Genomic DNA, 57,671 nt, shown 5'->3' on the forward strand with positions numbered 1-57,671 from the left:
GGCGGGCGATGTAGGGGCGACCCATGTGGGTGCCCTACTGGGCGGGCACGAGGCCTGCCCCTACGGTGAATGCCCTTGTGGGCGGGCGATGTAGGGGCGACCCATGTGGGTGCCCTACTGGGCGGGCACGAGGCCCGCCCCTACAGTGAATGCCCTTCTGGGCGGGCGATGTAGGGGCGACCCATGTGGGCGCCCTACTGGGCGGGCACGAGGCCCGCCCCTACAATGAATGCCCTCGTGGGCGGGCGATGTAGGGGCGACCCGCCGGGTCGCCCCTACTGGGCTTTCGGCCGGCGGATGCGAAAGACGCTTGGCGTAATCACGGCAAATGTCCCTGGTAGTTCCGCTACGTGCTGGTTGATAGCCAAAGCGACTACTTCTGCCTTCTGCGTCGGTGATAGGCCGGCAAGCCGGATAAGTACAATACCAGATGTGAGACGGTGTTGGCGAAATATCAGTTCGCCAAAGTCCTTATCTGCTGTCAGGAGTGGAGCACTCTTCTGATTTGCCAGATCAAGTACCGCATCATCGGAGACCCCGGGCTCCATTTCGGCCACGTAATGTACAAGATGGCCATCCCGTCGAAGGCGATCTACGATCTGACAGTCCACACTCTCGTCGGCTACGAAGTTCATTTAGCAGTTTCACCAATTGGATAGACCACGTCCGCTCTCAATGCCTCAGAGGCGAACGCTAATGCAGCCTGAATGGCCTCGCGAGTTAACCGGGGATGAGCCTCAAGAATCTGCTCGATGGTTTCCCCAGCGGCCAGTTTTTCTAAGATGAGTTCGACGGTGATGCGCGTTCCTGCAATGACAGGTTTCCCCATCATCACGTTCGGGTTCGATACGATCCATTGCTTTTGCATTTCTGCCTCCAAGTCCGTTACCTTTTTGCTGACAACCATCTCTTCAGTCCCCGCTTGCTCCCCGCCCACAGCGCGCCGACCACTACGAACGGCCGTACCAGGAGCCGACAGATTCGCTGCACCGCGGCGGTGGCTTCATAGACCCGGATGTGCAGGATCAGGAGCAGTGGCTTGAGACGCGGCTTGAAATGGCGGTACTCCCGCAACGTGACATAAAGTATCGCCCCTATGCCCAGCCCCAGTCCTGCCACCTCCAGGGCCAGCACAACCAGGGCTACGTCGCGCCAATTGGCGATGGTCATGGGCCACCCCCATCAAATCCTACCGGAGCCTTGCGAAGGTTCCGAACCTTCGCAAGGCTATTCGGGCCCCACCCACCAAGGCCCGTTGGGGTCCTTCAGGTAGGCGTCTATATCGGCTGCGGCCCGTTTGCCCGCGCCCATAGCGCTGATCACTGTGGCCGCGCCGGTTACGATGTCGCCGCCGGCCCACACCCGCTCCATCTTCGTGCGCCCGTTTTCTTCGTTGGCCACCACTGTGCCGTGCTTCGTTCGCTCCAGCCAGGGCGTGTTGCTGAACACCAGCGGGTTGGGTTGCGTACCCAGGGCCATGATCACCGTATCCACTTCCATATCGAACTCCGAGCCCGGCACCGGCACCGGACGCCGCCGACCACTGGCATCGGGTTCGCCCAGTTCCATGCGGATGCAGCGCATCCCGCAGACCCAACCCTTATCGGTGCCGTGGATCTCCACCGGGTTGGTGAGGAAGTCGAAGATAATGCCCTCCTCCTCGGCGTTCGCCACCTCCTCGGCCCGGGCCGGCATCTCCGCCCGCGAGCGACGGTACACGATGTGCACCTCGTCGGCTCCCAAGCGCAGGGCACAGCGCGCTGAGTCCATGGCCACGTTGCCCGCCCCCACCACGGCCACTTTGCGGCCCACATTGATCGGCGTGTCATACTCGGGGAACAGGTATGCTTTCATCAAATTGGTGCGGGTGAGAAACTCGTTGGCGGAATAGACCCCGTTGTAGTTCTCGCCGGGGATGTTCATGAACATGGGCAGCCCGGCGCCCGTGCCCAGGAAGACGGCATCGAAGCCGTCCTTGAGCATCTCGTCAATGGTGTACAGTTTGCCGACCACGGTGTTCAGGCGGATCTCCACGCCCAGGCTCTGGACGTACTCCACTTCGGCGCGGACCACGTCCTTGGGCAGACGGAATTCGGGGATGCCGTAGATGAGCACTCCGCCCGGGGCGTGGAGGGCCTCGAAGATGGTAACTTTGTGGCCCATCTTGGCCAGGTCGCCGGCGGCAGTCAATCCGGCCGGCCCCGCGCCGATGACGGCCACGTGTTTGCCTGTGGGCGGTGCCAGCGGCGGTGTTCTCATCCCTTGCTCGCGCTCCCAGTCGGCCACGAAACGCTCCAATCGCCCGATGGCTACCGGCTCGTGTTTCTTGCCCAAGACACATTGGATCTCGCATTGTGTCTCCTGGGGACAGACGCGCCCGCAGATGGCGGGGAGACTGTTCTTGTCCTTCAGTACCTCCACCGCGCGCCACATATCCTTTTCGCGCAGGGCCAGGATGAACTCGGGGATGCGCACCTGGACTGGGCAACCGGCGATGCATTGGGGTTTCTTACATTGCAGGCAGCGTTCTGCCTCTGCCAGTGCCGTTTCCAAGTCGTAGCCCAGGGCCACCTCGTTGAAGTTGCGGCGGCGCACCCGCGGATCTTGGCGGGGCATCTCATTGCGCGGTGCGATTTCTTTCGGCATGGCGACCCTCCTAATGTACCGTCTCGCGGTGGGCTTCACATAACTGTTGATAGCGTTCCAGGGCCAGTTTCTCCTTGTCCAGGTAGATGCGCTGGCGGGCCATCAGCAGGTCCCAATCCACCTCGTGGCCATCGAACTCCGGGCCGTGCACGCAACAGAAGCGCGTCCGCCCGCCGACCACCACCCGGCAGGCCCCACACATACCGGTGCCGTCCACCATAATGGAGTTCAGACTGACGATGGTCTGGATGCCGAAAGGCTTGGTGGTCAACGAGACGAACTTCATCATAATGGCTGGGCCGATGCCCCACACGCGATGAATGGTCCTCCCACTCTGGCACAGTTCCTTGAGCGGCTCGGTCACCAGGGCCTTACGGGCGTAGGAACCATCGTCGGTGCAGACGATGAGTTCATCGGTAACGGTGCGCATCCGGTCCTCCCAGAAGAGCAGTTCCCTGGTCCGCGCCCCGATGATGCCGATGACGTAATTGCCGGCCTCTTTCAAATCGCGGGCGATGGGGAAAATGGGGGCGATGCCCACCCCGCCGCCGACCATCACCACAGTGCCGTATTTCTCGATCTCGGTGGGCAAGCCCAAGGGGCCGGTGAGACTGGCCAGGCTGTCGCCAACGCCCAGGGTGCTCAACTCGGCGGTGGTCTTGCCGACTACCTGGAAGACGATGGTGAGTTCGCCGCGCTGGCGGTCGTAGTCGGCGATGGTGAGGGGCACGCGCTCGCCGTGCTCACTGACCCGAACGATCACGAACTGGCCGGACTTGCATTTGCGTGCTACCTCAGGTGCTTCCACTACGAATAATTTGGTGACGGGGGCCAGGTCCTCCCTGGCAGTGATTCGATACACGCTGGTGCCTCCTTGCCTGTAGTATATAGGCCCACTGCAATGCGGGCTATCTGTTTGGGAACACAGTCCAGTGGGGAATTATAGGCTGAGAGGGGGAGAGTGTCAAAAAAAGAACCCGCTGGCGCTGGCTCCAGCGGGCAAGAAGTCCACCAGCCGCGATATCGGTGGTGGGGTTGGGGTATTCAGTTCCTGTATGGCCTGCACGATCATGCTGCAGCCGTTGACCAGGAACGATATGCCGATGGCCAGCACGAGAAGGAGTATGAGTATGGTGCGCAATCTTTGGGTATCTTCTCTCATCGTCTAATTCTACCTTGTAGGACAAATTGGCAATTTGTCCTACGGGCGGCTATGGAAAGCCGCCCGACGATCTATCGGGACTTTTCTGGGCCGGGCGGGTTTCCATACCTGCCCGGGATTGCTACTTCGCGTCCCCACCGTATGCGGCGGCTACGGTTGCCGGGCCCCGCCGTCGAATAAATCGCCCGCGGGCGACGGTTACGGTTGTAGGCCCCGCTGTCGAATGGAATTCGACGGCTACGCGTAGAAAGTCCCTGCGGGACTCTTTTGTCGGCGGGGCGGGTTTCCGTACCCGCCCTGCGGCTCGCCGTCCAATGAAATGAAATGGCTCGTGTGTAACGGTTGCCGGGCCCCGCCGAATATGATCGCCCGTATGCGGCGGCTACGGTTGCCGGGCCCCGCCGTCGAATAGAATTCGACGGCTACTATTGGCAAGTCCCTGCGGGACTCTTCTGTCGGCGGGGCGGGTTTCCATACCCGCCCCGGGGGCAACCACGAGGGTTGCCCCTACCGCCTATTTCAACGTGGGGCGGGTTTCCATACCCGCCCTGGGGGGCAACCACAAGGGTTGCCCCCTACGGGCGATTGAAATCGTCCGCCTGTGCGGGCGTTGGCGTCCCCCTGCGGGGACGCCCGGCTGAGGGCCCCCGAGGCCGCGACCTCGGTCGCTGGCTGGGGTTTGTAGGGGTGGGTTTCCATACCCGCCCGGTAGGGGCGACCCGCCGGGTCGCCCCTACTTCGCCGCATTTCTATTTTTGGTGACGTCAGAAACGGGTTCCAGGTTCCCGTTGGTAGGAGTTTCCTCTTTCGCGGCGGGAAGCCGCACTGTAACCCAGGTCCCTTCCCCCAGGCGGCTCTCCACGCGGATGAATCCCCCATGGCGTTTCACCACGCCATAGCAAGTGGCCAGGCCCAGCCCAGCGTGCCCTTCGCCCTTGGTGGTGAAGAAGGGCTCGAAAAGCCGCGCCTTCACCTCCGGCGGCATCCCCACCCCAGTGTCCGCCAGTTCCATCACCACCCAATCGCCATCGGTGCGGGTGCGGATAGACATAGTCCCGCCCTTGGGCATGGCCTCCACGGCATTGGCGATGAGGTTCATGAGCATCTGCTGCAGGTCGGCAGAATGGCCGCGGATGGAGCGAACTAACCCCAGTTGCAGGGATAGATGGATGGTGATGCCCTGCTCTTTTGGGGCGTCGTGCCACTGGGGGCGGGTGGACTGCACCACGTCGCGGATCAATTGGTTGATGCCGATCAACAGCGCGGGTTCCTCCTCGTCTCTGGGGCGATAGAACTCTCGCAGCCGGTTGACAATCCGCGTGGCGTCGAGGACGCCCTGGCGTACCTGCTCCAGGTCGCTGCGCACTTGACTCGGCAAGGCTGGGTCGCGCAGAGCCATCAACAGGAAACCCAACATCGGGGTGAGGGTGTTGTTGAAGTCGTGGACGATGCCCGAGGCCATTTCGCCCAGGGCGCGCAGTCGCTCTACTTTGAGCACCTCTTCTTGGGCCACCTGAAGGCGCTCGTAGGCTGCCTTTAAATCCTCATACATCCGGGCGTTCTGCAAAGCGACGGCGGCCTGGGCTGCCAAAAGGCGGATCAGCGAGACCTCCTCCTCGGTGAAAACGCGCTTTTTCCCGATCTCGTGCACGCCCAATGCGCCGATGATCTGCCCCTGCCACTCCATCGGCACCGCCAGTGCCGAGCCAAAAGACACGCCGTCGTACTGGGGCGATCTCCCCTCCCAGTTGGCGTAATCCTCTACTGTCATTGGCTGGCCGGTCTGCACTACTTTGCCGGCCAGACCCTCGCCTACTTTCAGCCGTGTGCCGATGAACCGGCAGGCCTGGTTGGAAGCGCTGACCAACTCGAGTTCTTGCGCGTCCGGGTAATACAGATCTATGGTGCCGCCATCGGCGCCCAGGAGATCGGCAGCGTGGCGAACGATTTTCTGCAACAACTTCTGGGTATCCAATTGCGAAGTGATGTCCAGGCTGATCTCGTAAAGGGCGGCCAATTCTTGGGTGCGCCGATGTGTCTGCTCCAGAAGGCGGGCGTTCTGCAGGGCCACGGCGGCCTGGGCTGCTAAGAGGCGGGCCAGCGAGACCTCCTCCTCGCTGAAGGCGCGTTTCTTCCGCAGGGCTTGCGCCTCCAATACGCCTATGACCTGCCCCTGCCACTCCATCGGCACCGCCAGAATGGAGCCAAAGACGGCCTCAGCGAACTGTGGTGATCTTCCATTCCAGGTAGCGTAGTCCTCAACCGCGATGGGTTGGCCGGTCTGCACCACTTTCCCGTCCAGACCCTCACCGACTTTGAGCCTCGTGCCGATGAACTGGACATCGGGGCCATAGGCGCTGACCAACTCCACTTCCTCTGTCCCCGCATCATAGAGGGCGATGGTGCTGCCCTCGGTCCCCAGGAGTTTGGCGGCGTGGCGGGTGATCTTCTCGAATAGTTTCTGGGTGACCAGTAGCGAGGCGATGTCCAGGTTGATGTCGTGGAGAGTAGCCAGGTCCGCGCTCCTATCCCGGGCTTCTTTCAGCATCCGCGCGTTCTCCAGGGCTACTGCAGCGTGGTCGGCCAGGCCGGTGAGGAAATCCAGATCCCCTAGCTCGAACTCGCGCTCCCCCAGCCGGCGCAGGGTGATGACGCCGATGAGCCGATCTTGGAACAAAAGGGGCGCGGAGAGGAGCGATTCCGGTTCGCCACCAGGTGTGCCGGGGATGTGTTTCGCCCGCGGGTCACGTTCGGCGTGGTTCACGATCTCCCCGATCCTGGTCTGGGCTACGTAGCCGGTGATGCCTTCCCCCACCTTCACCGGGGCGGCCAGCGTCTCGGCGGCGAATTCGCCTATGGCGACGATGGGTTGTAGTTCCTGGCCGGATGAATCTAAGAGGTAGATGGTGCCCTCGTCGGCGTTTAACAGTTGCAGAGCCCGGCGGACGATGGAGTCGAGGATGGTCTGCGTATCCAGAGAAGACGAGAGTTCGTGGATTACTCCGAGCAGGGCAACGAGTTGGTCGTGGCGCTGCTGGAGTCGGGCTTCGGTTTCGCTGGGCGGGGGAGCACTGCGCGCCGCATCGAGGTCCGATGTCACGTGGAGCGTCTTCCGATGCTTGCCCTGTTTGGCCATGATGTATTCTCCGTTTGGGCGGCAGATTTTGCGGCGAAACGCAATCATCCGCCATGGGGCGGATGATGCGGGAGAATTTATGTTGTAAATAATTTGTAACACAAAATCCGAATTTTGTCAAGTACCTTTAGCGGAGTGCACAGGGGGCGCCTGGCTGAAAGTTCCCCAGACCCGCCCCGCCGTCGAATGGAATCGCCCGTATGCGACGGCCACGGTTGCCGGGTCCTCGCCGTCGAATAGAATTCGACGGCTACGAGTAGAAAGTCCCTGCGGGACTCTGTTGTCGTAGGGGCGGGTTTCCATACCCGCCACGGGGGCAACCACGAGGGTTGCCTCTACGGGCGATTGAAATCGTCCGCCTGTGCGGGCGTTGGTGTCCCCGCAGAGGGACGCCCTTGGGGTAGGACAAATTGCCAATTTGTCCTACAGGCGGCTATGGAAAGCCGCCCGACGATCTATCGGGACTCTTCTGGGCCGAGCGGGTTTCCATACCTGCCCGGTAGGGGCGACCCGGCGGGTCGCCCCTACTTCGCGTCCCCACCGTATGCGACGGCCACGGTTGCCGAGCCCCGCCGTCGAATGAAATCGCCCGTGTGCGACGGCTACGGGTCCCCGCCGTCGAATAGAATTCGACGGCTACGATTGGGAAGTCCCTGCGGGACTCTTTTGTCGTAGGGGCGGGTTTCTATACCCGCCCTGGGGGGCAACCACAAGGGTTGCCCCTACCGTCTCACGGAATATTCGTGGCCCCTGGGGCGACCACGAGGGTTGCCCGTACCTACGCCAGTTTCACCAGGGTGAAAGTGTGCACGTCGCCCCGCGGCAATGTCTCTACGAGTGCCTCCCCCCGCGCCAGCGCCACCAGCAGACCCACCTGGTCTCCCAGCGCCAGCCCCAGTTCCCCCAAGGCCACTTGTACCTCCAGCACCTCGCTCCCCACCACTGCAGCAGGCCGGTAGTGTATTGGTCGCCACACCTCTTGGCCATCGGCGCGGGAGAGGATGACCTCGTGCTGGCCGGGCCAGTGTGCCAGTTCCCAAGCCAGCCCCAAATCAGCAGGAGCACCGTCTTGGCTTGCCTCAGCGGGGATAGCGAAGCGCACCCGTCCGTTGACTTTCTCGGCTCGGGGCACGGTCAGATAAAAGGCCGCGAAATAATCGCCTAACGGCTCGTTCGCCTCCAGCCGCAGGTACAGGTGGGCCGGGTCGTAGCCAAAATACAGTCGCCGCACTACCGTGCGGGCTTGCTGCATCGCCCCGCTGGAGGGCATCGCGTCCAGATACCCCGCCCCAGCCCAATCGGCGGAGGCGACCGCCTCGCTGCCCAGTCGGGGCGAAATGTAGCCGCTTACCGGACGGCGGTGCACGATCACCTCTGCAGCGATGGGTCTGCGCAGGTCTTCCGGCACGGGCAGGCCGAGGATGGTGTACACATTGCTCAGGTGAGCGCGGAAATCGTGGTCGAAGCGCGCTTCTTGGGCTGAACTATTATAACTGTAGTACCACCAGAACCAATCGCTGCCCTCAGCGATGTAGATCTCCTCCCAGGCCTCGGCCAACACCCCCAGGTCGGCGAGGGTATTTTCCCTTTGCCAGGTGATGAGGCGCTGGCGGGTGCGGGCCAGGTAGTCCCAGGCCAGGTTCTGCGACCCCTCGCCGATCCAGGTCTCGAAATTGGCGTTGATCCAGGAGCCGGCGAACAGGCGCGGGATGGTCTGGCGCGGCGGGTGCATGTCCAGGTATTCGCTGACCGTTACTGCCCGCAAGTTGGGGTGCTCGTTCAGTCGCCCGTAGAGGGCGCGTAGGAAAACGTCGCCGTTGTGTTCGTATTCCTCCCAGGCATTCTCGCCATCCAGTATGATGGTGACCAGATACGGTCCATCGTCGCCCAGGTTGCGGTGGATCGTCTCCAATCGCCCGACGAGATCGTTGGCGGCGTCCTGTCCGGTGGTGTGCTTGTAGACGAAGCCGATGCGATCGGAGAGGATGTGGTCGCGGAAGACGATGGCCAGGGGAGGCTGGTCTGGACGCCGCTCGGCCTGGGTCAACAAGTAGGGTTGGTAGAGCACTTGCGGGTTGGTGACGTGGCCCATGTTGTCGCGCCCGATGTCCACACCCAGCGAGCGGGCCAACACCCCCTCGTCGGAGGCGATCCAGCGCAAGCCATTGGTGCTGCCGAGCAGATCTACCAGGGCCTGGCTCACCGCCCCTTCGGACGGCCACATCCCCTTGGGCCGCTCGCCGAAAACATCCTCGTGGTACTCGATGGCGCGACGGATTTGCTCGGCGGCATCTTCAGGGTGGGCGAAGGCGGTCTCTGGCAGCGGTAGTTTTGGGCTGGCCTCGCGCGCCGACTGCACATCCATCACCAGGGGCAAGATGGGGTGATAATAAGGCGCAGTGGCCAGTTCCAACTGCCCCCGCTCTCGCAGTTCGCGATATAGGGGTACGATGCGGGCCATGATACGCCTCTGGGCCTCCAGAATAGCCTCGATGTCGGCGCGGGTAACACGGGGCTTAAGCCCCGTGTCATCCATCATCTTCTCCACCAGTGGACGTAGAATGGCGTCTCGCTCCAGCCAGTTGGGGTCAATCCAGGCCAGGTTGAACCAGGCGATGAGGTCGAGGAAGTACTGGTCCGAGAGGAGCGAGACGTCGCCGCTCGCGGCCTGGCTCATTTGCAACAGTTTCCAGTAGTGTGGATAGTGGCGGATGATGTTGTCGTGGTGGATGTTGAAGAAGAAGGAGAGGATGGCCTCTTTGTCCTCACGGGTGAGGTGTTCCTTGCGGCTGAGGGCCAGCGCCTCATCCTCGGCCTGGCCGGCCAGGTAGTCCTGGATCTGCGCTATCAGACAGGGCGCCACGTCGAAGGTTACGTGCACGTTGGGGAATTCGGACAGCACCTCGGCCATGTGCAGGTAGTCTTTGACTGCGTGCAGGCGCACCCAGGGGAGGGAATAGCGACCCGTCAGTCGGTCCTTATAATACGGCTGATGCATATGCCAGACGAAAGCGACGTACAATGGCGGTTTGGTCAACGTCCTCACCTCATTGTGGAGGATATCACAGCGTCAGCGCTCGCAGCAGTTCCCAAGCCCCCTGCGCCACAACCTCGAACGAGATCTGCGCGAGGAGACTGCTGATCACCGGCCAGTATTTCTTCTTGAAGCGGGGCAGGATGCCCTTCACCTGCTCTAGGTTCTCCCGCCTGCCTCCCTCAAGCCACTCTTCCACACTGGCCTGGCTCTCCTCTTCGCCCGGAGCGGCAGCGATCTCCCGGCTGATCCAGCGCTCGAAACTGGTGGAGAATATCATGTAGCACCCATCGCTTTCATCCAAAAGCCCTCGCTTGCCCAGCGAAACCACATCCAGATGAGCGCGCGGGTGCAGCCCAGACAGATTTTCCAGGTTGGGGAGGGTCTTCTTGGATGGTTCCTGCCTACACAAAGCCAGGATGCTCAGCAGCGTGATCTTCTCACTCTCAGAGCAATGACTCCACAGATAACTGTAGTGCGGGGCGGCCTGCTGATCGAACCTGGTGGTTACGTATCCTTCCAGGGCGTCGGAGGTCAGGCCCTGGGACTTGCTCTCCACCAGGTAGTAGCCCGCTATCTGTATGAAGCAGGGATGGCGTCCGGCCAGGGCGAAGACCAACTCCTTCTCCTGGGGTGTGAAAGCCAGGTCGGTCCCGCCGACGTAGCCCTCGATCAGTTCGTTCGCCTCCTGACGGGTGAAGGGGCGCAGAACCACATTGGCGAAGATGTTGAAGAACGGTGAACCCTTGATTTCGTCTGAATGGCACAGGTCCACCAGTTCCCGTCGCGTTGCCGAGACCAAGGCCAGCGGCTGGTGGATGGCCAGGGCCCTCAGGCCGCCGAAGAAGTCCGCCCCGAAATTCGGGTTCAGGGTAACGTATTCGAACTCGTCGAGGAAGAGGACGACGTTCAACCCCCGGTCGCCGATGGCTGCGAACAGGTCCTCCATATCGAACAGGTCGAACTGGGGCCGCTCCTGCAAAGTCTGGATGGTGGCGGCGAGGTCTCGGTCGGTGACGGTGCGGGCCATTTTGCCCAGCACCCGTTGCCAGAAGCGCTGCGGGGTGATGTCGGTCAATCCTTGGAAGTCAATGTACACCAATGCGTAGCGGTCGGGTGTCAGGCCGAGACTGACGGCTACGTTGGGGTGGGAGAGATAATAGAGCAGCGAGGTTTTGCCGATACGCCGCTCGCCCACCACCGAGGTGCTCTCGTGGGCACTGGACAGGAGACGGCTGACGATCTGGTGGATCTCCTGTCTGCGGCCGTAGAATCGCGCCGGGTCGCGGATTGGGTTGCCAAAGGTAAACGGGTTCGTAGTCCTCCTCCCTCCGAAACGATATCGTACGGGTGGGGCTTGTGTCTGGCAGGGCACCCACAAGGGGTGCCCCTACACCGCCTATCGTGGGGGCAGGCCTCGTGCCTGCCCACCCGGGGGCGAACCGCCAGAGTGCCCCCATACCGCCTATCGTGGGGGCGGGCCTCGTGTCTGCCCACCCGGGGGCGAACCGCCAGAGTGCCCCCATACCGCCTATCGTGGGGGCGGGGCTTGTGTCTGCCCACCCGGGGGCGAACCGCCATGGTGCCCCTACACCGCCTATCGTGGGGGCGGGGCTTGTGTCTGCCCACCCGGGGGCGAACCGCCATGGTGCCCCTACACCGCCTATCGTGGGGGCAGGCCTCGTGCCTGCCCACCCGGGGGCGAACCGCCAGAGTGCCCCTACACCGCCTATCGTGGGGGCAGGCCTCGTGCCTGCCCACCTGGGGGCGAACCGCCGGTTCGCCCCTACACCACCCGTTAATTCTACAGGGAATCCAGCCACCGATCAAAATCATCCTCGCCCTGGCGATCAGGGTTTTCACGGTCCAACACCCAGCGTAGTGGGTTGGTGAGGATGTATTCCCGGATGCGATCCAGCGCCGCCTCGTTGCGGATGATGTGTTCCCAGTAGTTGCGTTGCCAGACAGGAGTGCCAGGGGCACCACGAGTTTTGGCGATGCGTTTGGTGACAATGGATTTGAATTGGGCGACGATGGCGCCCAACGATTTAGAAACCAGCCCTGTGGGGTATCCGTTGGCAGTAGGGGCGACCCGCCGGGTCGCCCCTACTGCATCATCCACAATCCAAACGATGCCGTGGATATGATTCGGCATAACCACGAATTCATCCAATTGCACGTATGGACGCACCAGGGCGGTCCTTTCCCATTCCTCCGCTACGATTCTGCCGTATTCCGAAAGGATCATCTCCCCGTCCACCACCTCGCCGAATAACATTTCGTGCTGGTGGGCGACCAAGGTGATGAAATATGCGCCAGGCTGGGTGTAGTCGTAGCCTTTGAGGCGGATGGAGCGGCGGTGGTGTTTTTGCGGGTCGTAATATATGGGCATAACGCGTATTTCTTTCGATTGTCAATTGACCGGTGGGGGCGAACCGGCGATTCGCCCCTACGGCAACGGCCAGATGGTGAAATCCTCGTACCGTGTTGTCCTGCCCACGATGCCGTGATTTTGCACCATCGCCGTGGCAACCCACACATCGCCGGCCACATCCCTGCCAGAGACATCCAGCGCCGTGATGTATCTATCGTTCACGAAGAAGAAAGCCGTGTTCCCCTCGACGATCAAGCGCAGTTGATTGGAGCCGGTGGCGGTCAGGTCCAGGTTGTTGGCCTTCCCGTTGGCGATATTTTGGTACTCGGGTTTGTCATCGCTCTTGGTCACCAGGACCAGTTGCCAGTTGGCATCGGAGTCCACGTAGAGGCAATATTCGTTATCCACTCCCGTATACCGGAAAACAAAGCCGTAATCCCAGGTGCTCTCCGCACGATCATAGGGATTGTAGAACCGAGCCTCGGCTATGAAATCCCGCAGGTGTACATCTGCCTCGTGGCTGGATATCACGCCCGCCTGGTGCTCCATGCTCCCGTCGGCAGGGCCATACATCTCGGAGAGCGGCCAGATGATGAAGTCTTCGTAGCGGGTGGATTTGCCCACCCTTTCGTGACCCTTCACCATGCTGGTGCCGACCCAGATGCTGCCGGGCACCAGTTTGCCGGAGAGGTCGAGGGTGGCGATGAATTCACCGTTGGCGAAGAAAAGACCCGTGCTGCCCTGGACTATTAGGCGGAGGTGGTTGGAGCCAGTGGCGGTCAGATCCAGGTTGTTGACTTTCCCGCTGGCGATCTTATTGAACACCGGCTTATCGCCGCTCTTGGTCGCCAGGTTCAGAGTCCATCCGCCGCTGGAGTCCACATACAGGCGATATTGATTGTCGGATCCCGTCTCGCGGAAGCCGAATCCGTAGTCCCAACCGCCTTCCGAACGGTCGTACGGGTTGTAGAACCGGGCCTCGGCCACGAAATCCCGCAGTTGTAGCCCCGCGTTGCGACTGGCTATCACGCCCTCCCGGTGTGGCAGGCTTCCCACCATGGGGCCGTAAACCCCCGCCTGGGTCCAGATGGAGAAGTCTTGATATAGTGGCCAGATAGTGAACCCCTCATAGCGAGTGGATTTACCCGCCATCCCGTGTTCTTTCTTCAGGCCGGTGCCGACCCAGATGTCGCCAGCAACGTTCTTGCCGGAGACATCCAATGTCGCCACGTATTCGCCGTTGACGAAGAAAATGGCTGTGCCGCCCTGGGCAGCCAGATGGAGGAAGTTGGAGCCGGTTGGGGAGGTGTCCAGATCCCGTATTTTCCCTCCGGCTATCTTCTTGAATTCCGACTCATCCCCGCTTTTGGTTACCGATTCCAGCGCCCAGACTCCTTCGGAATCTACGTAGAGGCGGTACTCGTTATCCCCTCCCATATCCCGGAAGCCAAAGCCGTAGGACCAGGTGCGTTCTGCGCGGTCGTACGGGTTGTAGAAGCGAGCGTAGGCCAGGAAATCGCGCAGGCGCAGGCCAGTGTACTGAGCAGATAGCGAACCGTCTTCGTTGTGGGCGAGGGCTCCATCTGCAGGCCCGTAGATTTCGCCCAGCGGCCACACCGTGAAGTCCTCATAGCGGGTGGATTTGCCGGCGATAAGGTATCCTCGACGCATGCCGGTGCCCAGCCACACGTTCCCGGGAACGTTTTTCTCCGAGACATCCAGGGCGGTGATGTATTCATCGTTCACGAAGAAGAAGGCGGTATCGCCCTGGACCACCAGGCGCAGGCGATTGGCGCCGGTGGCAGAGGTATCCAAATTGGTCAGTTGTCCACTGGCGATGTTTTTGTATTCCCAGACCCCGGCGGTGTGTCCGGTCAGTAATTCCAGGATCCACTCGGCATCGGAGTTCACGTGGAGGCGATAGTGGAGTTCGTCGGCCGTTTGGCGGAAGCCGAAGCCGTAATCCCAGCGCCCTTCTGAGGGGGCATAGGGGTTGTAAAAGCGGGCTTCGGCCGCGAAATCGCGCAGGTAGGCGCTGGCATATTGGCCCTGGGCTCGATCGCCCTCCTCGTGGCGCAGGTTTCCGTCCGCGGGGCCGTAGGTCTGGGTCAGTGGCCAGACCACGAAATCCTCGTAGCGTGTTCTTTTGCCGCTGATCCCATAGCCCCTTTGCATCACAGTGCCGAGCCACACGTCGCCGGGGACATCCTTCCCGGAGACATCCAGCGTGGCGATGTATTCACCGTTGGCGAAGAAGAGGGCTGTGTTCCCTTGCACCACCAGGCGGAGGTGGTTGGAGCCGGTGGCGCTTAGGTCCAGGTTCTCGACCTTGCCACTGGCCACGGTGTCGAACTGCGACCCTTCGCCCTGTTTGTTGGCGGACACGAAGGTCCAATCGCCCCCGGAGTCCACGTAGAGACGATATTCGTTGTCTGGTCCGATGCGCCGGAAGCCGAACCCGTAATCCCAGGAGCCTTCCGAGCGGTCGTAGGGATTGTAGAACCGAACCTCGGCCATGAAATCGCGGGCGTCCACGCCGGCGAACTGGAGAGATACGGAATCATCCCGCTCGTGGACCAGTTCGCCATCCACGGGGCCGTACATTCGCAGCGTTTTCGGAGTGGGGATGGAGACGACAGGCGTTGGCGTGGGTCTGGGCTTTCCGAATCCGGTTACATAGACGAGGAACGCACCCGCGCCGGTTACGAGCAGCACGAAGAGGGCACCCACGATCAGGAACGGGATCAGCGGCGACCCTTTCGGTCGTGCTGGGGTGAATTTGCCCGCGGTGCGGCGGAGTTCGATGGCCTGGGCTAAGACGCGCGGGGCGTCTCGGTAGGTCTCATCCTTGCTGATAATGCCTTTGAGCAGGGTGATGGCCCGGTCGTAGTCCTTCCTGGACATTGCCACTTGCGCTTCGATATAGGCGCGTGCCAATTCCCGCGAACGTTCCACCTGTTGGATCTCAGACTGGGCGGCCTCAGCATCCTCCGGCTCGAGGGCCAGATACTCGTGCCAGATGGTCAGGGCCTCGTCCCATTTCTCCGCCTTGGCCAGGCTGCGGGCCCACACCTTGAGCGAGTTCAGTTGGCTCTTCCGCTGCCGCTCTCTGGCGTTGGCTAACCGCTCTTGGGCGGCAACGTCCTCAGGTTGCAGGGCGACGTATTCCTCCAACGCGGCTACAGCCTCGTCCCAGCGCCCTGACTCTGTGGCCTGGTTGGCTCGCCCCAGGAGACTTTCCAGACGCGCCGCCCGCTGTGCTTCTTGGGCTGCGGCAAGTCTTTCTTGAATGCGCTGGTCTTCCGGTGCCAGAGCCAGAGCCTCTTCCAGGATGGCGATGGCCCGTTCCCAGTTCTTGGCTGCCCCTTCTTTCTCTGCCCTGGCGAGCAGCCCGGCCAGGATCTTCGCCCCTTTCTGCTCGCGGAGGTCGGCGTATCGTGCCTCCAGGCCCTGATCTTCCGGTGTGAAACGTAGCGCTTCTTTCAATGCGCTCAGCGCTTCGTCGTCGCGACCCTCGGCCAGCGCTTTCTCTGCCCTGCGGTGGTGGATGTCGGCCATACGTTGGCGGGCTTCACTGTGCTCAGCGTTGATGGCCAGCACCTCTTGATACGATTGCGTTGCTTCTATCAGCCTGCCTCTGGACAATGCCTGATCGCCGAGGGCCAGATGCGCTTCGCACAGGCCTGTTCGCGCCGCGACATCCCCCTCGTCTATGGCCAGCGCCTTCTGGTACTCCGCCGCCGCCTTCTGGTAAGCCTTTTGGGCCAGATAGACCGAGGCGATGCTCACCTGGGCCTGGATATTATCTGGGTCCACCTCCAGCGCCTGGCGGAAGCACTCTATTGCCTTGTCGTAGAGGCGCCTGGCTTTGTAATCGAGTCCCATCTCGATGTGCCGGCTGACGAGCGGGCCGACCTCGGTCAGTTCTTCCCGCACCCGTTCCAATGGGCGGTTTTTCTGTAGCCAGAGGCGCATCAGGTGGATCACAAACCGGTTATCCTCGGTCAAGACGTCGCTCTCACGCAGGTGCAAAAGTGCCGACTCCAAGTCCTGATTGCTGAGGGGAACCCGCTGGCGGCGGAGGAAATCGGCCAGGATGCGGACGTTAGGTTTGCCTTCCAGGTGGGTCAGGCCAGCCAAGACCCATTTCTCCACGTAGGAGGCTTCGTCCCACACCGATTTCAGGTTCACGGTGCCGCGCTCCACTACATCGTCGAGCACCGCCAGCACGTCCTCCTCGCCTATGCGCCGCTGGTTCGTCTTCTGGCAGTGCCAGAATAGTTCGTGGCACACCAACTGGGTGAAATAGGGGTGGCCGGAGGTGATCTCGCAGATGAGGTTCACCGCGCCGGGGTCGTATTCGAGTACGCCCTCCACCGGGCGGGTGATCAAATTGCAGGCATCTTCCCGAGTTAGGAAACTGATCCTCTTATAGAGGGCGGCTTTGAAGAACTCGGTGTAGGAGGCTTGCATGTTCTCCAATTTGCGGCCGGAAGAGCCGATGGAGAAGATGAAGTTCAGGCCCTCGCGTCCCATCAGCCGGCGCAGGTAATCCACTAATGGGCGGGCCAGTGTATCCCTGACCTCTGTCTCCTGCAACACATCGAACTCGTCGAAGGTCAAGAGGAGGTTGCGGTCACCGAGGAGAGGCTGGAGAGCGGGCAGGAATTGGCCGTCGAAATAATCTGGGTCGGCGGAAAAAACCTCTTGGTCGGCCAGGGGGATGCTGATGTCGCGGTCTTGTTTCAGTGTGCGCACGATCTCGCGGGCCAGCCACCACAAGAAGCGGTCCAAGGTGGTGTGGGTTCGGCCCTGCAGGTCGAAGAAAACCGGGATGTAGCGTTCGGGCAGACGGTTGGGGAGTTGCTTGAGGACGGAGGTCTTGCCGACACGACGCTGGCCATGGATGACCAGGATATGGTCGGCGTAGCGACCGGCGAGGTTATGCGCGATCCAGTCGAAGACATCGTCCCGACCGAAGAACATCCTGGCGTCGGTAACGGGTGCTCCGGCGATGTAGGGGTTGATCCGCTCGCTCACAAAGTGCCTCCTGTGCGAAGGCGCAAGGACAAAAGGCAGGCCCAGGGAGGTGTGTTGTATCGAGTGTTAGTGGACGCTGGATTATTATACAGGAAGCCATGTGTGGCGCAAAACTCCAAGCAGAAGCATTGTTCAGCGCAGAAGCATTGCTCAGCGGCAGTTGCACTGCCGCGCCCATCCGCTGGTTGCCACGGCGACCCCGCAGTGCAACTGCGGTGGAACGCAGGGCGCGCTTGTGGGGCTGGCAGTATCGCGGTATAATCCCCCTGGAGTCGTCGTGGAAAAACGAGAGTTCACCGTCGCAAACGAATACCGCTACGACCGCTCAGGGCCAGTGCGCTGGATCATCTCCCATCTGATTCGCTATCCCCTCCTGCCAGTGGCCGCAGCCGCATCCGCCGTCCTGAACAACACTTTCTACAGTTACATCCAGATCTTCATCGGCCGCGGGTTCGACCTGATCACCACACCCGGCTGGCGCACGCCGGAATTGTTGACTTTGGCGTTGAGCGTCATGGCCTGCGCTGTGGGGCAGGGGCTCACGGGGCTGGGGCGCAACTACTCGCTGGAGTTCCTGGCCCAACTCATTGAGCGCGACGCCCGCGATGAACTTTACATAAGTTTATTGGGCAAGAGTCAGACCTTTCATGGCCGGCAGCGAATCGGCGACATCATGGCTCGGGTCACCAACGACGTGCACATGCTCAACCTGATGTTCAGCCCTGGGGTGATGTTGATCTTGGATTCCCTGCTGGCAGCGGTCATCCCCATCTTCCTGATCGCCCGGCTCAATGTAGACCTACTGCTGATCCCGTGCATCTTCCTCCTCTTGCTGGTCATCACCGTGGCCGACTACAACCACAGGCTCAGCCCGGTGAGCATTGCGTTGCGCGACCAATTTGGGGTGATGAACGCTGGGCTGGCAGAAGCCATCGCTGGCATCGAGGTCGTCAAGGGCAACGTCCAGGAGCGGCAGGAGTGGGAGAAATTCGTGCGCGATGCCCGCCGGTACCGCGATTATTTCGTGCAGCAGGGGGAAATCCAGGCCCGCTACTTGCCGATGTTGGTGTTCAGCCTGGCCTGGGCGGCTGCGCTCCTGCACGCCCTTTTGTTGTGGCGAGGAGGACACATCAGCCTGGGGGAGGTCATCGCTTTCATGGGCTTGGTGGGCACCCTGCGCTTCCCCACCTTTATCTCCATCTTCTCTTTCAACCTGGTACAACTGGGGATCGCAAGCGCGAAACGCATCCTGCAACTGATCAACACGCAGACGGAACTGGACGAGAACGAGGCGGGCGTGGCAAAACCGATGCGGGGAGAGGTGATCTTCGAAAACGTCAGTTTCGGCTACGATAGCAGGCCCGTGCTCAAGAACATCAGTTTCATCGCCCGGCCGGGGGAGACCATCGCCATCGTCGGGCAGACCGGCTCCGGCAAAACGACCCTCACCCGGCTCATCAACCGCATCTTTGACGTGGACAGTGGCCGGGTGTTGGTGGACGGGGTGGACGTGCGCGACTGGAACTTGGAGTCGCTGCGCTCGCAGATCTCGACCATCGAACAGGACGTGTTCCTTTTCTCCCGCTCCCTGGCGGAGAACATCGCCTTCGGGCGGGCCGATGCCACCCAAGAGGAGATCGAACAGGCGGCACGCGAGGCGCAGGCCCACGAGTTCATCACCGGTTTTGCCGAAGGATACGACACCGTGATCGGTGAGCGCGGCGTGACTTTATCCGGTGGGGAGCGGCAGCGCATCGCTATCGCTCGCGCTTTCCTCACCAACCCCCGCATCCTGATCTTAGACGATAGCACCAGCGCCATCGATAGCGCCACCGAGGATCAGATTCAGCGCGCCATGCGCCGCATCAGCCGTCAGCGGACGACGTTCCTCATCACCCACCGCCTCAGCCAGATCCGTTGGGCGGACCGCATCCTGGTCTTGCGCAGGGGCGAGTTGGTGGATCAGGGAACACACCAGGAATTGATGCAGCGTTGCCCGGATTACCGGCGCATTTTCGCCCGATACACGTAGGCGCGACCCGTGGATATACGTAGGGGCACGCCTGGTGCGTGCCCACCGAACAATTGAGGGAGCGATATGGGTTTCATTTTGGATGGCCTGGAAACCGAGGCCTACGACCGAAGTTACAGCGATAGGGAACTGCTACGGCGCATCATCGGCTACTTTCGGCCATACAGCCGACAGATGTTCCTGGTGGCGATCATGATCGCGCTGAACTCCCTGGCGGGGACTGGCGGACCCATCCTCATCGCCCGAGGGATTGACTTGGTGGCCGAAAACCCATCCACCGAGGTCATGCTTGCGCTGGCGGGCGGCGTACTCCTCTTGGGAGTGATGGCCTGGGTGATGAACTTCGCGCGGCAACTGCTCTCCGCGCGGGTGGTGGGCGACGTGGTGCTGAGGCTGCGGGAGGACGTTTTCGACGCCACCATCCGCCATGACCTCTCCTTCTTCGATGAACATCCGTCCGGCAAGATCGTCAGCCGCATCACCTCCGACACGCAGGACTTCTCCGATGTGGCCACCTTGACGATGGACCTGTTGAGCCAGGTGTTGCTGGTGCTCATCCTCCTGGTCTGGCTGTTGCACATCAACGTGTGGCTGACTCTGCTGCTGGTGGGGATGGCACCCATCGCCGCCGGCATTGCGCTCAGTTTCCGGCGTTTCGCACGGGAGGTTACCCAGCACGCCCGGCGGGTAACCGCCAAGATCAACGCTCAGATACAAGAATCCATCAGCGGCATTATGATAGCCAAGGGTTTCCGCCAGGAGCGCGCCATCTACACCACCTTTGCGGCCAATAACACGCAGGCCTACCAAGTGGGCTTGCGGCGTGGACTGACGCTGAGCGGCATCTTCCCCATGATGGGCATTGCTTCTGGGTTGGGAGTGGCGCTCTTGGTCTACGCAGGCGGGCTGGCCACTCGCGGCGGGGCAGTCAGCCCGGGCAACTGGTACCTGTTCATGCAGGCGGTGGGGTTCTTCTGGTGGCCGATGATGAGCATCGCCTCCTTCTGGAGCCAGTTCCAGGATGGTCTCTCAGCCGCGGAGCGGGTGTTCGCCCTGATAGATGCCCAACCCAAGGTGGTGCAGACGGCAGCCGAACCGGTGGGGGCACAGTCTCTGCAAGGACAGATCGAATTCCGCCACCTTCAGTTTACCTACACCGGTTCCGAGGTGGTGTTGCCCGACTTCTCCCTGGTGGTGCACCCCCGGGAGACAGTGGCCTTCGTGGGACATACCGGCGCTGGCAAATCCAGCCTGGCGCGGCTATTGGCTCGCTTCTACGAGTTCCAGGGCGGAGAACTGTTGATAGATGGGCGGGACATCCGCCGTCTGGATCTTGCTCAATACCGGCGGCACATTGGGCTCGTGCCGCAGGAACCTTTCCTCTTCTCGGGGACGGTGCGCGAGAACATCCGCTACAGCCGGCCCGAGGCGACTGACCAGGAGGTGTACGAGGCAGCCATGCGCATCGGCAACGGCGATTGGCTCGCTGACCTGCCGGATGGATTGGACACCGATGTGGGCGAGCGTGGGGCGAACCTTTCGATGGGGCAAAGGCAACTGGTGGCCCTGGCGCGGGTGCTACTCAAAGACCCATCCATCCTCATCCTGGACGAGGCCACGGCCAGCGTGGACCCCTTCACCGAGGCGCAGATCCAGGAGGGGTTGGATGTGGTAATGCACGGGCGCACCGCCATTGTGATTGCCCACCGCCTTTCCACGGTGCGCAATGCGGACCGAATCGTGGTGCTGCGCGATGGTCAGATCATCGAGGAGGGGGATCACGAGTCGCTGCTGGCGGCGGGCGGCCACTACAGTGAACTATACAACACCTACTTCCGCCACCAGTCGCTGGAGTACATCGAGCAGGCAGGCTTCTTGCGTGAAAGGTGAGATGCAGGCCCTTAGGGTTTCAGAACCTTAAGGATTTGCGTTGCCTTGCGGGAGAATCGGAGGTATAATTACGGCGCGGCGGGCTACATAGGATTTCGAGTGGCACGGAGGTTTTGATGGGCGCTGTAAGGACGGAGTATTTGTATATCACTCGTCAGCCCGGGGTGTGCGATGGCCGGCCAATCATCAAGGGCACGCGGACGCCGGTCAAAGCGATTGTGGGCTACTATAAACTCGGTCTTAGTGTGGAAGAGATTCTCGAGGGCCTACCCCATTTGACCCCTGCTCAGGTCTATGAGGCCCTCTGCTACTATCATGACCACCAGTCGGAGATTGAACAGGACATCGAAGAAAGCCGGGTTGAGCGACTGATAGAGCGCTATGGCCTAAAAATGACGGCAGATGGTCGCATCATAGCAGAGGGAAACCGTGAGTCCTGAATCCCTCCTCTTCATTCGGCTTTACCTGGATGAAGATGTCCACAAGCGCGTGGCCACTGCGCTTCGATTACGTGGTTTCGACGTGATCAGCGCCCACGAAGTGGGCCGTTGGGGTTTGAGTGACGAAGAACAACTGGCCTATGCGACCGCTGAAGGACGGGCTCTTTTCACCCACAATACCTCTGACTACCTGCAGCTTCACCTGGACTGGCTACAACATGGAAAGGAGCACTACGGTATTATCCTGTCTGATCAAGTGCCCGTTAATGTGTTAGTGCGTCGCCTGCTCAACTTGCTGAACCACGTAACTGCTGATGAGATGCGTAACCAGATCCGCTGGCTACAGGCCTTCAGGTAGAACGACCTCGAAAGTATAGCCCCTTAGGATTTTCGGAAACCCTAAGGGGCTTGTTGTTGTCCCTATAACGGTGGGAACTGCCCGGTGCGGCTGTCGGCTCGGATGAGCAAAGCGTCGCTCTGCTTGGCTTCGCTGAATTTGATTAGTCCGGCGAGATAGGCGAAATCCCCGTCCACCACTAAACCGTGAACCACATCCTCATCTGCGCCACCCCAGCGGCTTTCCCAGAGGAGTTGACCTTCGGGGCTGAACTTCAGCAGGAAGATATCCGTGGGGCTGGTGCTGGTTTGGCGCGAGTTCACGGCCAGCAAGACATTTCCAGAAGGGTCCATTGCGGCAGCGCGACCCGTGTGTTCGCCGCTTTCGTCGCCCCAGAGCCTGTCCCAGAGCAAGTGCAATTCTCTGTCGTACTTCAGTAGGAAAATCTGGTTGCCGCTCCCGAGTTTCATGTTGATGCCCACGACGTACAAAGATACCCCATCGCTGGTCATACCCAGGCCGTCCGCCAATGCCGACTGGCCCCAGGTGACGTGCTGGAGATATGCGCCGGTTTCTTTGGAGAACCTGGCGACGACCGCCTGGCCTCCGAGGAACATGTTGGTGCCGTTCACTCGCCCGGAGACGTGGATGCTGTCTTCGGTCACCACCATTTGTCCATCCGCTGTGTCGAAGCCTTCTGTCCCCCAGACAGTCTGCCAGATTTCCTTGCCCTGTCGGTCCAGTTTCAGGACGCCGATATCGTAGCCGGTCTTTTCACTGGTGGTCCAGCCGGAGACATAGATATAGTCGCCATCCACCACCAGTCCGTCCACTTCTTCGTAGCCGAAGCCCTGCCCCCAGGTGAACTCCCACAGTAGGCTGCCCGTGTTTGCGTCGAGAGCCAGGACAGCCATATCCGCCTCTGTAAGCCCGGCAGCGGTGTGGGTCAGCCCGCCGACGTACACGAACGGCTCTGCCACATCCACGATGAACGCTTTTTCCTGAAACCTATCGCCCCATTCGGTATGCCACAATTCTTCGCCCTCTGGCGTGAACTTGTAGATGGACATATCAGTGAACCATTGGTCTGGTTTCTGTTCGTATGCGGCGAGGTAGATGTTGCCTGAGGAGTCCACATCCACACCCCAGGCCTGGTCGGCTTTGGGACCGCCACGCAGGAGGTACCAAAGATGGGCGGGGTGGACGGTCGGGGTGGGGGAGGACGTAGGTGGGAGAGGGGTGGATGTCGGGGTCCGCCGACAAGCGAGCGCTGTTAGTATCAGCACCGCGAGCGCAAGAAGCATTCTTCTCATCAGATGCCTGTCCTTTTCCCCAATTGGGCGTCTCAAAGCGGTTCGAGTTCCGCCTCGCGGAGTTCGACCACTCTCCCCGTCAGTGAGGAGTAAACAACGTAACCATTGTAGGGATGTCCTGGTTGGGCTGGTATCGCCCTCAGGATCTGCACTTCGTCGCCGTAGTTGAAAAACGTCGTGCCATCGATGATGACTCGCAACGTCCTGCACGTTTCTCCTTCTTTGTACACGAGCATGGCTGCCTCCTTTTGTGCTTCTTCCTTGCTTCCGGATGGCTTTTGCCTGCGTTTCAGAACGGCAACGGAAGTATGTTAGCCCATGGAAAACTCTTGCTCCGGTCAAGCAGGTGCAGGTTCTCACGCCACAGCGAGATGACCTTTTCCATGATTTGCCACGGCTGCACTTTCAGTATTCGCTTACCACACCACTCGGATAACTCTACCGCAGGAAAATCTTCTCGCATCGCCCAGTAAGGCAGTGTCTGTTGTCCGTATTCTTGCTGTTTGGGCATTCCTCCGTGCAAGAGGCCATTTCGAATGACGTCCCAGAAATTCTGAGCAGTCTCTTTGTCTACACCGAAGTCGGTCGCAAACTGACTGATAATCGCGCTTGTGTCAGCATTGTGACCTGATTTCTCAATTACCGCTACCGCATACCGCTCGTATAGGAAACAGCACGTCGCAAGTGCGACAAAGCCCCCAGCCCCGTTAGGTATTTCTCGCAGTCTCTCCAGGGGTTGTACGTACCATTTCTCAAATAGATCCTCTGGTCTATCCATAACTTCCTCCTACGAACTACATCTCTTCTTTCTCCTCCGCCGCGAGATCATCCCCGAGCCAACACTCGCACCGCCGTGAGCGCATAGATCGCCGCGCAATTGTAGATATCAGCGAGCCGGACGAACTCATCCGGCCCGTGTGAGACCGACAAGAGCCCTGGCCCATAGGCGAAAGCCGGGATGCCCCGCTGGGCGTAGAAGCGAATCTCGAGGAGTCCAGGACACATTTCGAATGAGGGCGACCGCCCCGTGATTGCCTCCACGCTCTCCGCCAGCGCCTGTGCCACCGGGTCATCCTTGGAACAGCCCGCGGACGTCCCCTCCTGGAGGATCTCCACGTCCAGATCCATCCCCTCCCCTCTTAGTCCCTCAAAGAGCGCGAATAGCCTGCGTTTCTCTGTCTCCAGGTCCTCCTCGGGATTGATCCGGCGGTCCACCGTGAACGAGCACTCGGCCGGGACGAGGTTGAAGTTCGTGCCGCCCTCGCATCGTCCACCCACCAGCAGGATAGAGCGTCGGGCCGCTTCCGGCTCGATGGCGAAGCCTGTGCTTCTGGACTCCACCTCGGCCTTGAGTTCCAGCAGTGCATTCGCCACGGCGAGCATCCGCTCGAATGCATTGACGCCCTGATAATGTAAGCCAACGTGAGCGGGTTTGCCCTTCACCGTTACACGCAAGGAAAGAGCACCGCGATTCGCGTTCCAAATCACGCCGCTGGTGGGTTCCGACATGAGCATGCCGATGCCGTCCACCCCGAGCAAACCTGCATCGGCGAGGTAGCGCGATCCGAAGGCGCCGCCCGTCTCCTCATCGGGGACGATGGTCAGGCCAACTCTGCCTTGCAGGGCGATGCCACAGTCCTTTAGGGCTTTGACGGCATAGATCATGGCCGCGAGACCGCCCTTCATGTCCGACGAACCGCGCCCGAAAAGTTCCCCGCCCTTTACATAAGGATGGAACTGCGCCTCGCTCGATGCGGGCACAACGTCGTAGTGACCGTGGAAGTAGAGCGTCCTTTCGCCTTTGCCGTAGGAACTCAGGAGGCAATAGCGGGGGTGAAGTGGTGGGCCATCGGGGACCTCCAGGATGGTGGGGTCTAATCCGATTTCCTGCAACTTGCTGGCGATCCGCTCGACGCACGCCGAGTATGATTTGCCAGGCGGGTTCTCGGTGGGGATGGCCACCAGTGCTTTGGTGAAATCTACGATTTCATCGCGGTACGATGCGATGGCGTCGAGGATCAGGTTTTGCATTGTCTCTGGTGTTGTGGTCATGTGGGATTGCGCCTAGCTCCTTTCCACTCCCAGTCTCTGAAGAAATCTACGTTTCGTACCATTGTGGAATCAAGAACATCGTGGTGTCGCTTGATCTGGTCTAGCACGTTACACAGGTCGCGTTCAACGATTGCCAATTTGCAGTATGGTAAAGCAGACAAGTGACCCAAATCGCCGAAGTCGGATAGTTTGTCAGGTTCACGGCGTCCGAGGTAATACTTATAGAAGATGACTAGGGCAAAAAGCCTGATAGATAGAAACACCTCAGTGTGTAGATCCTGGCTCTTGTCCTTGAAGGATGCTAGGAAACTACGGTGTGTGTTGGCCAACCATTGGATCACGATGAAATCGGCGAACTGGCCAGACTGCCGCGCTGTGTACTTGCCTGATTTGGAAAGAGGGAAGTTGCCCTTCAAACTGTCGTGCCTGGCGCGCATCTGCTTGGCGTGTGCCAATTGCTGGCGGCGAGCCTCAGCCAGTTTCTCCGATGTAAACCAGCCGAGCAGGGTCTCATGACCGTCGCGCTGAAGTAAGAGCTGGTTGAGGGGATAAAGCAGTAAGGAATCTTGTCGGCGCTGTGGATGAGATTCCACCTCCTCATCGAGGATAGCATCCCATGTCTTGACAGCAGCCGATGGTAGTAGGATCAGCAGATCTGTCAGTGTCGCATGGAGGTCTGTAGCATCTGCGAGTTCCGCTAGGTTGGCACTACTTAGCGCAAGGCACAAATCGTTTGTCAGCAAAAAGTCCAGCAAACGATTCCACAGGTGAGTATTCTGGGCAAGGTGGCTGTAGATGTTTGTATCCAGATATACGAAACGCGAGAAAGAAATGTTGCTCATCATGAATCATTTGTTTACATACAGGACAGTGGCACATAACGAGAAAGCTCAGTGGCGCTGTTGTAGCACGGGGGAGGTGAGTCAGCTGCACGCAGGTTAGCCTGTGTCAGGATTATACTCCTGCCTGTATTTTCCCATCGCAGTTGCTAACAGACTCCTGAACTGTAGTATGCGATCACGCAATTCCTCAAGGATGCTCAGGTCGCTTAGCGTGTAGTTCATGGGTATTACCAGGGCCCAAGGTGGCATATCGGACATCTGAGTGACATAATTTACAAGCTTGTCTGTAAAGCCTTTCATATGGACCCAGTCTTGGGAGAGTTTACCCCATAAAGCAACAAAATCATTCGCTCTCCCTAATTCCTCCCCTAATTCTTTCATAATTTTGGAAGTGCTCAGCTCCGCTTGATGGATCTCCTGCTCTAATAGCTCCAATCTCTCCTGAAAGAACGGCACTTCTGGGTGTTGTGAGTCTGCAAGATAACACTTCACTAGCGATTCAAGTATCAACCTAAGTTCCATGAAACAGGCAGGAACATTGCCCGCCAGCAAGTCGAAGTAAACAGCGTAGCTCAAAGGCATGAGGACGTGATGGGTAAAGAATGCCATTGCACGCTCGACATAATCCTTTTCCCTCTCTGGTCTCTTCACAGCACAGGCTACTTCGTCTATAGCGTCATTGATGAGTTCTATGACTTCCTCACAAGTTCCCTTCGCATTCTCGGAAAGGAACCTCTCATTCTCTGCCATCACCTCAGCGATATGGGCAACATACTCAGCTGCTGCTGAACCACCATTGACCTCTTCCGTCATCTATCAGCCCTCTACCTTAGTTTGTTCGGAATCCGCCCGCGTAAAATAAGAGCCATAACCCGTCAACGACCCGCGGAACCCGCGAGGCACATACCCTACGAGCCATCTCTTGCTTCTTGCCTCCTGCATCTTGCCTCCTGCATCCTGCCCCTTGCCTCCTGCCCCTACTCCCGGGCCCGCAACTGCGGGAAGGCGATCACCTCGCGGATGGAGGTCTGGTCGGTGAAGATCATCACCATCCGCTCGATGCCGAAGCCCAGTCCGCCGGTGGGCGGCATGCCGTGCTCCAGCGCCAGCAGGAAATCCTCGTCCATCGGATGCGCCTCTTCGTCGCCCAGGTCGCGGTCGCGGGCCTGGGCTGCGAAGCGCTCCCGCTGGTCCAGCGGATCGTTCAGTTCGCTGTAGGCGTTGCCCAATTCCAGCCCGCCAATGAAGAACTCGAAGCGCTCCACTACCTTATCGGATCCCGGCTTCGTTTTGGCCAGGGGGGAGATCTCCAGCGGGTACTCGGTGACGATGGTAGGGGCGATGAGGCGGGGTACCACGTGCTCGCCGAAGAGTTCGTCCACCAGTTTCCCGTAACTGGGTTGGGGTTCCAGGGCCAGATTTCGCTCGCGCACCTGGGCCTGGAGCGCCGCCAGATCGTTTGCCGCCTCGATGTCTATGCCGGTGGCGTCGAGGATGGCCTGGCGCATGGTGATGCGCTGCCAGGGTGGAGTCAGGTCAATGACGTGGCCCTGATAGGTGATCTGGGTCGAGCCCAGCACCTCGCGGGCCGCGGTGGCCCACATATCCTCTACCAGCGCCATCATATCGTGGTAGTCGGCATAGGCCACATAGACCTCCAGTTGGGTGAACTCGGGGTTGTGGCGGGTGGAGATGCCCTCGTTGCGGAAGTCCTTGCCGATCTCATACACCTTGTCCAGGCCGCCGATAATCAGGCGCTTGAGATAAAGTTCGTCGGCGATGCGCAGGTAGAAGTTGGCCTTCAGTTCATTATGGTAAGTGATGAAGGGGCGTGCTGCCGCGCCGCCGTAGATGGGCTGGAGGATGGGCGTCTCGACCTCGATGAAGCCGCGCTCATCCAGGTAGCGCCGCAGGGCAGCCACGATGCGGGTGCGGGTGAGGAGGATGCGCCGCGCCTCTTCGTTGGCCAGGAGGTCCAGGTAGCGCTGGCGGTAGCGGATCTCCACGTCGCGGATGCCGTGCCACTTCTCCGGCATCGGGCGCAGCGCCTTGGCCAGCATCTGGAAGGAGCGCACGTGGACTGTGACCTCGCCGGTGTGAGTGCGGAAGAGGGTGCCTGTCGCGCCGACGAAATCGCCCAGGTCGAAGTAGCGCTTGAAGAATTCGTACTCTTTCTCGCCCAGCGTGTCCAGCCGGAAATAAAGTTGCAGGCGTCCATCGCCATCCTGGATGTGGGCAAAGGCGGATTTGCCCATAATGCGGATGCCCACCAGCCGCCCGGCCACTGTAACCTCACTGCCCTCGCCGTCCTGATCGAAGGCGGCCAGCGCTTGGGCGGTGGAATGGGTGCGTCGGAAGCGGGGCGGGTAGGGATCCACGCCCATCTCGCGCAGGGCACGCAGTTTGGCCAGGCGGCTCTCGTGCTCGTCGGTGATCCCGGTCATGTATTCACTCCACGTTGAGAAGACGGAAGACTAATCTCCCATCTGGGGTCTGGACGTACACCAGGTCGCCTTTCTTATGACCCATCAGGGCCCGGCCCAATGGGGACTCATTGGAGATGCGCCCGTTGGCGGGGTCAGATTCCGCTGCGCCAACGATGTGGAAGGTCTCGGGAGGATTGCGGCCCTCGCGCACGGTTACCTTGCTGCCCAGGGTGACGACACCGGGGGAAGTCGGCTCCTCGATGATGACGGCGTTCTTGAGCAGCGCCTCCAGGGTCATGATGCGCCCTTCGACGAAGGCCTGTTCATCTTTGGCGGCATCGTAGGCGACGTTCTCCATGATATCGCCGCCCTCCTTGGCCTGGCGGATGTTCTCGGCCACTTGGGGGCGGCGCACCGTGCGCAGGTACTCCAATTCCTCTTGGAGTTTGCGCTTCCCCTCGGGGGTGAGGAAGACTGGCTTTTCAGCCATGGAACTGCCACACTCCTTGTAGATTTTTGCTGTATGGAGCACGCGAAGCCGCGCGGGGCATAGCAAAAAAGCGCCCAACGGCGCGGCGTATTACCATCAATATTATAGTCCAAAATCGAGAAAAATGCAAAAACCGTGCTAAGCCTGAATCATTTGCCCGCAATTGTTCAGTGGCAGTTGTCATTGTTCAGTGGCAGTTGTACTGCCGCTGAGCGCGCTCGTTGCCAACTTGTCCTACGTTGACATCATCCCGCGCCCGTGCTATAATCCCGCCAGAAAGGAAGGGAATAGAAGTGGCAAATATCCGGAGGCTGGTTTTGGACGTGCTCAAGCCCCACGATCCTTCCATCGTGGACCTGGCAGCCAAATTAGGCGATCTGCCGGGTGTGGAGGCGGTGAACATCAGCATCTACGAAATAGACCGCAAGGTCGAGAACGCCAAGATCACCCTCGAAGGGTCCAACGTCGTTTACACCGAGGTCATCAAGATCATCAACGAGAACGGTGGCACAGTGCACTCCATTGATGAGGCCGTCGCTGGCCGGCTGATCATTGACGACGCTGCCACCCTCCAAGACTGATCACGCTGCCGACGCATAATACGCCTCGACCGAAGAATTTCCGCCGATGCTTTTCCTGCACGAAGGACTGGAAAGACTGCGCGAAGACATGGAGGTCGCCGAAGTCGGTGAGATCGCCCGGCGGCTTTTCGCTATGAACGCCTTCGATGGCGTGCTCACCATGGTCGGCGTGCTGGTGGGCAGTTTCACCGCCCACGTGCGCCATCCCCGCGTGGTGCTCATCACCGGGCTGGCCACCAGCGCCTCGATGGGCATCTCCGGCCTCTGGGGGGCCTACCTGACCGAATCCGCTGAGCGCAAGCGCAGCCTGGACGAACTGGAAGAATACACTCTCACCGACCTGACGGCAACGCGCATCGGCCAGGCCCAGCGCCTGGCGGTGATCATCGTCGCCCTGGTGGACGGGCTGGCCCCGCTCCTGGCGGCGCTATTCGTGCTCTCGCCGTTTTTCGCGGCGGCGCTGCTGGGTGAGATCACCCGGATGTACTATCTCTCTGCGGGAATGGCCATGCTGGCCCTCTTTGGGCTGGGCATGCTCTTGGGCTCCATCTCCAGGGAGAGCCTGGTCGTCTCCGGGCTGAAGATGGTGGGGGCCGGGCTGGTGGCGGTGATGGTGGGACTTCTTTTGGGGCCGGCGGCGGAATAAAGGCAAACGCGTAGCGACGGCTACATAGGCGAAGCCTCGCCGTCGAATAAAATCGCCCGTGTGCGACGGCTACAGGTAGAAAGTCCCTCTGGGACTTTGTGGGTGTAGCCCGGAAATTTATTTCTGGGCGACCTGAGGGACGAAATTTCACCCATGGAGTTGTGATAGATGGAGACATTGAAAGGGATCGCTGCTTCCAAGGGCGTGGCCTTGGGCCCCGCGTATATCTATCGCCCTGTTATCTGTGGCCCCTCGCGCCCGGCCCAAGCGCCTGCGGATGCGGAGACCGAATTGGGTCGCTTGGCCGAGGCCATAGATGCCTCGCGCCAGCAACTGCAGGACATCTATGAGTCGGCTGTGCGCGAGATCGGCGAGGAGGCGGCGGCCATCTTTCAGGCCCACCAGGCTTTCCTCGACGATCCTATGCTCTTGGATTCCATCCGCGAGCGCATCCAGAAAGGCGAGGACGCCGAGACCGCGGTGCGTGGCGCTTTCGCCGCCTTTGCCGCCCAGTTCGATGCCATGGAGGACCCCTATTTCCGTGAGCGCGCCGCTGACCTGCGGGATGTGGGCGAGCGCGTATTGCGCAACCTGTGCGGTGCGGAGACCTCTTCCTCCCTCACCCGGCTGGACCGGAACGTCATCGTCGTCGCCCAGGATCTGACGCCCTCCGACACTGCCCAGATGGACAAGGCCCACGTCCTCGGTTTCGCCACTGCCCGCGGCGGCGAGACCTCCCACACTGCCATCATCGCCCGTATCCTGGGCATCCCGGCGGTGGTGGGCATCGGCGACGGCATCATGAACGTCGGGCCGGGCCAGGAACTGATCTTGGACGGCGAGCAGGGGCTGGTCGTTGTCGCGCCCGACCAGTCCACCCGCGAGGAATACGAGCGCCAGCGAGCATACTTGGCAGCACAATGCGCACTGGAGATGAAGGCGGCCCAGGAGCCTGCCGTAACTCTGGACGGCCACCGGGTGGAGGTGGTGGCGAACATCGCCGATGTAGGGTCGGCCTGCGAGGCGCTGGAGTACGGGGCCGAAGGGGTGGGGCTTTTCCGCACCGAGTTCCTCTACCTGGACCGCACCTGTATGCCCGACGAAGAGGAGCAATACGCCGCCTACCGCGCCGTTGCCGACGCGATGGGCGACCGCCCGCTCATCATCCGCACTTTGGACATCGGCGGCGACAAGCAACTGCCTTATCTCGACATCGGCCAGGAGATGAACCCCTTCTTGGGCTACCGCGCCATCCGCTTGAGTCTGGGCACACCGGACCTTTTCGCCGCCCAGTTGCGGGCCATCCTTCGCGCCGCTTACGAGCGCAACGTGAAGGTGATGTTCCCCATGGTGGCCACGGTCGAAGAAGTGCACGCTGCCAAAGAGGCACTGGCCCAGGCCCAAGCCGAACTGGCGGCCCGGAAATGCCCCTTCGCCACGCAAATGGAAGTGGGCATCATGGTCGAGATCCCAGCCGCGGCCATCGCCGCGGACATCCTGGCCCCCGAGGTGGATTTTTTCAGCATCGGCACGAACGACTTGGTGCAATACACCCTGGCCGTGGACCGGGTGAACGAGAAGGTCTCGTATCTCTATCAGCCGCTGCACCCCGCCATCCTGCGCCTGATTGACCACGTGATCCGCGCCGCCCACGCCGAGGGCAAGTGGGTGGGGATGTGCGGGGAGATGGCAGGCGATCTGTTGGCCATCCCGATTCTGTTGGGGTTGGGGCTGGACGAGTTCAGCATGAACGCCTCGGTCATCCCGGCGGCGAAGGCCCTGATCCGCCGGTTGAAGGTAGAGGAGATGCGCCACTTGGCCCAGGAATGCCTGAAGTGCAAGACCGCCGACGAGGTGCACGCCTGGGTGGTGGAGGTGGTGGGGGAGAAACCCGCCGGCTGACTGAACATTGTGGGAGCAATCTCCAGATTGCGACTGCCGCCGCCGTCGAATAAAATTCGACGGCTACGTGTAGAAAGTCCCTGTGGGACTTTGTGGATGTAGCCCGAGTATGTATTCTTGGGCGGGACTAATAGAGCCTCCGCTCTACCTGTATGGGCCGCCCGGCTATGTTGCCACAGTGGGATGCCGGCCCATGGGACCTGCAGGCGCGGGTTCAATTGCCTGTCAGAGTGGCAAGCCCGCAGTACAACTGCCGCCGACGAGGTGCACGCCTGGGTGGTGGAGGTGGTGGGGGAGAAACCCGCCGGCTGAACAAATTTGCCCGTGTGCGACGGTTATTGAAACCCATCGGTCCCGGGTGTAACATGGATGAGAGAATGTGGGATAATGTGCAAATAGCGTTTGTTGGCTCAGGAGTGATGGCCGAAGCCATGATCAGGGGCCTCTTGACACAAAATGTAGTTGCCCCGGAGCAGATTGTGGCGGCTGGACCGCGTTTGGAGCGCGGTGCCGAACTCCAACAGAAGTACAAGGTGCGAGTTACCACTGACAACCGCGAGGCGGTCCGGGGTGCCGAAGTAGTGGTCCTCTCGGTAAAACCACAGGTTCTGTCGGGCGTTCTATCGGACTTGCGGGGAGATATCCCCAGTCCGGCCCTGGTACTCTCCATCGTCGCCGGGGCCCGTTTGGCACTCATCCAACGCGAATTGGATCACCCATACGTGGTGCGTTCGATGCCCAACACTCCCGCCCAGATTGGTCAGGGTATAACGGTGTGGACAGCGTCGCCTGCCGTGAGTCCTGAGCAACGCGAGCGGGCTCGTGCTATTTTGAAAGCGCTCGGTGAAGAGATTTTTGTGGAGGACGAAGATTATTTGGACATGGCCACCGCTCTCTCGGGCACCGGGCCGGCGTACGTTTTCCTGTTCATCGAGGCTTTAGTGGATGCTGGGGTGCACCTCGGCTTTCCACGCTACATGGCTGAGCGTCTGGTGCTGCAAACAGTGAAAGGTTCCGTGGAATATGCCCAGCGGGATCGGCACCATTTGGCCCACCTGCGCAACCAGGTGACCTCACCAGGTGGCACTTCGGCCGAGGCGCTGTACTACCTGGAGAAGGCGGGCTTTCGCACTGCAATTTCTCGCGCTGTCTGGGCAGCCTATCAGCGCTGTGTGCAGTTAGGACGGGGAAAGAAGCAGAGCACGATTGAGGAAGGGTGAGCCCTGCCACTAAAGACTTCCGAAGTCTTGAAGACTTCGGAAGTCTTTAAGTCTTTAGGTTGAAGTCTGACAAAGACAAGGAGATGTTTGCTTATGCCTCGACGCACCATTCAATTTGTGCCTGGCGAATACTACCACCTCTATAATCGAGGTAATAATCGGCAGAACATTTTCTTTGAGCGTGAGAACTATCTGTTCTTTCTGCGGCAGATTCGCCTATACCTCGCCCCGCAGATAAGGACTTCGGAGGTCTGTAAAGGTATAGTGGTAGCCTATTGCCTGATGCCAAATCACTTTCATTTGCTGCTCACTCCTCAGAGTGAGAATCTCTCCCACCAGATGCAATTGTTGTCCATTTCTTTCACCAAAGCGATGAACCGACGGTACAGCCGGGTTGGAGCGCTCTTCCAGGGGGCGTTCCAGGCCGTGCACGTAGAACGGAATGAGCACCTGTTGCACCTATCACGTTATATTCATCTGAACCCCGTAGCAGCAGGGCTAGTCAGACGGCCCGAGGATTGGGAGTTCTCCAGCTACCGTGACTACATTGGCCAACGCAATGGCGCCTTGCCCGCGCCCGGGATTATCCTCTCGCAGTTCTCTAGTTGTAGGGAATATCAGTCGTTTGTAGAATCCTACGCCGAACACGACTTGAGCGTTATCGCCCATCTGTTGATAGATGACTAGCCCACAGACTCACAGACTTCCGAAGTCTTCAAGACTTCGGAAGTCTGTGATGTCCATACTTAATGTCTCCCCATCAGCCACTGTATCCCCGTCACCAAGCCCCAGGCCGTGTATCCCACCAGAATCACCCGCGCGATTGGCCAGCCCTGCCGCAGCGCCCACCAACTGGTTACCGCGAAGGCAAAGGTAGCCACCAGCCCGATCGTCGCGGCCCGGGCGAATTCGGCGGAGAGGACGTAGTCCCCGCCCGTGTTGCTGAAAACGATCCACAGCGTCAGCGGGATGGTCAGCGGCATCGAAGCGATGATCCCACCTAACACCCGCCACCTATCGCCTATCAGCGACACGGTGGTGATCACCACCATCGAGATGAGGATCTGATAAACGCGATTGGTGTCCATGGGCTTCGTGTTCTCCCGTTCGGCGATTGAAATCGCATCTTGAGGGCGCCTGCGGCGCCGGCCGTCCGCCTGCGCGGATGGAATGTTTGCGTCCCTGTTGTCGGCGATTGAAATCACATCTTGGGGGCGCCTGCGGCGCTGGCCGTCCACCTGCGCGGACGGGGTATTTGCGTCCCCGCAGGGGGACGCTTGGTCGAAGGCCCGCGAGGCGCAGTTTCAACCGCCTGCGATCTCCGCCCAAAGAATCAAGTCCAGCCCTGCCTCGAACGGGTTGGTCAGGTCTTCGTGGTGTGGGACGACCCGCACCGTGTAGCCATAGAGCCCACTCGCCGAGCAGGGCACCGTGCCCACGAAGACGTAGTCTCCGTCGGATTTCGCCTCGGCACAGGCCATATCTTTCACCTGCCCGTGGGTAATGCGACCATCGGCGTCCACTGGGCCACAGTACAGTTGCACCCGCACGTCCTCCGGCGACAAGTCGCCCAGGTGAACGTGCGCCCACACCTCCACCTCGGCCCCCACGTTCACCACGCCAGCGCGGTTGCTGGTTACCTCGCCGATCTCCACCTTGTCCCAGCCCAGGCGTAGGGTGGCCTTCCACTGCGCCAGCGTCCGGGCCCGGGCAGCGTTCTCTTGCACCAGGCGGGTGTAGCGCTCGGCAGCGGGCAGGTACAGTTGTTCGGTGTACTCTCTCAGCACGCGATCAGTATTATAGGTCGGACACAGTGCCCGCATAGATGCTTTCATGCGACTGATCCAGCGCCTGGGCAGGCCGTTGGCTCCACGGTCGTAGAAAAGAGGCACGATCTCCTTCTCCAGAAGGTCGTAGAGGGCGTTGGACTCGACCTCGTCTTGATATTCGAGGTCCTCGTACTCCTCGCCGCGGCCGATGGCCCAGCCCACTTCGGGCGTGTAAGCCTCATCCCACCAGCCGTCCAGGATGCTCACGTTCAGGACCCCGTTGGCAGCGGCTTTCATACCACTTGTGCCACTGGCCTCCCGTGGGCGGCGTGGCGTGTTCAGCCAGATGTCTGCTCCCTGGAGGAGATAGCGGGCCACGTTCATATCGTAGTCCTCGATGAAGACGATGCGGCGGCGGAACTCGTCCTGCCGGGCCACGTGAATGATCTGGCGGATCATCTCTTTGCCCTCGTTGTCGTGGGGGTGGGCTTTCCCGGCGAAGATGATTTGCACCGGACGGTCCGGGTCGTTCAGGATGCGGGCCAGTCGCTCGGGGTCGTGCATCAGTAGGGTAGCGCGCTTATAGGTGGCGAAGCGCCGCGCGAAACCGATGGTCAGCGCCCCAGGATCGAGCACCTCGTCGGCCTCGGCGATCTCCGCTGGTGACGCGCCCTGCTGCTCCCTTTGGGCGCGCAGCCGCATCCGGACGAAGGCCACCAGTCGCTCGCGGCGGCGCTCGTGCGTGCGCCATAGTTCCTCGGCGGGCACCTGGTCTATTCGCGCCCAGAGAGCAGCGTTGGTCGGATCGTTGCGCCACTGGGGCCCCAGATAGCGGTCGTATAGCCCCGCGATGTCCTGCGAAACCCAGGAGAGAAGATGGATACCGTTGGTGATGGACGTGATGGGTATCTCGTCCTCTGGGACATCGGGCCACACTGACTGCCACATCGTCCGCGCCACCCTCCCGTGGAGTTTGCTGACCCCCGCTGTGACAGCGGAGAGGCGCATGGCCAGGATCGCCATGTTGAAGGGCCCGTCGTTGTCACCTAACGGTCGCCCCAGGGCCAGGAATTCCTGCGGCGATAGACCCAGGGCGGGGAGATAATCAGCGAAATACTGGTTTACGAGAGCCGGAGGGAACTGGTCAATCGCGGCCGGGACATTGCTGTGAGTGGTGAAGATATTGCCGGCGGCAGCGGCCTCCCGCGCTTCGGAGAAGGAGAGACCCTCTTCTACCATCAACATGCGGATGCGCTCCAGGCCCAGGAACGCCGAATGCCCCTCGTTCATGTGGCATACAGTAGGCCGCAGGCCCAATGCCGCCAGGGCACGCATACCGCCGATCCCGATCATGATCTCCTGCTTGATGCGCATCTCCAAGTCGCCGCCGTACAGGGTATCGGTGATATCTTGGTCTTCGGGACTGTTGGCGGCCACGTTGGTGTCCAGCATATACAGTGGCACCCGCCCCACCTGGATGCGCCACACCTGGGCCACAACCTTCCGCCCAGGGTAGGGCACCTCGACGGTGACCGGGCTGCCATCCTCCTTGCGCTCCAGGGTGATTGGCATATTGTAGAAATCGTTGACCGGATAACGCTCGCCCTGCCAACCGTCGGCGTTGAGGTACTGGCGGAAATATCCTTGCTGATACAATAGTCCCACGCCGACGAGTGGCAACCCCATATCGCTGGCCGATTTCAGGGAGTCACCCGAGAGCACGCCCAATCCCCCCGAATAGAGGGGGATGGCATCGGCCAGGCCGAATTCCGGGGAGAAAAAGGCGATGAGCAAAGGCGGTTGGCCCGGCGCCGCTGCGCTACCGTAGGTCTTCGGATACCAGGCGGTGGTGTTGCCGATGTACTGGTCGAAGCGGTGCAATACGCGCTCCATCTGAGCCAGAAAACCCTCATCCGAGGCAATGGCATCCAGCGCCTCCTGGCGCATCACGCCGAGCATCCGCACCGGGTTATGACCGCTGGTCTCCCACAGGTCGCGGTCGAGACGGCGGAACAGGTCAATGGTCTCGTGGTCCCACGACCAGCACAGGTTATACGCCAATTCCCTGAGCCTGGATATTTTCTCCGGCAGGGCAGGGATAACGGTGATGGTCCGGATCGGTCGCATATTCTCAATTGCTCCTTTGGAATAACTTCACCCTATGTTTTCCGTTCAGGATTCTCGATGTCCTGATCCCATTGGGTTGGGTTCAGGTAGATGTATTCGCGGATGGCATCCCATTCGCGTTCATTGCGGATAATGTGTTCGTAATAATTGCGTTGCCAGACGACAGCGCCGGGGGTACAGCGCCATTCATTGATGCGTTTGGTAGCAGCGGATTTAAATGAGCGCACGATAGTTGCCAATGAACCCGACAATGGCCTACCAAATCGTTCCATCGTAGGGGCACGGCATGCCGTGCCCCTACGATAATCCGCGCGGTCGAGGATGACGATGATCCCGTGTATGTGGTTGGGCATGACCACGTATTCGTCCAATTCCACGTCGCGAAAATGTACTGGTATGGCGTTCCAACATACGGCTGCAATCTCGCCCAATGGGTTCAACACCATCTTGCCATCCGCGATCGTGCCAAATAGGCATTCTCGGTTCTGGGTGCAAATGGTCACGAAATACGCCCCGGCCTGCGAATAATCGTATCCGCGCAGGCGAATGGAACGGCGACGATGTTCTGCCGGATTGCACATCATCCCTCCGTGGGGCACACCCGTGTGCTGGGCGGACACAAGGCCCGCCCCTACACCGATGGGCGGACTCATAGGCCCGCCCCTACACCGATGGGTGGACACAAGGCCCGCCCCTACGCCGATGGGCGGACACATAGGCCCGCCCCTACGCCGATGGGCGGACACATAGGTCCGCCCCGACAAGCCAATCGGCCCAATCGCCGATGCCCTCCTTCGTCGTTGCCGAAACCTGAAAGATGCGCGCCGTGGGGTTCAATCCCTGCACCAGGGCGCGGAACTCAGCCAGTCTGAACGGCAGGTAGGGCAATAGGTCCACCTTGCTGATGACCACGGCATCGGCGCGAATGAAAATGCCTGGGTACTTATAGGGCTTGTCATCGCCCTCAGGAATGCTGGCCAATACCACCCGCCGATGCTCGCCCAGGTCCCACTCAGAGGGGCAAATCAGATTGCCCACGTTCTCGATGAACACCAGATCCAGTTCCGCAAGGGGCAATTGCTGGATGGCCTTCTGCACCATTGCCGCCTCCAGGTGGCAGGTACCATGGGTGTTGATCTGCACGGCGGGTACACCGGCCTCTGCCACCCGGTCGGCGTCTAAACGTGAGGCGATGTCACCCTCGATGACGCCGATGCGCGCCCGCCCGCGCAGGGCCTCGATAGTGGCCAGGATCAGACAGGTCTTGCCCGCGCCGGGCGAAGCCATGATGTTGACTGCCAGAATCCCGTGCTGATTCAGGAGCGCCCTGTTCTGTGCGGCGATCTCGTCGTTGGCGCTGAGGATGTGTTCCACGACTTTCACTCTAGTCTCATTGCTCATAATGTCTCACCTACAGTCCTAAGTTCGGGCATCTTCCTGCTCAGTCCGATCTGCTTTTTGGCATACCTCGATGCTTTCCACTAAGAACTCTTGTCCGGCCACCACTTCGCCGCCGATAGCCCCACACTGGGGGCAAACCCACTCGTAGTCATTGGCGGTGAACTCGGTTCCACAATCGCGGCAGCGGAAAAGCGGCTCGACATAACGGAAACAAAGTTCTGCACCGGCCGCCAGCGTGTTTTCGCTCAGCAGGTCGAAATACATCTGGACGGATTCGTCCACGATGCCGGTCAGCCCACCGATGACCAAGTTCACTCGGGTGACGCGGGTTGCTCCGGCTGCTCGGGCGTGCTTGAGGACGATATCCAACATATTGTGTGTAACCGCATACTCGTGCAATATCTGCCTGTCCAAAGCGAATTCCGCGTGGCGGTTGTAGGGGCAGGTCTGAGACCTGCCCCTACGAGAGTGCCTCCGCTTTCGCCGGCGGGGGAGCCGGTTCCAACCCCAATTCGGTGAGCAATTCCGTCAGCGAGCGGATGCGAGGGACATCCACCTGGGGATGCCGGTCCCGGCGGTCAATCAGATACGCCCTCATGCCGAGGGCGAGGGCAGCGCGCACGTTCTCCACCACATCATCCACGAAGACGGCCGCCGCGGCGGGCACGCCCATCCTTTGCAAGGCCACTTCGTAGATCCCGGGCTCCGGCTTCGCCCATCCCACCAGTGTGGAGATGATGATGTGTTCGAAGTAGCGCGCCAGGTTCAGGGCCTCTAACAGGCGCATCATCCCCGGCCAGGCGTTAGAGACCACGCCTAATGAATAGCGGCCGTGAAGGCGCTCCAGTGTCATCCAAGTATCGTCGAAGACGCCCACCCGAGCGCGATAGTGCTTGTCGGAGCGCAGGAATGGGGCAAAAGGCCCGTAGTTTTCTGGCAGACGCAGCGCGTCTAAGATCCGACGGTACACCCGGGAGAGGGGATGAGCCTCCTCACCTTTCCGCCGGGCGTGGGCGTAAACCCGCTCCAACCATTGGTCGAAGCGGGCGAAAGGTCGGCCCAGTGTCATAAGCGGATGCGATGACCACGGCTTGTCGCCACGGTAGCGAACGTAGAGGAGAGTGTTGCTGGCATCGAAGAGAATGGCGCGTATCTCATCCATTTTGTTTTTAAGATTGTACCTCCTTAGTTGTTTTCAGATTTCTGCGGCTGAACCCTGACGCTCTCGGGCACCCACCGGCCGGTCCACACGGGCAAGCACAATAGCGCGTATCCCAGCCAGAACAGCGGCCAGTTGAACCGGCTGGGGCGAACATTTGCGACGGTTTCCAACCCTCCCGGCAGGGCGGCGATGGCGTCGGCCATGAACGTGTAGAGACAGAGCAACGCGCCACTTATGCCCAACCCCCATTGTATCGGCCCCAGGTGGAGACGCTGTTTGGCGTCGGTCTGGCCGGTGAGCAAGACCCCTGCCAGCGCCATAAGGAAAGCGATGAGCATTGGTGCAATCACCGGGCCCCACCAGGGCAGGGGGAGAAGGAAGAGCACATCCCACTCCAGTAGTGAGCGGGGCCAGCCCAGGAAAAGGCGCAGCCAACCGTAGTATGTGATATCCCATACCCCAAAGGTCAGCATAGCGTATCCGATACGATCCTGGAGGCAACGCCCCACCGCCCACCCGAAAGCCAGCAGCATGATGAGCGTGGCCGCCTCGCGGCCCAGTTCCACGAAGGTGATCTGATCCAAGACTCCCACGTAATCACGGACAACGTCCTCGATGTTGTAGACCTGCCGTAAGTAAACGACCACTGCGCCTTCGAGGTAAGCCATAGTGATAGCGAAGACGCCGGTTGCCAATATCTTCTGTCGCCACTGCATTTGCTGTCTTTGCGGTGCGTATTTTAGCCGAGAAAGGCGGGGAGTCAAACTGTCGGGGGAAGGGTAGCGGAGTACAGATGAGGCGATAGAAATCACTTCCTCGGGGGCGCCTGTGGCGCTGGCGGTCCGCGCAGGCAGAGAGTCCACCGATTGCATCTTCGCGGGGGATGCCTGGGCTTGGGGTCTGCAAGCGCGGTTTCAACCGCCTGCTGTCCTGTGGCCCCGTTACATACTCACAGTTTCAAACGCGAATCGCAGGTGTTCCGGCCCAGGTATTGAGAAGTTGAGCTTTTCGAAGCCGATGACTCGCCCGCTTCGATCTTTCATTAAGATAACTTCATCACCGATTTCCTCGCAGATGTATTCATCCTGCGGGTCACCGAACCAGACAGTCAGGGTATTGCCTGTACGGTCGTGGAAAACTTTCACTTGCTCCATACTCGTTCACCTTCCTTGATCGTATCGGTCGGATACGTGGTGATCAGGAACCCTTCACTATCAAGGCGCTTCACTACGGCACAGATCCAACGCCCTGGGCTCTCCAGGCGATAGAAAAGATGCACAGCCAAATCACTGCGGCTCCGCCGAATCTCATCGGGCGTCTGCAAAACGGCTTGCACATCTGCTTCACGTCCGCGCATAACAGGATGTTTAGTGTTAACAATCAAATCCCAGTAGGCACGGGTGACTCGAACCCTGAAACCCAGGGGTGTAGGTACCTCAAAGAGTATGTCGTCGGCCATTTCAGTCTCTCTGTCGCCATTGCATTTCTTACCCTTGGCGCGTATTTTAGCCGAGAAAGGCGGGGAGTCAAACTGTCAGGGTATAGCCCTCATCCCTAGTCTATCTTCGCGCCGGGAAGAGAAAAATTGACACATCCACCAATCCGAGGTGCAGTGAGGCATCCGTTGATAAGCATTATGCAGTAGTACCAAGATAGAGTATAATTACAGTGAAGGTTTGAGATAATGAAGGGCACAATACCGGATTTCGAATTGTCTTTGCACGCCCGAGAGATGCTGGCGGAACGAAAGATACCAGTAGAGTGGATATGGCGTACGATCAGTTCTCCAAATCGCATTGAAACCAGCGCAGACGGCAGTATTCACTACATTGGAGCCATCTCTGAGCATGAGGGGCGATTCTTGCGAGTGGTGGTCAATCCGTACGTGAAACCAAATCGAATTGTGACGGTCTTCTTTGACCGGCGCCTGAGGAGGAAGGATGAGACTGAAAATAGACAGAGAAAATGACGCGCTGTACTTTCGACTGGATGAAACCGCAATTGTAGAGTCTGAGGAAGTCCAACCAGGAGTGATACTGGATTTTGATAAAGATGGTCGTGTGGTGGGTATCGAAATTCTAGCCCTGAGCACGCGTGTGGATTTGGAGAAACTCCGTGTTCTCCAGTTCGAGACGGCGTAGCGCGCGTCACAATATCCCACCACCCTCTCCTTCAGGCACGGCTTCAACCGCCCGCCGTCTAACCCGCGATGCCGCAGGCCATCTGTTGATAGGCCTTGGCTGAGGCGGGCAGGACGTTGATTTCTTCTCGCATGGCGCGTGCGCTCAACTCTCTTCCCTCTCCTCCCATCCCAAACTCCGCAAGTACTCCCGGTCCTCGTCAGACAGGCGGGCGCGGGCGAGGAGGTCGGGTCGGCGCTCCAGGGTGCGGCGCAGCGATTCCCGCCGCCGCCAGCGCACGATTTCGGCGTGGTTGCCGGAGAGGAGCACCTCGGGCACACGGTGGCCGCGGAATTCAGCCGGGCGGGTGTAGTGCGGGTGCTCCAGTAGCCCCTCGGCGTAGGAGTCGCGCAGCGTGGCCATGGGATCGCCCAGGGCCGACGGCAACAGGCGTGTCACTGCCTCCACAATGACCATCGCCGGTATCTCGCCTCCGCTTAGCACGTAGTCGCCGATGGAGATCTCATCCGTGGCCAGGTGCAGTCGTACCCGCTCGTCCACACCCTCGTATCGCCCGCAGATCAAAACCAGGCGCGGCTGGGCAGCCAGTTCCAGGGCCATTTCTTGAGTGAAGAGACGCCCCTGCGGGCTGAGCAGGATGATCGGCCCGGCTGGCCCATCTGCCATTACCGCTTCGACAGCGCGGAAAATAGGCTCCGGTTTCATCACCATCCCGCCGCCGCCGCCATAGGGCATGTCGTCGGTGATGTGATGTTTGTCTGTGGTGTAATCGCGGATATTGTGCAGGTGTATGGACACCAGGCCCGATTCGATGGCCCGCTTCACGATGCTCTCCTCGAATATGCCAGCGAATAGGCCGGGGAATAGGGTCAGAATATCGAATCGCAATTCGCACCTCCTATACATGACCCGTAGGACAAGTTGCCAACTTGTCCTACGTCGGCGATTGAAATCGCATCTTTGGGGCGCCTGCGGCGCCGGCCGTCCGCCTGCGCGGACTTTGAAATTGCCACCGCGCGAAAGGTATGCTATAATTCCGCCCGATTGGAGGCCCCCATTGAGTATACCCGACCATATGAAAGCCATGCAAACTACGGCGACCACCCACAGGGCGCTGGCGATGGTTGCCTTGCTGAGTCTGGTGCTAGTCGGCTGGTGTCCCATCCATCCCGACAGCCACACATCTCTGTTCGCTCTGACTCCCACGCCAACTGCGTCTCCTACCATAGATCCAGGCGATGCGCCCACGGCCACGCCAGCATCGTCCAATCCAGAACATTTCTGGTTTGGCCGCCCTATCCCGCCCAGCGGAGCAGATTATGTGAGCCGCTTCTATCCCTACGGGTCCACTGCTGGCGGAGAACTCCCCGTGCATCATGGCGTGGAATTTGTGAACCCGACTGGCACGCCTGTGCTCGCTGTGGCCGACGCCACGGTGGTCTGGGCGGGCGATGACCACATCATCGGCTTCGGGCCGCGACGGGATTTCTACGGCACTCTGGTTGTCCTCGAACACCACCAGCGCTACAACGGCCAGCGTCTCCTCACCCTGTACGGGCATCTCTCCCGCGTCCTGGTGGAGCGAGGGCAAGTCGTCCGGCGCGGCGAGGTTATCGGCGAGGTGGGTATGACCGGCGTGGCGATGGGCCCCCACCTGCATTTCGAGGTGCGTGTGGGCCGCGACGATTACGCCTCCACACGCAACCCTGAACTCTGGCTGGAGCCTTATCCCGGACGCGGCGTCATCGCCGGGCGACTGGTGGATGGTGATGGAAATCCTATCCCACAGGCCCGCATCGTGATCCGTTCGGCGGGGGCAGGGGATGACTATTGGCGCGAGATATGGACGTACGCAAGTGACGGCATCAACCCTGACGACGAGTGGGGCGAGAACTTCGCCCTCGGCGACGTGCCGGCTGGACTATACATAATAGAGGTGAAATCGGCTGACGGAACGGCGACCCAGCGGGTCGGGGTAACCGGTGGCAAGATCAGTTTCGTTAACATACAAGTGCAGTGAGGAGGGGATATGGAACTCAAACTGGTCTCGCTTAAGAACACTCTGCGCGACCCGGTGACCGGCGAGGAGAAGACGGTCAATTTGATCCTGGGGCAGAGCCATTTCATCAAGACGGTGGAGGACCTGCACGAAATCTTGGTGCAAGCGGTGCCCGGCATCCAGTTCGGTCTGGCCTTCTGTGAATCCTCGGGCGATGCCCTCATCCGCCACACTGGCACCGACGAGGCGCTCCGCCAACTGGCCATCGAGAACGCCCAGGCCATCGCCGCCGGGCACGCCTTCGTCATTGTGTTGGGCAACGCCTGGCCCATCAACGTCCTCAACGCGGTGAAGATGGCTCCCGAGGTGTGCCGCATTTTCTGCGCCACTGCCAATGCCGTTCAGGTGGTCATCGCCGAGACCGAACAGGGTCGCGGGGTATTGGGCGTGATTGACGGCATCCACACCAAAGGCGTGGAGGACGAGAAAGGCATCGCCTGGCGCAAAGACCTCTTGCGCAAGATCGGCTACAAACTCTAACAGGTCACGTGGATGATAGCGGCCAGTCTCCGGCCCTCGCCTGCCAGGCGGTTGTACAGTTCCAGGGCCTGGGGCGCGTGCAGGACGTGCACTTCCACACCTCGCTGGCGCAACACCTCCTGGGTCTGCTCCATGATCGGCAGGTCGCCGAATTGCCCCGCGCCGATGACCAGTATTTGTGGGTCGCCGACCAACGCCTCGGCGATCTCCTCGGGACCCAGCGGGGTGTGACCGCGGCTGTATTTGCGGGATAGTTCCTTGGGCCTCGCCTTTACCTCGCCGCCAGCGGTGATGAGGATGTCCTCCTCGTAGCGCACGCCATCCACCTGCACCCATCCAAAGCCCGTCTCCTCCAAACGCGGGTATTGCATCTTCTCTCTGTCTCCTTGTCTCCCCTTCTCCCTCTCTCCCTACAGGGAGAGGGGCTGGGGGTGAGGGCTATCTCAATGCGCGGACAACAGCCAGCGCTCCCGAAGGGCATCCAGCACGCACTCCTCACGCAATTGCACCAAGATGCCGTTCACTTTCTCCAATAGGATCGGGCTCTGCAAGGTGACGGCTATCACGTAGGGCTCATCCGTCAATAGAATCCCTTCGACTATCTGTACACCACCGCGTCCCACGAACTCGTAGGCGGTGATGGCATCCACGACTACGACATCCACCTCGCCGTTCAGGAGCGCATCGCGGGCCTCCTCGGGCGTGGTGAAAGGGGTCAGTTGCAGGGCCACACCTTTCTCTCGCTGTAGGGTTCGGAGCCGCTCGTGTCCGGCGCTGCCCAGTTCGACGCCCACCCGCCGCCCGTCCAGATCGGAGAGCGACTGGACGCTGGATTCACCCTCGCGTTCGAGGATTACCTGGCCGGCGTTGAAATAGGAGTAGGAGTAGAGCACGTCGCGGGTCAGGAATCGGTCGTAGGGCAAAGCGGAGATGATGAGGTCGAACTTGCCCGTCCGCAGCGCGTCGTAGAGGCCATCGAAGTGCACGTTCACGAACTCCACGCCCACGCCAAGCCGGCTCCCGATCTCTCGTGCCAGGTCCACGTCGTAGCCCTGGTAACTGCCATCCTGCAACTGCACCTCGAAGGGCGGGTAACTGGCGTCCATACCCACCCGCATCACGCCCTGCCGCTGGATGCGCTCCCAGGTCGGGTCACGCTGGGGAGCCAGTGGTCCGACGGTGAAAAGGACGGCGATCGCGGCGATCAGTCCCAGGCTGGCGGCCAGGACGATGAGCACTCGCCGGTCGCGCCCATATCTCCGCATGGCGTCCCACCTACCAGCCGACATTGGATCCCACCTCCTTGCCCTGGGCATACTGCTGTACCGCCAGATAGACCGGCTTGGCGATGAAATCAACGGTTACAAAGGTGAAGTAGTCCTGGTAAGTGCCGGCAGAGCGCGGATAACGAAAGGCCCACATCGCCACCGCCTGGCACCAATCCCATTCCTCCAGCGCCTTCTGGTAAGCGCGGACGGTGTACTCGATGCGTTGGTAGGGGCGCACCGCCTTTGTCCAGCGCGGGTGGTCGTTCCAGCCGCCCTCGGTGATGAGGCATGGCTTATCGCCATCGCCATTGCGGACCATCACCTGGTGGATCAACTCGGCGCGGGCGAAATTCACCACCTCGGCGCTGGCCGGGTCGTCCGGCGGAAAGGTCAGCCCGTAAGCGTGAATCGCCATCGCGTCGAAGCAATCCCTTGCCCCAGCATCGTACATCCGTTGCAAGAACTCCAGGTCATCCATGCCCCACTCACTCCCCGGTGGGGCCAGGGTAGGGGCCAACCCCGCTGCCACCACTTGCACCTCCGGGTTCGCCTCTTTGGCGCGCTGGCAGGCCAGGCATAGGAGCCGCGTGTAGGCCTCCGGGTCCACCGGGCGATAACCCCACTCGAAACTCAAATTTGGCTCGTTCCAGACGATCACGTAGCGCACTTTGCCCTTGAAATGCTCGACGAAGGCGGCCACGAAATCGGCGTAGTCAGCGAAATGGGTCTCATCCAGGTAGCGATAGGTGGTCTCGGGAGGGCGGGCCCATTCGGGCACGAAGTCAATCCGCGCCACCACCGTCAGCCCCTGGTTCACGGCGTGGTTGACCACCACATCGGGGTGGGCCCACTCGTAGCGCCCCTTCTGCGGCTCGTAGTAGCCCCAGGGGAAATACTCCACGATCCACGAAGCGCCCATCTCCCGCACCATCTCCAGGGTGTGCTTGATCTTCCACTCCTCCACCTCGTCGGTCAGACGGGTGTGGACGCCGATCTTGGGGTTGATGGTCTCCACGCGCTGGGGTGGACCGAGGCGCACCACCGGGCGGGGAGCCCGCGCCAACTGGCTCACGATCACCAGGAAGAGCGCCAGGCGTACGAGATCCGCCCACTTGATAACCTTGCGAAGGTTGTGGAACCTTCGCAAGGTTTGTCTGTTGAGCAGAGGATTGCCGTTATCTTGCGCCAATGGATGATCACCGCCTCTGGCGTAATTGTAACATTAGGCACGCGAGGGCACAAAATATCAAGCCTTGCGAAAGTGGGAGCCGACTCCAGATGGCGACAAGATGGTCGCAATCTGAAAATTGCTCTCACACTGCCCGGCAATGGAACGTCCAAGTTATAATCCCGAAGTCCCGCAGGGACTTGACAGAATAGCCGCCGAATTCTATTCGGCGGCTTGAGTGCTTCCGACGGCGATCTTTGCTCGCAGGTGACAATTGTCATCCAACTGTCCGCCAGTTGTCAGGTTCCCGTCCGTTTCCTGTCGTGCAAAAGGAATATATCGGGCTATACTATGATGTAAGTCCCTAAGACTTGGGTATTACTCAAAATTTCCACCGCTGAGGACGCGGAGAAATCGCTTTTCCTCCTTTTGGCAGCGGTGAAATTCCGTGTGCTGTATGTCCAAGCACACCCCAGATGGAGGAGAGAAATGGAGAATGTGGAGCAACCAAAGGGGGCATCTCAGGCGCTCAGGGCGGTTGGCTGGAAAGCATGGCTTCGGTTCGGCGCATACACGCTGCTGCTGCCTATGATCCTGTTCATCGCGGCAGGTCGCCTGAATTGGGTGTGGGCGTGGGTCTATGTCGGCATAGCTGTTTCTTTTACATTTGTCAGTCGGATTATCGTGATGCGGACCAACCCGGATTTGCTAGCGGAACGTGCGCAATTTCTGGAGCGGGAGGATGTCAAAGGCTGGGACCGACCAATTTTGTTTTTCACAACCCTGGTCGGCCCGCTGGCCTGGTTGATCGTGGCCGGGCTGGATGAACGCTTCGGGTGGTCGCCACAGATTTCTCTCGCTCTCAGACTCGCTGCCCTGGCCATCATAGTGCTGGGCTACAGCGTGAGCACCTGGGCCATGGCGGTGAACAAGTACTTCTCAGCCGTAGTGCGCATCCAGAAAGACCGCGGCCAAACCGTCGTCACCGACGGGCCATATCGCTTCGTACGCCATCCGGCCTACGCCACTGGGATTGTAGCCAGCCTCATGGCGCCGATTTTGCTGGGCTCGCTGTGGGCGTTCATCCCGTGTGGTCTGGTAGCAGTGGCTACGGTCATCCGCACGGCACTGGAGGACAGGACGCTGCTGCAAGAACTGGACGGCTACAAAGAGTATGCCCAGCGCGTGCGCTACCGCTTGTTGCCGGGCGTGTGGTGAGCGCGGTACGGAAACAGAATTTCTGGACTAAGGCCACAGCAGCGATCTTTGTGCCTTTGGGTCTTTGCGGTAGATAAGTCTTTCTAGCCGATCTGTGAGAGTTATTATGAATCTTCTGTTCATCCTACGAAATCTAGCGCGCCGCCGCATGCGCACCATATTGACGGCGACAGGTATCGCCATCGGTGTGGCTGCCATCGTTGCCCTCGGCACCTTGGCGGGTGGCTTTGCCCTGGGCTACGATGCCATGTACACGAGAAGCGGTGCCGACCTCATCGCTCTCCAGAAAGACGCCATAGATGTGTCGCTCAGCGTGGTGGATGAGGATATCCGATCGGACCTCCTGGCCACACCTGGGGTCAAGGCGGCGGCCGGGATGCTGGTTGGCTTCGTGAAGACACCCCAGGCGCCACTCCTCTTCCTCTTCGGCTATGAGCCGGGCACATTCAGCCTGCAACATTTCAAGATCACAGAGGGCGTCGGGCTGGATGAATACCAGGGCCGTGGCAGGGCAGTCATCGTGGGGACAGTGGCAGCCAAGGCGATGAAATTGGGCGTAGGCGACACGCTCCGTATCACCGACTCCAATTTCCGCATCGTGGGCATCTACGAGACGGGCGACCCCTTCGAGGAGGGCGGTGCGGTGATTTCCCTGCGCGATGCCCAGGCATTGCTGTCCAAACCCCGCCAGGTGGGTGCATTTCAAATACAGTTGAAATCCCCACAGGACGAAGCGGCAGTGCGGGCACGCATCCAGCGCAAATACCCTGGGCTTACGGTAGTGGCAGCAGAGGAGATGGGGCGTGCCACCCAGACGACGCAAATCATAGGGGCCATGGGCGCTACCCTCGGTGCCCTAGCCATCCTCATTGGCGGGGTCGGGGTGATGAACACTGCCCTGATGAGCGTGTTCGAGCGCACGCGAGAGATCGGCATGTTGCGCGCCATTGGCTGGCGTCGGCGGCGCATCACACTGCAGGTACTCGGCGAGTCCATCGCTCTTAGTTTGGTTGGGGCGCTGATCGGAACGGCGCTGGGCATCAGCCTGGTCTTGCTCGTCGGGCGGATTCCCGGCCTCACGTTCCTGAGCAGCTATTTCCCGCCCTCGATTTTTGCCCAGGCGTTTACAGTTTCTTTCCTGCTGGGCACTGTGGGCGGCCTTTATCCAGCCTGGTATGCGGCACGCCTCGAGCCCATCGAAGCCATGCGCTACGAGGGTGGCGGAGCGAGGATGCGCCGGAGCCGCATCCAAGCAGTCGTCGGCTGGACCCACTGGCCCCTCAGCCTGAGGAACGTGATCCGCCGCCGCACCCGCACTATCCTCACCGCCCTTGGCATCGGCATCAGTATTATGACCCTCCTCACGGTGAAGGGTATCAGCGATAGTTTCTCCGCGCAGTTCACAGCGTTGGCCACCGCGGGCGGTACCGACCTGATGGCCGTCCAGGCGAATATGACCGATGAGGGTTACAGCGCCATAGACGAGCGCCTCGGCAAGAAGATCGCGGCCATGCCCGAAGTCAAGGCGGTTTCGGGGATTATCTGGTGGGCGGCCAGTATGCCCAACGCACCCCTATTTATGGTTTTCGGCTATCATCCGGCAGAATACGGCATCCAGCGCTTCAAAATCATACGCGGGCAGGGGCTACGTGCCACTGGCGAGATCATTTTCGGACGCCAGATCGCGGACTCCTTGGGGATAGATGTCGGGGATAGTGTCCGCATCTACGAGCGCACCTTCCGCGTGGTCGGCATTTTCGAGACGGGCAATGCCTACGAGGACGGCGGCGGGGTCATCTCCCTGCGCGATGCCCAAACCTTGTTTGGCAAGCCCCGTCAGGTGAGCCTATACAGCATTAAATTGCGCGACCCTCGCCAGGTGGAGACGGTGCTATCCCGCTTGAAGCAGGAGTTCCCAGGCTTGACGTTCTCCAAGTCGGCTGAGTTCGCCGACAGCCTATCCGATATGCAACAGATGCACGCTATGGTGACCGGGCTTTCCATCCTGGCGGTAGTGGTCGGTGGGTTGGGGGTGATGAACACCATGCTGATGAGCACCTTTGAGCGCACCCAGGAGATCGGGGTGCTACGAGCCGTCGGCTGGTCCAGGCGACGCATCGGTGGGCTGATCATCCAAGAGTCGGTGCTGTTAGGCCTGATCGGGGCGGTGGTGGGTGGCCTGAGCACTGGGGTGATCGGCTGGCTGATAGGACTCATACCCGCTCTCGCTGGTCTGTTGAGCATACAGATCAATGCCGGCCTGGTCATCCAGGCTATCGTCGTGGCCCTGTTCACGGGCATCGTCGGCGGGCTCTATCCGGCCTGGTGGGCCTCGCGCCTGCAGCCGGTAGAAGCCCTGCGCTATGAATAGCCGTAGGACAAGTTGTCAACTTGTCCTACTACAACCGTAGGGTACAGGAGGTCGAACATGTCCAGGAGAAATCTCATCATCATTGCAGTGGTCCTGGTGGTTGTCGTTCTCGGATACATGGCCTATGCGCAAGGGAGGGCATCGAAGCCAGAGGCGCAACCAATGGCGCAAGAGGAGCCCACCCTTACGCCGGTGGTCTCTGTCTCAGGAGTGGTCGTGCCCAGAACTTGGGCTACTCTGAGTTTCAGCGTTGGAGGGCGGCTGGTAGAATTGCCGGCGCGCGAGGGGGCGAGCGTCGCCCCAGGCGATGTGTTGGCCCGACTGGATGATATTGCGCTCCGGGCGGCTGTGGAGAGTGCCGCGGCGGCTGTAGATGCGGCCCGAGCCACCCTGGCGAAGACTACTGCGGGCGCGCGGCCCGAGGAGATCGCGGTAGCCGAGGCGAACCTGGCCGCTGCCCAGGCTGCTCTGGAAAAGGCGTTGCATAGCCCGCGCCCGGAAGAGGTGGCTGTGGCCCAGGCGCAGGTGGATCAAGCCGCCACCGAACTGGCCTATGCCCAGAGCAAATACGACCGCTACGCTCACCTGGGTGGCGAGGAGGAACTGCGCCACGCCCGGGATGCCGCGGGTGCAGCCCACAGCCTTGCCGTCGCCCAACTGAATCTGCTCAAGGCCGGGGCCCCGGCCGAAGATATCGCCGCGGCACGGGCGCAAGTGAAAGCTGCGCAGGCACAATTCGACCTACTGCGCGCCGGGGCTAGCGAAGCCGATATCGCTTTGGCCAAAGCGCAACTGGCCCAAGCCGAAGCCAGCCTGGCCGCCGCCCAGGCTACCCTTGATCAAGCCGTCCTGCGTGCCCCCTTCGCCGGGACGGTGGGCCGGGTGCACGTCCGGCTGGGCGAGATGATCTCCCCCGGCGTTCCGGTGGTTACGCTGGGCGATCTATCCGACCTGGTGGTCGAGATCACCGACCTAAACGAGATGGACGTCTGGCGGGTGAAGGTGGGTCAACGCGCGGATCTGACCTTCGATGGTCTGCCTGGGCGGGTGCTGCGAGGGCATGTGGAGCGCATCGCACCTATGGCCACCCCTGGCGCGGGCGGCACCAACTTCCCGACCATCATCGTCCTGGATGAGACTGATCCCGGCCTGCGGTGGGGGATGACCGCGTTCGCCGACATCTATGTCCAATGAGACCGGTAGCCCTTTCGGTGATGAAAGCGTTCGAGGAGCGATGACGATGAACCGAAACGTCATCTTGGAAGTCCAAGATTTGGTGAAAATATACGGCGATGGTGCGGAAGTGCGGGCATTGGACGGCGTGAACCTCACCGTGCGCGAGGGGGAGTTCCTGGCCATCGTGGGGCCATCGGGCAGCGGCAAGTCCACTCTGCTGAACCTGATCGGCGCGCTCGACCGGCCCACCAGTGGGCGCGTGGTGGTGCGCGGTACCGATCTGGCGGAGGTGAAGGACCTGGACGCGTTCCGCAGCCGCACCGTGGGTTTCGTCTTCCAGTTGCACAACCTGATCCCCACGCTGACTGCCAGGGAGAACGTCGAGGTGCCGATGTACGAGACCATTCCCGATGCTCGGCAGCGCCGGGAACGGGCGATGACGCTGTTAGAGATGGTCGGCCTGGGCGAACGGATGGAGTTCCTGCCCCAGACCCTCTCTGGTGGTGAGAGGCAGCGCGTGGCCATCGCCCGCGCGCTGGCGAACCAACCCGCCATCATCCTGGCCGACGAGCCGACAGGCAACCTGGACTCTGCCAGCGGCGAAGAGGTGATGCGCGCCTTGGCGGATCTGAATGCCCGGCAGGACACGACGATCATCGTGGTGACCCACAACCCTGCCGTCGCCCGAGCCACACAGCGGGTAGTCACCCTGCGTGACGGGCGCATCGTGGACGACCACCCCGTTGCCGATCCCTTGGCGGAGGATTTGTACGCTCTGATCCATTCTGAATTGGGGCGGGCGCTATTGACGGGGAACCACGAGAGGCTGAAGGCTGCGGGTCTGATGGAGAATCGCCGCCTCAGCGAGATGGCCGTTCGCCTGCAGGAGTTGCTGGGAGGAATTGGCGAGGAGAAATAGCCACGCCGCCAAGTGAGTTTGGCGGCTACATTCGCCCACAAGCCCACTATGTTCAGCGGCAGTTGCACTTATGTTCAGCGGCAGTTGCACTGCCGCGACTCGTATTGCTTGGCACTCGATGTTGCGGATACCCCCGCAGTGCAACTGCGGGGGAACAGATTTGTGGCCGTTGCACTTATGTTCAGCGGCAGTTGCACTGCCGCGACTCGTATTGCTTGGCACTCGATGTTGCGGATAGCCCCGCAGTGCAACTGCAGGGGAACGGATTTACGCCTATTTCGTGCGCTGAAGGGCAGTTGGTATAGGAGTCTAAGTCCTGTAGCGAGTGATCAAATCCTGGGCTGTCTGATATCCCCGGCACATGCCATTGATCGGACAGTCCGTGCACCTCGGCACGTCATGGTTAAAGCAGTAGTTTGTGCCAATGTGTACGAGGCCATCATCCAAATCGCCGATAGCGTAGCCGGAGTCCAAGAGGAGTGCATTCGGGATTCTTTGGATCTCGATTTTTGTTGGGACTCTTCGTTGCACTGCCAAGTGCTCCAGCACGACAGATTTATATGCCTCTCCAAACTCACCCGATATCTCGGCACGAGTCGATTTCTTACCCCGGATGTTCGTTACCCGCAGGTAGTCTAATCCGCCTTTTCCCTTGCCCCTCTGAATGACGTTCCATCTTTCATAGTCTTCTATGCTTGCCCAGTCAAGTAAGAATCCGGTGCGGAATAAGACGCGTCCCACATTGCTGTCCAGTGGCAATTCATGCGAGAGAGGCCCCCAGGTGTTGCCTTTCCTTTTCACCAACCTGAAAGTGTAAACGTACCATTTGGCGAACAAATGGCCTGCTTTATCTCCTATTGCTTTGCCCAGGCCATAGCGCCTGTGATCCTTTATCTGCTGGCTCATAATCTCGGCAGAGGGCCAACTTTCAAAGTAATCCACAAGGGGTTCAATCGTGTCCTCCTGGCTCCTCTCTTTTTCCAACAGCAGAGGGAGACACAATGCAGTGCCCCATCGCGAGACAGCATAATTCAGAGCTTGTTTTGAGTTGTCCAGGAACAGATTGTACTTATTGGCGCTGGTTTTATTCACGCGGGCCCAATCATCTGCTCGGATCTCTTTGATGCTATCATGCTCTTGCAAAATCCTGTCAATGGAGATTCCAAATTCCCTGAAGAATTCTAATGGCTTATGAAAGATGCGGATCTCTCTTCGATACAGATCGTTCACTACACTTTTCACTAATAGTCGAACGCCTTCGAGATCTGGGCCTTGATCCAAGACTGCACTCAAAAGTAAGAATCTGGTCAAGACCTCTCTGCGAGTCCATAACCCATCAATTTCATCCAGCCCCATCAGGGAACCATCCTGGCTTAGGTAGTGACGAAAGGGGAAGAACTCGCTCAACGGCGGAGGGGAGGGATGTTGTCGTCCCAGGTGGGCAATCTCGAGTACGAGTTCGTTACTCTGAATCTGGTTCCGAATCATATTTACCGCCCTTTTCCCGGAAAGCAAGGTCGAACAAACTTTGCTGGGGCGATTGACGTGCGCGTGTCTTCTGGCTTCGCTTTGCAGTACCCTTTTGGGCTCCTTCATACACAGGCAATTTCTCGAAAACGGCAATGAGCTGTTCTCTGAGGTTCAGAGGTTCATTTAGCCGTTGCTTGGCGATTTGCACGTACTTTTCCTTCACTTCGTAGCCAATCCAGTGCCGTTCGAGGGCGCGAGCCACCTTTGTTGTGGTTCCAATACCCAGAAATGGATCTAACACCAAATCACCTGGGTAAGAGAAGAGGCTAATCAGCCGATAAGGGATCTCTTCAGGAAAGGGGCAGGGATGCTCGTACTGGTTAGGAGGAACGGGCGCAATGTGCCAGACGTTGTTGGCCAATTCTTTGGTGAACAGGTCATCAATTGGGATTCTGTTGTGCTCTTTTTCTGTATGGGTTTTCCCGCGATAAATTTTGGGGCCCGGTTTTCGGAAGATAAGGATATACTCTGTCATGATATTGGGACAGTAATAGCCAGGATACGGGTGTTGTATTGTGACCCCTGCCCTTTTCACTCCCCCTGTAACTTTGTGCCAGACAATATCCTGATGAAACTCAAAGCCCAGTTTTTCCATCAAAGACACGAAATGTTGAGGCAAGGGATAGTGCTTTCCATTAAACAGGACAGTGCCGATCACCACACAGCAGAACCTCCCTGGCTTCAGAACGCGATAACATTCTTGGAAGCAAGTGTTTAACCAGGCCAGGTACTTCTCGTAAGCATCGCCTTTTCGCGTGCGATACCAGCTGGTCTCGTCTTGAACGTGAACATCGTAGTCAATTGCGTTCCAATACGGAGGGGAAGTGATGATCAAATCTACTTGACCATCTGCCAATTCATCCATTTTCTCACAGGATTTCAGTAAAATCTCGTCCATCCGGGCTCATTCCTTTGCGACTATCGGATACCCACCGCTAGCCTGCCTTGCCAGCGCCTCGCATACACATTATAATCGCAATAGCGATTCTATGTCAAAGGAAGGTGGCAGTTATGCTCGCACTCGTACTTAGCGGGGGCGGCTGCCGTGGCGCAATCCAGGCCGGCGCCGCCCAAGAGTTATTCGAACACGGCATCATTCCGGAGATGTACGTCGGCACCTCAGCCGGGGCGCTGAACGCCGTCTTCTTGGCCACCGAGTCCACGTTGGCCAACGCCCAGCGGCTGAGCAGCGCCTGGCTGAGCGCCCGCGCCGAGGACATCTTCCCTCGCAACCCCGTCCTGGCTGCTGCGCGGCTCCTGGGCCGTCGCGACGGCCTCTTTGACAACGATGGCTTGCGCCAGTTTATCGCCTCCCGACTTCCACCCGGCGTGCGCCGCTTCGGGGACCTGGCCGCCCGCGCCTACGTCACCGGCACCAATCTGAATACCGGGACCCTCCGGGTCTTCGGAGATGACCCCGATGACCTGATCCTGGATGGCCTGATGGCCAGCACCGCTCTGCCACCCTACTTCCCGCCCTGGGAATGCGAGGGCTACCAATACGTGGACGGTGCGGCCGTGGCCGGGCTGCCCATTGGCGTGGCCCTGGACCGCGGCGCCACCGAGATCTACGCCGTCACCGTGGAGTACTGCGGGGAGACGGTGGGCGAGGTACGGGGTATCCTGCCCATCGTCGAGCAGACCCTGAACGCGATGACCTACCAGCAGTTGCTCTGCGACTTGGAACGTTGCCGCCAGAGACCCGGCGTGACCCTGCACCTGGTTGCCGTCTGCCAGTTCCAGGGCATCCCGATGTGGGATATGAGCCAGGCCGCCGAGATGGTGAAGGCAGGTCGCGCTGCCATGCGGACCTACCTGGAGACCGGCAAGCCGCTCATTGTTACCCCACCGCGGCGTGACCTCTGGGGGCAAATCCGCCGCCCCCTGCAACGCGCTCTGACTCGCCTATCCCGCCGCTGAGGATACCTCACCCCATCCTCCTAGCCCCCTTCCCCTCTCCGCAGGCGGAGAGGGGAAGGGGGTGCGGGGGTAGAGGTGAGGTTTTGCATTATCCTGGTGCAGGGATTATAATCTCCTTGACAACATTGCTACCGAGGAGTGCATGATCTCCGTTCAAAAACTCGTTGCCCTGCGCGCCCGGCGCCAGCACCTTTCGCCCGACGCTCACGGCAAAGGCGAGACCGACGTCCAACACATCATCCGTGACCTCCAGCCCCTTCCCCTAGCGCCATCCAGCAGATCGCCCTATTTCGACAGCCGTGTGGACGGCTATCAACCTCTCTGGTACCGCGAGTTGCGCCGCGCCCACCGCATTGTCGAGGGCCACTTCGTGTCCGGCCAAATCGCCTGTGTCGCCACCGACGATCTGCCCCTCTACGCCGCCGCTTTCCGCGTCTTCTGCCCCCGCAGCCTGGCCACCGAGGCTGAGCGCTTCTTGGCCCTCCTGCGCCGCTTGGGGCCGCTGCGCAAATCCCAGTTGCAGGAGTTGCTGGGCTGGGATGTCCGTCTGTTCACCCGTGTGCTCACTGCCCTGAGCCGCAGTTTCCTCATCGTGCAGATGCCGCAGGATGCCGAATGGGACAATCCCTGGGCGCTTATGTCTGCTGCCTACCCGATGGTGGAGCACAGCGATTGGGACCCATTGTCGGCTCGCGGGGAGGCTCTGCGCCGCTTCGTGATTGCCTTCGGAGCGGCCAGCCTACGGCACATGGTAGAATGGTCTGGTTGGGGCGCTGCTGAGGTGAACCGGGCCCTGGCCCCACTGCTCAGTGGGGGGACGCTCACCCAACTGAAGGTGAAAGGCCAGCCCGATACCCTGTATGTCCCGCCTGGTGACCTGGACGAATTGCAGGAGCAGCCTGATCTGCCCCATTTCCTCACCGCTTTGCCCCCCAACGACCCCTTTGTACTGCCCCAATGGTCTTCCGTCATCGAACGCTACCGCACTGCATCGCTGCCCCTCTGCCACGCCGTCCTGGTGATGGATGGGGAGATCGCGGGCGCGACCTGGGGACATCCGCGGCGCCATTATGTCTGGATCGAGAGCCTGAACCTGCACCCCGAGATCGAGGCTGGCGATGATCTCTTCGATCAGGCTCTGGCTGCTATCGAGTCCTATGTCTCCGGCGGGCGGGTTCCCATCCGCATCTACGCCCCCAACCATGACGAATCCCCTCGCATGGCCAAGCGCCTGGAGCGCCACGGCTATGAGCGAGAGATAGGTTACTATATCAAGACGTTCGGACGGATATGAGAGGGAAAGGGGTTGCGAAATGCGTCACCGCGTCCAGAGAAAGCAGCCCAATTCCAAGATGTGCTTCGTTTGCGGGCTGAAAAACGAATTCGGGCTGCACGCCTC

Annotated in this window: 54 protein-coding genes (1 of these 54 running past the window's edge); 20 read left to right on the top strand and 34 right to left on the bottom strand. The window is 60.1% G+C overall.

Translation table 11 applies throughout. The features are described 5' to 3' along the window. Nucleotides 1-275: 275 nt before the first annotated feature. From H5T64_03420 to H5T64_03470, 11 genes are all read right to left on the bottom strand, one after another. Nucleotides 276-635, bottom strand: coding sequence for a DUF5615 family PIN-like protein (locus tag H5T64_03420; GenBank protein MBC7263390.1), 360 nt, complete (start codon nt 633-635; stop codon nt 276-278). Continuing rightward, nucleotides 632-868 (bottom strand): DUF433 domain-containing protein, encoded by a 237-nt coding sequence (locus tag H5T64_03425; protein MBC7263391.1) that lies wholly within the window; start codon nt 866-868, stop codon nt 632-634. The genes H5T64_03420 and H5T64_03425 overlap by 4 nt, the downstream gene beginning before the upstream one ends. Before the next feature lie 17 nt (nt 869-885). Next, nucleotides 886-1,170, bottom strand: a complete 285-nt coding sequence (locus tag H5T64_03430; GenBank protein ID MBC7263392.1) for a hypothetical protein — start codon at nt 1,168-1,170, stop codon at nt 886-888. A gap of 57 nt (nt 1,171-1,227) precedes the next feature. Then, nucleotides 1,228-2,646, bottom strand: a complete 1,419-nt coding sequence (gltA, locus tag H5T64_03435) for an NADPH-dependent glutamate synthase (GenBank protein MBC7263393.1) — start codon at nt 2,644-2,646, stop codon at nt 1,228-1,230. Between the two features lie 10 nt (nt 2,647-2,656). Then, nucleotides 2,657-3,508, bottom strand: coding sequence for a sulfide/dihydroorotate dehydrogenase-like FAD/NAD-binding protein (locus H5T64_03440; GenBank protein MBC7263394.1), 852 nt, complete (start codon nt 3,506-3,508; stop codon nt 2,657-2,659). Between the two features lie 102 nt (nt 3,509-3,610). Beyond that, nucleotides 3,611-3,808: a hypothetical protein gene (locus H5T64_03445; protein ID MBC7263395.1), complete on the bottom strand. Its 198-nt coding sequence runs from the start codon at nt 3,806-3,808 to the stop codon at nt 3,611-3,613. 733 nt (nt 3,809-4,541) lie between these two features. Further along, complete coding sequence (locus H5T64_03450; protein ID MBC7263396.1) at nt 4,542-6,944, bottom strand: GAF domain-containing protein; 2,403 nt, start codon at nt 6,942-6,944, stop codon at nt 4,542-4,544. Nucleotides 6,945-7,722: 778 nt separating this feature from the next. Beyond that, nucleotides 7,723-9,981 (bottom strand): glycoside hydrolase, encoded by a 2,259-nt coding sequence (locus H5T64_03455; GenBank protein MBC7263397.1) that lies wholly within the window; start codon nt 9,979-9,981, stop codon nt 7,723-7,725. A gap of 25 nt (nt 9,982-10,006) precedes the next feature. Then, on the bottom strand, nt 10,007-11,353 hold the full coding sequence (locus H5T64_03460; protein ID MBC7263398.1) for an AAA-like domain-containing protein: 1,347 nt from the start codon (nt 11,351-11,353) through the stop codon (nt 10,007-10,009). A gap of 429 nt (nt 11,354-11,782) precedes the next feature. Beyond that, entirely contained in the window at nt 11,783-12,370 is a 588-nt protein-coding gene (locus H5T64_03465) for a transposase (GenBank protein ID MBC7263399.1), read from the bottom strand. 57 nt (nt 12,371-12,427) lie between these two features. After that, entirely contained in the window at nt 12,428-17,392 is a 4,965-nt protein-coding gene (locus H5T64_03470) for a tetratricopeptide repeat protein (GenBank protein ID MBC7263400.1), read from the bottom strand. 277 nt (nt 17,393-17,669) lie between these two features. Here H5T64_03470 and H5T64_03475 point away from each other — a divergent pair, with 277 nt between their 5' ends. The 4 genes from H5T64_03475 (at nt 17,670) to H5T64_03490 (ending at nt 22,112) form a co-directional block, all read left to right on the top strand. Further along, on the top strand, nt 17,670-19,424 hold the full coding sequence (locus H5T64_03475; GenBank protein ID MBC7263401.1) for an ABC transporter ATP-binding protein: 1,755 nt from the start codon (nt 17,670-17,672) through the stop codon (nt 19,422-19,424). A gap of 66 nt (nt 19,425-19,490) precedes the next feature. Beyond that, the gene (locus H5T64_03480; GenBank protein ID MBC7263402.1) at nt 19,491-21,314 is read left to right on the top strand and encodes an ABC transporter ATP-binding protein; all 1,824 of its coding nucleotides are present in this window, start codon (nt 19,491-19,493) and stop codon (nt 21,312-21,314) included. Between the two features lie 116 nt (nt 21,315-21,430). Then, nucleotides 21,431-21,754, top strand: coding sequence for a DUF433 domain-containing protein (locus H5T64_03485; protein ID MBC7263403.1), 324 nt, complete (start codon nt 21,431-21,433; stop codon nt 21,752-21,754). Continuing rightward, entirely contained in the window at nt 21,744-22,112 is a 369-nt protein-coding gene (locus tag H5T64_03490) for a DUF5615 family PIN-like protein (GenBank protein MBC7263404.1), read from the top strand. Before H5T64_03485 ends, H5T64_03490 begins: the two co-directional genes overlap by 11 nt. Before the next feature lie 62 nt (nt 22,113-22,174). Here the strand turns inward: H5T64_03490 and H5T64_03495 are convergent, their stop codons facing one another. The 8 genes from H5T64_03495 to greA all read right to left on the bottom strand — a co-directional run bounded on the left by H5T64_03495 (nt 22,175) and on the right by greA (nt 29,214). Next, nucleotides 22,175-23,404, bottom strand: a complete 1,230-nt coding sequence (locus tag H5T64_03495; GenBank protein MBC7263405.1) for a PQQ-like beta-propeller repeat protein — start codon at nt 23,402-23,404, stop codon at nt 22,175-22,177. A 32-nt stretch (nt 23,405-23,436) separates the two neighbouring features. Further along, nucleotides 23,437-23,640 carry a hypothetical protein gene (locus H5T64_03500; protein ID MBC7263406.1) on the bottom strand — a complete coding sequence of 68 codons (204 nt, stop codon included), beginning with the start codon at nt 23,638-23,640 and terminating at the stop codon, nt 23,437-23,439. A gap of 53 nt (nt 23,641-23,693) precedes the next feature. Next, on the bottom strand, nt 23,694-24,182 hold the full coding sequence (locus H5T64_03505; protein ID MBC7263407.1) for a hypothetical protein: 489 nt from the start codon (nt 24,180-24,182) through the stop codon (nt 23,694-23,696). 47 nt (nt 24,183-24,229) lie between these two features. After that, nucleotides 24,230-25,456 (bottom strand): M20 family metallopeptidase, encoded by a 1,227-nt coding sequence (locus tag H5T64_03510; protein ID MBC7263408.1) that lies wholly within the window; start codon nt 25,454-25,456, stop codon nt 24,230-24,232. Next, a complete protein-coding gene (locus H5T64_03515) occupies nt 25,453-26,301 on the bottom strand; it encodes a hypothetical protein (protein ID MBC7263409.1) in 849 nt (282 codons plus the stop codon). Before H5T64_03515 ends, H5T64_03510 begins: the two co-directional genes overlap by 4 nt. 93 nt (nt 26,302-26,394) lie before the next feature. Beyond that, a complete protein-coding gene (locus H5T64_03520) occupies nt 26,395-27,111 on the bottom strand; it encodes a hypothetical protein (GenBank protein MBC7263410.1) in 717 nt (238 codons plus the stop codon). 164 nt (nt 27,112-27,275) lie between these two features. Beyond that, nucleotides 27,276-28,742, bottom strand: coding sequence for a lysine--tRNA ligase (lysS, locus tag H5T64_03525; GenBank protein MBC7263411.1), 1,467 nt, complete (start codon nt 28,740-28,742; stop codon nt 27,276-27,278). 4 nt (nt 28,743-28,746) lie between these two features. Beyond that, entirely contained in the window at nt 28,747-29,214 is a 468-nt protein-coding gene (gene greA / locus H5T64_03530; GenBank protein MBC7263412.1) for a transcription elongation factor GreA, read from the bottom strand. A 293-nt stretch (nt 29,215-29,507) separates the two neighbouring features. On the opposite strand from greA, the gene H5T64_03535 reads away from it, so the two are divergent. The 5 genes from H5T64_03535 to H5T64_03555 all read left to right on the top strand — a co-directional run bounded on the left by H5T64_03535 (nt 29,508) and on the right by H5T64_03555 (nt 34,250). Continuing rightward, complete coding sequence (locus tag H5T64_03535) at nt 29,508-29,795, top strand: DUF211 domain-containing protein (GenBank protein ID MBC7263413.1); 288 nt, start codon at nt 29,508-29,510, stop codon at nt 29,793-29,795. Between the two features lie 46 nt (nt 29,796-29,841). Beyond that, nucleotides 29,842-30,441 (top strand): hypothetical protein, encoded by a 600-nt coding sequence (locus H5T64_03540; GenBank protein ID MBC7263414.1) that lies wholly within the window; start codon nt 29,842-29,844, stop codon nt 30,439-30,441. Between the two features lie 168 nt (nt 30,442-30,609). Beyond that, nucleotides 30,610-32,343, top strand: a complete 1,734-nt coding sequence (gene ptsP, locus H5T64_03545; GenBank protein ID MBC7263415.1) for a phosphoenolpyruvate--protein phosphotransferase — start codon at nt 30,610-30,612, stop codon at nt 32,341-32,343. 377 nt (nt 32,344-32,720) lie between these two features. After that, on the top strand, nt 32,721-33,563 hold the full coding sequence (locus tag H5T64_03550; GenBank protein ID MBC7263416.1) for a pyrroline-5-carboxylate reductase: 843 nt from the start codon (nt 32,721-32,723) through the stop codon (nt 33,561-33,563). 93 nt (nt 33,564-33,656) lie between these two features. Then, nucleotides 33,657-34,250: a transposase gene (locus tag H5T64_03555; GenBank protein ID MBC7263417.1), complete on the top strand. Its 594-nt coding sequence runs from the start codon at nt 33,657-33,659 to the stop codon at nt 34,248-34,250. 59 nt (nt 34,251-34,309) lie between these two features. On the opposite strand, the gene H5T64_03560 is transcribed toward H5T64_03555, so the two are convergent. From H5T64_03560 to H5T64_03600, 9 genes are all read right to left on the bottom strand, one after another. Further along, on the bottom strand, nt 34,310-34,651 hold the full coding sequence (locus H5T64_03560) for a hypothetical protein (GenBank protein ID MBC7263418.1): 342 nt from the start codon (nt 34,649-34,651) through the stop codon (nt 34,310-34,312). 216 nt (nt 34,652-34,867) lie between these two features. After that, nucleotides 34,868-37,459 carry an alpha-glucan family phosphorylase gene (gene glgP, locus H5T64_03565; GenBank protein MBC7263419.1) on the bottom strand — a complete coding sequence of 864 codons (2,592 nt, stop codon included), beginning with the start codon at nt 37,457-37,459 and terminating at the stop codon, nt 34,868-34,870. Between the two features lie 32 nt (nt 37,460-37,491). Then, the gene (locus H5T64_03570; protein ID MBC7263420.1) at nt 37,492-38,043 is read right to left on the bottom strand and encodes a transposase; all 552 of its coding nucleotides are present in this window, start codon (nt 38,041-38,043) and stop codon (nt 37,492-37,494) included. Between the two features lie 142 nt (nt 38,044-38,185). Continuing rightward, nucleotides 38,186-38,860, bottom strand: coding sequence for a hydrogenase nickel incorporation protein HypB (hypB, locus tag H5T64_03575; GenBank protein MBC7263421.1), 675 nt, complete (start codon nt 38,858-38,860; stop codon nt 38,186-38,188). Between the two features lie 18 nt (nt 38,861-38,878). Further along, a complete protein-coding gene (gene hypA / locus H5T64_03580) occupies nt 38,879-39,259 on the bottom strand; it encodes a hydrogenase maturation nickel metallochaperone HypA (protein ID MBC7263422.1) in 381 nt (126 codons plus the stop codon). A 61-nt stretch (nt 39,260-39,320) separates the two neighbouring features. Beyond that, nucleotides 39,321-40,022, bottom strand: coding sequence for an HAD family hydrolase (locus H5T64_03585; GenBank protein ID MBC7263423.1), 702 nt, complete (start codon nt 40,020-40,022; stop codon nt 39,321-39,323). A 23-nt stretch (nt 40,023-40,045) separates the two neighbouring features. Beyond that, complete coding sequence (locus tag H5T64_03590) at nt 40,046-40,738, bottom strand: hypothetical protein (GenBank protein ID MBC7263424.1); 693 nt, start codon at nt 40,736-40,738, stop codon at nt 40,046-40,048. Between the two features lie 225 nt (nt 40,739-40,963). Next, nucleotides 40,964-41,176, bottom strand: coding sequence for a DUF2283 domain-containing protein (locus H5T64_03595; protein ID MBC7263425.1), 213 nt, complete (start codon nt 41,174-41,176; stop codon nt 40,964-40,966). Beyond that, complete coding sequence (locus H5T64_03600; GenBank protein MBC7263426.1) at nt 41,164-41,481, bottom strand: DUF4258 domain-containing protein; 318 nt, start codon at nt 41,479-41,481, stop codon at nt 41,164-41,166. The genes H5T64_03595 and H5T64_03600 overlap by 13 nt, the downstream gene beginning before the upstream one ends. A gap of 237 nt (nt 41,482-41,718) precedes the next feature. Here H5T64_03600 and H5T64_03605 point away from each other — a divergent pair, with 237 nt between their 5' ends. Both H5T64_03605 and H5T64_03610 read left to right on the top strand, forming a co-directional pair. Then, nucleotides 41,719-41,991: a DUF4258 domain-containing protein gene (locus H5T64_03605; protein ID MBC7263427.1), complete on the top strand. Its 273-nt coding sequence runs from the start codon at nt 41,719-41,721 to the stop codon at nt 41,989-41,991. Continuing rightward, entirely contained in the window at nt 41,963-42,163 is a 201-nt protein-coding gene (locus tag H5T64_03610) for a DUF2283 domain-containing protein (protein MBC7263428.1), read from the top strand. Before H5T64_03605 ends, H5T64_03610 begins: the two co-directional genes overlap by 29 nt. A gap of 144 nt (nt 42,164-42,307) precedes the next feature. On the opposite strand, the gene trmD is transcribed toward H5T64_03610, so the two are convergent. Beyond that, nucleotides 42,308-43,051, bottom strand: coding sequence for a tRNA (guanosine(37)-N1)-methyltransferase TrmD (gene trmD, locus H5T64_03615; GenBank protein ID MBC7263429.1), 744 nt, complete (start codon nt 43,049-43,051; stop codon nt 42,308-42,310). Between the two features lie 169 nt (nt 43,052-43,220). On the opposite strand from trmD, the gene H5T64_03620 reads away from it, so the two are divergent. Beyond that, complete coding sequence (locus H5T64_03620) at nt 43,221-44,183, top strand: peptidoglycan DD-metalloendopeptidase family protein (GenBank protein ID MBC7263430.1); 963 nt, start codon at nt 43,221-43,223, stop codon at nt 44,181-44,183. Between the two features lie 9 nt (nt 44,184-44,192). After that, a complete protein-coding gene (locus tag H5T64_03625; GenBank protein ID MBC7263431.1) occupies nt 44,193-44,702 on the top strand; it encodes an adenosine-specific kinase in 510 nt (169 codons plus the stop codon). Here the strand turns inward: H5T64_03625 and H5T64_03630 are convergent. The 3 genes from H5T64_03630 to H5T64_03640 form a co-directional block, all read right to left on the bottom strand. After that, complete coding sequence (locus H5T64_03630) at nt 44,699-45,073, bottom strand: Mth938-like domain-containing protein (GenBank protein ID MBC7263432.1); 375 nt, start codon at nt 45,071-45,073, stop codon at nt 44,699-44,701. The genes H5T64_03625 and H5T64_03630 overlap by 4 nt on opposite strands. 72 nt (nt 45,074-45,145) lie before the next feature. Continuing rightward, entirely contained in the window at nt 45,146-45,991 is an 846-nt protein-coding gene (locus tag H5T64_03635) for an amino acid ABC transporter substrate-binding protein (GenBank protein MBC7263433.1), read from the bottom strand. Further along, nucleotides 45,978-47,087: a beta-galactosidase gene (locus tag H5T64_03640; GenBank protein ID MBC7263434.1), complete on the bottom strand. Its 1,110-nt coding sequence runs from the start codon at nt 47,085-47,087 to the stop codon at nt 45,978-45,980. The genes H5T64_03635 and H5T64_03640 overlap by 14 nt, the downstream gene beginning before the upstream one ends. Before the next feature lie 540 nt (nt 47,088-47,627). Between H5T64_03640 and H5T64_03645 the strand changes: the two genes are divergently transcribed. From H5T64_03645 to H5T64_03660, 4 genes are all read left to right on the top strand, one after another. Beyond that, a complete protein-coding gene (locus tag H5T64_03645; GenBank protein ID MBC7263435.1) occupies nt 47,628-48,356 on the top strand; it encodes an isoprenylcysteine carboxylmethyltransferase family protein in 729 nt (242 codons plus the stop codon). 106 nt (nt 48,357-48,462) lie between these two features. Then, nucleotides 48,463-50,727, top strand: coding sequence for an ABC transporter permease (locus H5T64_03650; GenBank protein ID MBC7263436.1), 2,265 nt, complete (start codon nt 48,463-48,465; stop codon nt 50,725-50,727). A 57-nt stretch (nt 50,728-50,784) separates the two neighbouring features. Continuing rightward, complete coding sequence (locus H5T64_03655) at nt 50,785-51,921, top strand: efflux RND transporter periplasmic adaptor subunit (GenBank protein ID MBC7263437.1); 1,137 nt, start codon at nt 50,785-50,787, stop codon at nt 51,919-51,921. A gap of 46 nt (nt 51,922-51,967) precedes the next feature. Continuing rightward, nucleotides 51,968-52,822, top strand: coding sequence for an ABC transporter ATP-binding protein (locus H5T64_03660; GenBank protein ID MBC7263438.1), 855 nt, complete (start codon nt 51,968-51,970; stop codon nt 52,820-52,822). A 309-nt stretch (nt 52,823-53,131) separates the two neighbouring features. Here the strand turns inward: H5T64_03660 and H5T64_03665 are convergent, their stop codons facing one another. Further along, complete coding sequence (locus H5T64_03665) at nt 53,132-54,310, bottom strand: hypothetical protein (GenBank protein MBC7263439.1); 1,179 nt, start codon at nt 54,308-54,310, stop codon at nt 53,132-53,134. Next, nucleotides 54,285-55,250 (bottom strand): site-specific DNA-methyltransferase, encoded by a 966-nt coding sequence (locus tag H5T64_03670; protein ID MBC7263440.1) that lies wholly within the window; start codon nt 55,248-55,250, stop codon nt 54,285-54,287. The genes H5T64_03665 and H5T64_03670 overlap by 26 nt, the downstream gene beginning before the upstream one ends. Before the next feature lie 113 nt (nt 55,251-55,363). Between H5T64_03670 and H5T64_03675 the strand changes: the two genes are divergently transcribed. From H5T64_03675 to H5T64_03685, 3 genes are all read left to right on the top strand, one after another. Beyond that, entirely contained in the window at nt 55,364-56,272 is a 909-nt protein-coding gene (locus H5T64_03675; GenBank protein ID MBC7263441.1) for a patatin-like phospholipase family protein, read from the top strand. Nucleotides 56,273-56,414: 142 nt separating this feature from the next. Continuing rightward, the gene (locus tag H5T64_03680) at nt 56,415-57,566 is read left to right on the top strand and encodes a winged helix DNA-binding domain-containing protein (protein ID MBC7263442.1); all 1,152 of its coding nucleotides are present in this window, start codon (nt 56,415-56,417) and stop codon (nt 57,564-57,566) included. 19 nt (nt 57,567-57,585) lie between these two features. Next, nucleotides 57,586-57,671 carry the beginning of a PaaI family thioesterase gene (locus H5T64_03685; GenBank protein ID MBC7263443.1) on the top strand. Its footprint extends 421 nt past the window's final position, so 86 of the gene's 507 nt are visible here — the first part of the coding sequence; the start codon lies at nt 57,586-57,588; its stop codon lies off the right edge, out of view.

The sequence above is a fragment of the Chloroflexota bacterium genome, from assembly GCA_014360825.1.
Taxonomy (GTDB): Bacteria; Chloroflexota; Anaerolineae; order UBA2200; family JACIWT01; genus JACIWT01.

Bases quoted from the DNA above. Each gene is read 5' to 3' on its own strand.
- H5T64_03675 (MBC7263441.1), top strand. From the start codon at position 55,364: ATGCTCGCACTCGTACTTAGCGGGGGCGGCTGCCGTGGCGCAATCCAG.
- glgP (MBC7263419.1), bottom strand. From the start codon at position 37,459: ATGCGACCGATCCGGACCATCACCGTTATCCCTGCCCTGCCGGAGAAA.
- H5T64_03590 (MBC7263424.1), bottom strand. From the start codon at position 40,738: ATGCAGTGGCGACAGAAGATATTGGCAACCGGCGTCTTCGCTATCACT.
- H5T64_03495 (MBC7263405.1), bottom strand. From the start codon at position 23,404: ATGAGAAGAATGCTTCTTGCGCTCGCGGTGCTGATACTAACAGCGCTC.
- H5T64_03600 (MBC7263426.1), bottom strand. From the start codon at position 41,481: ATGGCCGACGACATACTCTTTGAGGTACCTACACCCCTGGGTTTCAGG.
- H5T64_03645 (MBC7263435.1), top strand. From the start codon at position 47,628: ATGGAGAATGTGGAGCAACCAAAGGGGGCATCTCAGGCGCTCAGGGCG.
- ptsP (MBC7263415.1), top strand. From the start codon at position 30,610: ATGGAGACATTGAAAGGGATCGCTGCTTCCAAGGGCGTGGCCTTGGGC.
- lysS (MBC7263411.1), bottom strand. From the start codon at position 28,742: ATGACCGGGATCACCGACGAGCACGAGAGCCGCCTGGCCAAACTGCGT.
- H5T64_03625 (MBC7263431.1), top strand. From the start codon at position 44,193: ATGGAACTCAAACTGGTCTCGCTTAAGAACACTCTGCGCGACCCGGTG.
- hypB (MBC7263421.1), bottom strand. From the start codon at position 38,860: ATGAGCAATGAGACTAGAGTGAAAGTCGTGGAACACATCCTCAGCGCC.
- H5T64_03465 (MBC7263399.1), bottom strand. From the start codon at position 12,370: ATGCCCATATATTACGACCCGCAAAAACACCACCGCCGCTCCATCCGC.
- H5T64_03680 (MBC7263442.1), top strand. From the start codon at position 56,415: ATGATCTCCGTTCAAAAACTCGTTGCCCTGCGCGCCCGGCGCCAGCAC.
- H5T64_03560 (MBC7263418.1), bottom strand. From the start codon at position 34,651: ATGGACACCAATCGCGTTTATCAGATCCTCATCTCGATGGTGGTGATC.
- H5T64_03660 (MBC7263438.1), top strand. From the start codon at position 51,968: ATGAACCGAAACGTCATCTTGGAAGTCCAAGATTTGGTGAAAATATAC.
- H5T64_03515 (MBC7263409.1), bottom strand. From the start codon at position 26,301: ATGATGAGCAACATTTCTTTCTCGCGTTTCGTATATCTGGATACAAAC.
- H5T64_03420 (MBC7263390.1), bottom strand. From the start codon at position 635: ATGAACTTCGTAGCCGACGAGAGTGTGGACTGTCAGATCGTAGATCGC.
- greA (MBC7263412.1), bottom strand. From the start codon at position 29,214: ATGGCTGAAAAGCCAGTCTTCCTCACCCCCGAGGGGAAGCGCAAACTC.
- H5T64_03510 (MBC7263408.1), bottom strand. From the start codon at position 25,456: ATGACCACAACACCAGAGACAATGCAAAACCTGATCCTCGACGCCATC.
- gltA (MBC7263393.1), bottom strand. From the start codon at position 2,646: ATGCCGAAAGAAATCGCACCGCGCAATGAGATGCCCCGCCAAGATCCG.
- H5T64_03570 (MBC7263420.1), bottom strand. From the start codon at position 38,043: ATGATGTGCAATCCGGCAGAACATCGTCGCCGTTCCATTCGCCTGCGC.
- H5T64_03650 (MBC7263436.1), top strand. From the start codon at position 48,463: ATGAATCTTCTGTTCATCCTACGAAATCTAGCGCGCCGCCGCATGCGC.
- H5T64_03655 (MBC7263437.1), top strand. From the start codon at position 50,785: ATGTCCAGGAGAAATCTCATCATCATTGCAGTGGTCCTGGTGGTTGTC.
- H5T64_03635 (MBC7263433.1), bottom strand. From the start codon at position 45,991: ATGTCGGCTGGTAGGTGGGACGCCATGCGGAGATATGGGCGCGACCGG.
- H5T64_03665 (MBC7263439.1), bottom strand. From the start codon at position 54,310: ATGATTCGGAACCAGATTCAGAGTAACGAACTCGTACTCGAGATTGCC.
- H5T64_03585 (MBC7263423.1), bottom strand. From the start codon at position 40,022: ATGGATGAGATACGCGCCATTCTCTTCGATGCCAGCAACACTCTCCTC.
- H5T64_03630 (MBC7263432.1), bottom strand. From the start codon at position 45,073: ATGCAATACCCGCGTTTGGAGGAGACGGGCTTTGGATGGGTGCAGGTG.
- H5T64_03670 (MBC7263440.1), bottom strand. From the start codon at position 55,250: ATGGACGAGATTTTACTGAAATCCTGTGAGAAAATGGATGAATTGGCA.
- H5T64_03505 (MBC7263407.1), bottom strand. From the start codon at position 24,182: ATGGATAGACCAGAGGATCTATTTGAGAAATGGTACGTACAACCCCTG.
- H5T64_03425 (MBC7263391.1), bottom strand. From the start codon at position 868: ATGCAAAAGCAATGGATCGTATCGAACCCGAACGTGATGATGGGGAAA.
- H5T64_03540 (MBC7263414.1), top strand. From the start codon at position 29,842: ATGCTTTTCCTGCACGAAGGACTGGAAAGACTGCGCGAAGACATGGAG.
- H5T64_03500 (MBC7263406.1), bottom strand. From the start codon at position 23,640: ATGCTCGTGTACAAAGAAGGAGAAACGTGCAGGACGTTGCGAGTCATC.
- H5T64_03450 (MBC7263396.1), bottom strand. From the start codon at position 6,944: ATGGCCAAACAGGGCAAGCATCGGAAGACGCTCCACGTGACATCGGAC.
- H5T64_03480 (MBC7263402.1), top strand. From the start codon at position 19,491: ATGGGTTTCATTTTGGATGGCCTGGAAACCGAGGCCTACGACCGAAGT.
- H5T64_03445 (MBC7263395.1), bottom strand. From the start codon at position 3,808: ATGAGAGAAGATACCCAAAGATTGCGCACCATACTCATACTCCTTCTC.
- H5T64_03430 (MBC7263392.1), bottom strand. From the start codon at position 1,170: ATGACCATCGCCAATTGGCGCGACGTAGCCCTGGTTGTGCTGGCCCTG.
- H5T64_03520 (MBC7263410.1), bottom strand. From the start codon at position 27,111: ATGACGGAAGAGGTCAATGGTGGTTCAGCAGCAGCTGAGTATGTTGCC.
- H5T64_03595 (MBC7263425.1), bottom strand. From the start codon at position 41,176: ATGGAGCAAGTGAAAGTTTTCCACGACCGTACAGGCAATACCCTGACT.
- H5T64_03485 (MBC7263403.1), top strand. From the start codon at position 21,431: ATGGGCGCTGTAAGGACGGAGTATTTGTATATCACTCGTCAGCCCGGG.
- H5T64_03550 (MBC7263416.1), top strand. From the start codon at position 32,721: ATGTGGGATAATGTGCAAATAGCGTTTGTTGGCTCAGGAGTGATGGCC.
- H5T64_03610 (MBC7263428.1), top strand. From the start codon at position 41,963: ATGAGACTGAAAATAGACAGAGAAAATGACGCGCTGTACTTTCGACTG.
- H5T64_03555 (MBC7263417.1), top strand. From the start codon at position 33,657: ATGCCTCGACGCACCATTCAATTTGTGCCTGGCGAATACTACCACCTC.